Genomic DNA, 57,671 nt, shown 5'->3' with positions numbered 1-57,671 from the left:
AAAGGTACTTTATTTTATAATGTAATAGATTCCTTTAAATCAAAAAAAGTAGATAGTAGCATCTCAATTAAGCTAAAGGATATAAAAGTACTTGTTAAAGATTTCAATAAGAGCTCAGAGCTTTTTCTAAGTACTGGTGGGGTTCACAGCTGTGCATTATGTAGCTCGAAAAAGATAATCATATTTGAAGAGGACATAGGAAGACATAATGCATTAGATAAGGTACTAGGAAAAGCATTAGTTGAAAACATTGAGTTAAATGATAAAATATTATTGACAAGCGGAAGAGTATCATCTGAAATTCTTATAAAAACTGCAAAAAGAGGAATACCTGTTTTAGTATCTAGATCTGCTCCTACAAGCTTATCTGTTGATATGGCAAAAGAGCTTAATATCACCCTTATTGGTTTTGCTAGGGGCGAAAAAATGAATATCTACTCAAATTTTCCGAGCTTAATCTTCTAAAGCAATGGCTATGAAGACAAGCCTATGGGTATAAGGAGAAATCCTTATGCCTCCCGTATTTGGAAAGGAAAGTTTTAAACTGTGGACAATATAAACATATCTGTCTCCAGCTTAGAGCAGTCCTTTTGGGCTGTTTTTTTTATGACCTAACCCGATTTCCTGAATGTATTTTTCAGGAAATCGTTGGTAGGTCAAACGCAACGAGAACCAAATTTATGTGAGCGATAGCGAGCAAATAAATTTGTGTTTCGAGACTGCGGGAAATGCCTAACCCGATTTCCTGAATGTATTTTTCAGGAAATCGTTGGTAGGTCAAACGCAACGAGAACCAAATTTATGTGAGCGATAGCGAGCAAATAAATTTGTGTTTCGAGACTGCTAAATAATCCAAAAACAGATCTCTTAAAAAGGAGGAGTATTAAAATGAAAAGGTTTTTAGTAATTGCTTTAGGTGTATTACTTGTATTTACCTTGCTAGTTGGATGTTCTTCAAAAAAAGAAATTATTCTTTCAACTACAACTAGTACACAAGACAGTGGCCTTTTAGACTTTCTGATTCCTAAGTTTACAAAAGATACAGGAATAGAAGTTAAGGTCATTGCAGTAGGTACAGGAAAAGCCCTTCAAATGGGTAAGGATGGAGAAGCAGATGTACTACTTGTTCACGCTAAAGCTTCAGAAGAAGAATTCGTAAACGAAGGACATGGTTTAGAAAGAAAAGATGTTATGTATAATGATTTTATCTTAGTAGGACCAGAGGAAGATCCTTTGAAGCTTAAAGAAAGCTCACCTAATGATATACTTTTAGGCTTAAAAACAATAGCCCAAAATCAATTTAGATTTGTATCAAGGGGTGATGATTCAGGAACTCATAAAAAAGAGCTAGAAATATGGAAGAGAGCAAGCATTGAACCTGAGGGAGATTGGTACATATCAGCAGGAAGTGGTATGGCTGACGTATTAAAAATAGCAAATGAAAAAAAAGGATATACAATTACTGATAGAGCAACATATTTAAGCCTAAGAACAACACTAGACCTTGATGTTATTATAGAAAAAGATGAAAATCTATTTAATCAATATGGTATAATACCAGTAAATCCAGATAAAAACGATAAAATTAACTCAGCAGGAGCAAAAGCTTTTATGGGCTGGATTCTATCTGAGAAGGGACAAAAGCTAATAAGCGAGTTTGGTGTTGAGGAATTTGGAATGCCATTGTTTGTGCCTAATGCTAAATAAAGATTATATGGAGATTTTGTAAATATTTTTGTTGTTGACAATAGCTGCATGCATAGCCTGGTGGGCAGCATGTAGCTATTTTTGTAATGAATGTGAAAGCTTTACTTAAACTTTTCTTAAACATAGAAAGCTGTATTTACTTCATATATAGACAAGGTGGTATTTATGGGATATATTCTAGATGGCTTCAAGGAAGCAGGAAAATTATTAATAAGCCTAGATAGAGAAGTATATAGGATAATTATATTATCTCTTTTTGTGTCAACCACTTCAACTGTTTTATCCTCTATAGTGTCCATACCTTTAGGCATATATTTAGGAATAAAAGATTTTAAAGGCAAGCATGCTTTTTCTAGAATGCTTTACACTTTAATGAGTACTCCCTCTGTAATAGTTGGATTAGTAGTTGCAATTATACTTTCTAGAAGAGGACCATTAGGATTTTTAGATATTCTTTATACACCTACAGCTATGATAATTGCTCAAACTATTTTAGTAACACCTTTAATACTAGGACTTACATATAGTCTTTCTAAAAATAGAGGAAAAGCAATTGAGAAGATAGGAAAAACCTTAGGAGGAGACAAGCTGGACATAATAGTTCTTATTATTAGAGAGCTTAAGACAGAAATTTTAGTAGATGTGGCCACAGCTTTTTCTAGAGCCATATCAGAGGTTGGAGCAGTTATGATAGTTGGAGGAAATATTAAGGGACATACTAGAGTTATTACAACAACTATATCAATGATGAATTCTATGGGAGATTATCCAATGGCAATAGCATTAGGAATTGTTTTATTAACAATTTCCTTTGGAGTAAATAGTATAATATACTCTTATCAAGGAGAGGATTAGCTTGAAAATTTCTTTAAACAATGTAAAGAAATATTATAGAGATAGACTAGTATTAGATATAGAAAAGCTAGAGATAGAGAAAGGCAAAATAACTGGCATAATAGGACCAAATGGCTCTGGAAAAAGCACCCTTCTAAATATTATTTCAGGATTAGATACAGATTATCAAGGAACCATTTGTTATGACCTTGGGGTCATAAACAAAGATATTTATAATAAGATGACCCTAGTATCTCAAAAGCCATATCTTTTTAAAAGAAGGGTTTATGACAATATTGGGTATCCATTAAAGGTAAGGAATATACAAAAAGAAGAAATCAAAAAAAATGTAGATAAAATTATAGATAGATTAGAGATTAAGGATCTGAGAGAAAAAAAAGCTCATTTGCTTTCAGGCGGAGAATCTCAAAAGGTTTCATTAGCTAGAGCTTTAGTGTTTGAGCCAGAGCTATTATTGTTAGATGAGCCTACATCAAATATAGATCCAGAATCAATAAAAATATTAGAGAGAGAAATAGTAAGATTTAATAAAGAAACAGAAGCTACTGTTATTATAGTAACTCATAATTTAGAGCAGTCAGATAGAATATGTGACAAAATTATATATCTTCAAAATGGAAAGGTAGGGCTTTAAAATGGATTTTTTTAATTTAGTTACTGTAGATGAAGGAAGGACAAAAATGCTCCAGGTATTCAAAGATTATAATTTTGGAACAGAAGAAATAAGCTTAATAAATAGCACAAACAGAATACTCTCTGCATCCATCATATCTAAAGAAAATGTACCAGAATTTAATCGTTCCACTGTAGATGGATATGCAATTAAAAGCTCAGACAGCCACGGAGCTAGTGAATCTATGCCAACCTTTTTAAGCCTAATGGGAGAAGTAAAAATGGGGGAAAATGCTGAAACCAGAATATCTAGCGGTGAAGCAACATACGTTCCAACAGGAGGAATGATACCTGCTGGAGCAGATGCAGTAATAATGATAGAAAATGTTGAAAAGCTAGATGATTCTACCTTACTAATATATAAGCCTCTTTCTTATGGAGAAAACATAATACTTAAGGGTGATGACATAAAGGAAGGAGAAAAGATAATAGATAAGGGAAAAAGGTTAACTCCTCAGGATATAGGAGTATTAGCTTCTCTTGGTTTGCAAAGTATTAAAGTTTATAAAAAGCCTAGGTTCTTTATTATCTCCACTGGTGATGAAATCGTAGACATAGATGTTGAGCCAGCCCTAGGTAAGATTAGAGATATTAACAGCTATTCACTATTTTCTCTGATACAAAATCTAGGTGGAGAAGTAGTAGGTAGAACTATTGTGCAAGATAATTTTGGATTACTTAGAGACTGTGTAGATAAGGCACTAGACATATCAGATATAGTATTGATTTCTGGAGGCAGCTCAGTAGGTACTAGAGATTATACTAGTAAGGTAATAGATTCATTTAATGGTAAGGGAGTATTTGTACATGGTGTTTCTATAAAACCAGGCAAGCCTACAATCATAGGTGAAGGAAAGGGTAAGGCAATATTCGGGCTTCCGGGTCATCCTGTGTCCTCAATAATTATATTTAAGGTTTTTGTAGAGCATTTTATTAATAAGCTGATAGATATAAAAGAAAATCAGAATAAAACAACTGCAATAATGGATTTTAATTTTCCTTCTTCACCAGGAAGAGAAACTTATCAGATGGTGAAAATAATAGAAAGAGAAGGAAAGACTTATGCAACTCCTGTCTTTGGGAAGTCAGGCATGATATCATTATTATCAAAGTCTGATGGTTATATTATAATAGAACCACAGGAAGAAGGTATATATAAAGGTGAGGAAAGAGACATATATTTATTATAAATATTGTAGATTGTAGACAAAGTCTCAAGAACCTGGTTCCCTTCAAGTTTTGATACCTTATTAAAATCTAAAATTATAATCCTAAGGCTATATCTTTAGGAAAAGAAAGAGAGGTAAGGCTTTTGAAAAAAGAGGATAGAAACATATATATAGGCAATACAGATGCAGATCAAGCAAAGAGAATGTATTATGAAAAGCTTTATAATGAATTTGAATACGAAAGGATACCAATTGATCAAGGTCTGGGAAGAGTAACATATGAAGCTATATATGCAAAGGTTTCATCACCTCATTATAATGCTGCGGCAATGGATGGAATTTTAGTAAAATCTCAAGATACAGAGGGTGCTAGTGTTGCTAATCCTAAAATATTGGAGCAAGGAAAGGATTTTATTTATATAAATACAGGAAATCCTATAACAGAACCCTATGATTCTGTTATAATGATAGAGGATGTAATAGAAATAGGTGAAGGTAAAGTAAAGATATTAAATGCTACTCATCCTTGGCAGCATATAAGGCCTATAGGAGAAGACATAGTTGCTACAGAAATGATAATTCCATCAAGACATAAAATAAGGCCCATAGATATAGGAGCACTAATTACAGGTGGAATACAAGAGATAAAAGTATATAAAAAGCCAAGAGTTGGTATAATCCCAACTGGAACTGAAATAATAGACGATATAAATAGCTTAACTGTAGGAAAAATACTCGATTCAAACTCAAGAGTGTTTGAAGGATTAATAACTGAATATGGTGGACTGCCAAATAGATATAACCCGATTGAAGATGAATATGACCTACTTAAATCCGCAATATTAAAAGGAATAAATGAAAATGAAATCTTATTAGTAAATGCAGGCTCATCGGCAGGTACAAAAGATTTTACTATGAGGATAATCAAGGAGCTTGGAGAGGTAGTAGTTCATGGCGTTGCATTAAAGCCAGGTAAGCCTACAATTTTAGGAATAATAGAAGGCAAGCCCGTTATAGGAATACCAGGATATCCCGTATCCTCATACTTAGTTTTCGATACTTTTGTTAAGCCATTGATATTAAAATATGCAGGTATGCCTGAGGAAAAGGACCCTATTGTTAAGGCTTTTGTTTCAAAAAGAATAGTTTCATCATTAAAAAACAAGGAGCTAGTTAGAGTAAGCCTAGGATATGTAAATAACAGACTGATTGCTACTCCAATTCCAGGAGGTGCTGGAGTAATCATGAGCTTAGTCAAGGCTGATGGCATAGCAATTATACCACAAAATATAGAAGGTGTAGAAGCGGGAGAAACAGTTGACGTAAAGCTTCTAAAGCCCTTAGATAATGTTAAGGATACTTTAGTATCTATAGGCAGCCATGATCTTATTATGGATATAGTAGGAGATATGATGCCGCTAACCTCAGGTCATGTAGGCAGTATGGGGGGAATATTGGCAATGAAAAGAGGAGATTGCCTAGTATCACCTATTCATTTGCTAGATACAGAAACGGGAGAATACAATATAAGCTATATAAAAAAATATTTCCCGGGAAATAAAATGGCTATAATAAAAGGGGTAAAGAGGCTTCAAGGCTTTATAGTTGAAAAAGAAAATAAAAAAGCTGTAAAGGACTTTGTAGATTTAAAAAGAAAGGATATAGTCTTTGTAAATAGACAAAGAGGTTCAGGTACAAGGATATTACTAGACTATTACCTTAATAAAAACAATATAGACAGCGGAGATATTAAAGGCTATAACAGAGAGATGACTACTCATATGGCTGTGGCCACAGCTGTAAAAACAGGCTCTGCTACAACAGGCCTAGGAATATACTCTGCAGCAAAGGCCCTTGAACTTGAATTTGTAAGTGTAGGCTATGAGGATTATGACTTTTTAGTCACACAAGAATCTTTAGAGGATGATAGAGTAAAAGAATTTATTGAAATCATTAAATCCCATAGATTTAAAGAAAGAATCTTATCTCTTGGAGGATATGAACTAGAGGGAATAGGAGAAGTGATTCTAGTTTAAATATATAAAAGGTAATTCAACGAAAGACTATATAAAGTAGGTGATGAAATGAAGGATGCATACGGTAGAAATATTAATTATCTTCGTATATCCATAACAGACTTATGCAATCTCAGATGTAGATATTGTATGCCGGAAGAAGGAATATGTAAGGTTGAGCATAAGGATATATTATCTCTAGAAGAAATATACCAAGTCGCAAAAACATTTGTTTCACTAGGTGTGAATAAAATTAGGTTAACAGGAGGAGAGCCTTTAACGAGAAAAGGAATAATAGAATTAATCCAAAAAATAGCGGGGCTAGAAGGCGTAAAAGACTTAGCTATGACCACCAATGCTGTTCTCTTAAAAAAATACGCAAGGGATTTAAAGGCAGCAGGGCTGCAAAGACTTAATATTAGCCTAGATACATTAGACGAAAAAAAGTATGCGCAAATAACTAGAGGTGGGAAGCTAAAAGATGTTTTAGATGGTATTGAAGAGGCAAAGGCTGTAGGCTTATTTCCTATTAAGCTAAACGTTGTTTTAATAGGCGGATTTAATGTAGATGAAATAGAGGACTTTGTTAACCTGACTAAAACAGAAGAAATAGATGTAAGATTTATAGAGCTAATGCCTTTAGGGGAAGCATCAAAATGGGCTGAAGAAAACTTCATATCTAATGAGATAATATTAAACAGCGTAAAGGAGTTAACCAAGGCTGAAAATACGGATTTATCATCACCAGCTATTTACTATAGACTTCCAAATGCTAAGGGGAGAGTAGGTATAATAAACCCTATATCATGCAAATTCTGTGACTACTGCAATAGGGTAAGGCTTACTTCTCAAGGAAAGCTAAAACTATGCTTACATTCAAATGAAGAGATAGATATAAAAGACAAGCTTAGGAAAGGCGAAGATATAGGTAAAACTATATTAGATGCAATAAAACAAAAGCCAGAATCACATTATCTAGAGAATGGACAATATATAAATGACAATATGTACCAAATAGGAGGCTAGAAAATGAAGTTTACTCATTTTAATGAAAGCGGCAGGGCTCACATGGTAGAGGTTAGCGAAAAAGAAGATACCAAACGAGTTGCAGTGGCCACAGGATTTATAAAAATGAAGAAAGAAACTATCAGCATGATAAAGGAAGGTCTCATAAAAAAAGGTGATGTACTTTCCGTCGCTCAAATAGGAGGCATAATGGGTGGAAAAAAAACTAGCGATTTAATACCTATGTGTCACAATATATTTTTAACAGGAGCAGACATAAGATTTAATATACTTGATGATTGTATAGAGATAGAATCAGAAGTGAAAACCATAGGGAAAACCGGTGTAGAAATGGAAGCATTAACTGCAGTATCTATAGCTGCTCTTACTATATACGATATGTGTAAAGCGGTTGACAAGGATATGGTGATAAGTGGTATAAAGCTTATTAAAAAAATGGGTGGCAAATCAGGAGAATATATTAGAAAAGAAGATTAAAGCAAAGGGGATATAATCATGAATAAAATAGGAAAGGTTTTAGATATAAACATTAGTGAAACCAAGGGTGTTATTAAAAAGCCTATTGAGGAAGGAATATTTATAGAAGAATTTGGACTTGCAGGAGATGCTCATGCAGGAAAATGGCATAGGCAAGTAAGTCTTCTTGGCATTGAAAGCTTTAACAAAATGGAAGAGCTAGGCATAGAGGGATTAGAGCATGGAAACTTTGCAGAGAATATAACAACAGAAGGAATAATATTATATGAGCTGCCTGTAGGAACAAAGCTTAAAATAGGAGAGACTCTTCAAGAGGTAACTCAAATAGGAAAAGAATGTCACTCAGGCTGTGCAATATCAAAGCAGGTAGGTAAATGTGTTATGCCAAAGGAAGGCATATTTACAAGGGTCATAAAGGGTGGAGTAGTAAGACCTGGAGATATTATAGAGGTACTGTAAAAATGGAGGAAGCTCAAGGCAAATATAATTTAAATGGACAAGTAGTAGATATATGGATTAGTAAAGAAAAGGGAACTCCTAGAGTAGGGGTTAGAGAAGCATTACTAAAAGAAAATCACGGCATAGTAGGAGACGTAAACTCAGGAGATAATGACCGACAGGTCACCCTGCTTACAAAGGAATGCAGAGAAAAAGTAAAAAAACTAAATCTCAAGGGCCTTTGTACAGATAGATTTCATGAAAATATTACTGTTGAAAATATTGATTTATGCAATTTATATACAGGCCAAAGGATTTGCTTAGGTGAGACTGTTCACGAAATTACTCAAATAGGTAAGAAATGCTTTTCTGAATGTAATATTGTGAAAAACGGAGAGACATGTCCTTTATCTAGAGAGGTGGTCTTTACAAAAGTAATAAAAGGCGGAGTAGTAAAAAAAGGAGATATTGTCTACAAAAAAGAAGTAGCATATTAAGCTACTTCTTTCTCTGTTAATTTCTATTTATTAACTATCCGCTGAGGCTGTATATAAACTACATAATATAACAAAGGAATTATTATTGCACCACCTATGATATTTCCAATTGTAGCAGGTATTATATTGTGAAGCCACATTTGCCCCCAGGACAAATCATAGCCTAAAAATTTCGCGAGGGGTAAAAAATACATATTTGCAATACTGTGTTCGAAGCCTAGCATAACAAAAATCATTACAGGAAACCACATTGCTATTATCTTAGAAGCAAAATCCTGTGCTCCATATGCGAGCCATACAGCAAGACAAACTAAAATATTTGCATATATACCTTTAACAACTATTTGAAGTACAGATGCTGACATTTTTCCTGCAGCAATACTAAAGGCTGTTTCAACCATTGGAGTTCCAGGCTTATATGCACCACAATAAACTAATGAAGCAGCAAATATAAGGGCACCAATAAAATTAGAAAAATATACAAGGCCCCAATTTCTAAATAATTGCTTAAATGTTATTTGTCTATCAACAAGAGCCATAGTCATTAGGCAGTTACCTGTAAACAGCTCTCCTCCTGCTAAGACTACTAAAAAAAGACCAATTGGGAAAACAGCACCACCTAGAAATTTGGTTAGACCTATATCGATGCTTGAAAAGGTTTGCATTATAGTTATATCAGCATGTGCGCCAATACTAATATACATTCCAGCAAGTAGGCCTAATATAATAGTGTTGATAGTAGAATTATTGGCTTTTTTAACCCCTGTAACAAGAGTAGTCTCAGCAATTTCTCCTGCTGATAGAAATCTCTTATTCATAAAATATCCTCCTGAAAAGTTAATTATTTAACTATCACTATATGAGAATATAGCATATAACTAATCTATAAACAAGCAAAATAAATAAAGAATCTAAATTATTTATATAAGTAAAATGCTTAATAAAATCTAAATAATAATCTAATCTTTATTCTTCTTTCAGTATGATGTTTAAAAGGAGAGCAACTATAGTTCCTGTACTAATTCCAGAAGAAAATAGGCTTTTTAGAATACTAGGTAAATTTCCTAAAAAATCAGGTCTTACAGTTGTTCCAAGACCTAATGCAACAGAAATTGCAATGATTAACAGGTTACGGTTGTTTGCTTTAACTCTACCTAAAGTCTTTATACCAGAAGCAGCTACTACACCAAACATTACAATACCAGCTCCTCCTAATACAGGATTAGGCATTATTGCTATTAAGGTACTAAATTTAGGAAATAGACCAAGTAGCATTAAAAGTATACCCGCTATTACAATTACAAATCTACTTGCAACTCTGGTTAAAGGAATAAGTCCTACATTCTGGCTAAAGGATGTATTGGCACCAGCACCGAAAAAGCCTGCTATAAAGCTTCCTAAGCCGTCTGCTAGCAGTCCCGCACTAAGCTGGTCACTAGTAAGCTCTACTTCAGAAGCTTCTCCTATAGCTATTAGACATCCCACAGTTTCAATAGATGTAACTAAATATGCAGCTATAAAAGGAATAACGTAAGTGGGATTAAAGTCAATTCCATACTTGAATAAGGTAGGAAGCTCTATCCAGCCAGCTTCAACTACAGGAGTAAAATCAAGCATTCCTAAAGGATAGCTGATTATATACCCTACTATTATACCAATTAATATTGAAGCGCTGCTTATGAGACCTTTTCCATATCTATTCAATAAAACAATTACTAGCAATACAATAATAGCTACTCCAATATTTGCAAGACTACCATAGTCAGCAGAGCCAACTCCACCTGCAGCCCAATCCATTGAAACTGGTAATAAAGTTAAACCAATTAAAGTAACTACTGTTCCAGTAACAACTGGAGGGAAGTATTTCATTAGTGGTTTTAAGAAGCGGCTAATAATCATTTCAATAAAAGACCCTAATATTGTAGCACCAAAAATCCCTGGCAGTCCAGCTATAGATCCTACTGCGATAGAAGGACCAACAAAAGTAAAATCAGTTCCCATTATACATGGAACTCTTGCTCCGATTTTCCAAAAACCTCGTGCTTGTATAAAAGTAGCAATACTAGCAACAAAAATAGCTGCACTTACAAGGAAAGCAGTATCTTGGATTGGAAGCTTCAATGCACCAGCTATAACTAAAGGAACTGCAACTATTCCTCCAAAAGCGGCTATAATATTTTGAAAACCAAGAAGAATAGATACTGAAATAGGTGGTTTATCATCAATTCTGTAAAGCAATCCAGATGTACTTTTCATATCCTGCCTTTGATTATCTTTTCTTGAGCTCATCTGTAAGCAATCCTCCTTTAATATATATATTTATTAGTATTTGAAATATTTATAAAAAGAAAACGCTTACCTTCTTTTACTAAAGCAAGGAAAGACAATATTATTAAGGAGTATTAGCTTCAAGCTAGTCAAGTCAATGCTTATAGTGATTAATTTTTTGGAAAAAGAGAGTATTTTAAAGAAATTAGTTATGAAAATTATACATAGACTTTGATTATGAGTTATGATAAACTATGAATAAATTGTAGTAATCTAATAAACAATATAAAATAAATACATAATATCTAAGGAGGAATAAGATGTTAGTTGAAAAGACTGTTAAGGATTTTGTTGCTGCTGTAGCTAGTAAAGATCCAGCTCCAGGTGGCGGAAGTGTATCTGCTTTAGCAAGTGGCTTAGGAGCTGCATTGACTTCAATGGTTGGTAACTTGACAATAGGAAGAAAAGCTTATAATGCCTTAGAAGAAGATCAAAAGGCTATAATTGACAGAAACTTCGAAAAAGTTGGAAGACATATTCAAAGATTAAACGAGTTAATCGATGAAGACACAACCGCATTTAACGATTACATGGACGCAATGAAGCTTCCAAAAGAAACAGATGAAGAAAAGGCTACTAGAAAAGCTGCTATGGAAGAAGCACTAAAAAAAGCTATGGAAGTTCCTCTAGATGCAGCTAAAGAATCTCTTGAAGTACTAAAGCTTCAAAAAGCATTTGGCTTATATGGCAATCCAAATGCCATAACAGACGTTGGCGTAGGTGCATTACTTGCATGTGCAGGGTTAGAAGGGGCATTGTTTAATGTATTAATCAATCTAGGTGGAATAAGCGACCAAGCCTTTGTTGCCGAAATTAAAAAAGAATGTGAAGCATTACTTAAAGAAGGTAAAGAGCTTAAAGAAGAAACATTAAAAATAGTGTACGAAAAATTACAATAATTATTAGGGCTTTTAGGTAGGGGGGTTATTTATTGACCTCCTTATCTTGTATTTATTTAAAATAACCTAACCTTTATTTAGGAGAGGATAAAAATGGGTAGACAAAATGGAATTACTATAGAAGATGCTTTAAACATGGAATATATGAAAAACTGCAAGCTGGTAGCAGGGTTTAAAGGCATTAGAAATACTATATCAAAGGTTAATGTTATGGCTGACCCTGATATACTAAGCTGGGTAGATGAAGGTGAATTGCTTTTAACTACTGCATATTCATTTAAGAAAGATAATATAGAAGAACAAAAGAATCTTATTAGAGAATGCTCTAAAAAAAAGCTGGCAGGCATAGGTATAAAAATTTATCCATATTTAAATGAACTTCCAGAGGAAGTAATTAAATTAGCAGATGATTTAAATTTTCCAATCATAGATTTACACTACTCAATACCACTTTCTGATATAATGACTCCTTTATTTAATGAAATATTTAATAGACAATCCTATCTATTAAAGAAAATAGAAAAAATCTATGAACAATTTATGGATGCTATGCTTAAAGGGGCAAACTCAAATCAAATTACTAAGCTAATAAGTGATAGCGTAAAAAATCCTGTTTATGTGAAGTTTGAATTTCCAGAAGAAACTATAGTACAGTTTGATTATGTAGATGACTCAATAAAAGAGCTTCTATTAGAGAATGCGACTAAGTTTTTTGATCCTAATATAGATAGGTCAAAGGAAAAAAAATTAGAAGAAAGTAATGAGCTAATAGGTGGTAAATACATAAAAAGAATGATTTTGCCTATAGTTGCTAAGGATAGTATATATGGGCATATAGTTGCATGGTCTATTAATACACCTTTAGGTGGCTATGATTTATCTGTTCTTGAAATTGCCTCAACTACTATGGCACTTGAAATACTTAAAGCTCTTTCTGTTAGAGAAGTAGAGAATAGATACAAATCTGAATTTTTAGAGGATTTAATATCTCTTGAGGATAGAAGAGTGGAAAAGGCCATAGAGAGAGCTTCTTTTTTCAATATAAACAAAAAAGATAGGTTTTTAAGCATAACACTAAAGATAAAGAGCAAAGAAGAGAATTTAAGTAAAGTAGATATTACTTCGGGAGAAATGCAGCATTACATAACAAAAATTCATGATTTAATAGATAGAAACATAATTAAACAATTTGGAATTAATGGTATAGTAGTAAGTAAAACTGAACGGATACAAATCCTATTATCATTAAAAAAAGATACAAAGCTAGATATTTTAATAGAAGAAATAAATAAGAAGTTTCAAGAGATAATTGAAAAATTCAACAATTTGGATTTTAGAATAGGTATCGGAAGACCTTATGAAGGCTTAGAGAACTTTAATAACAGCTATCTTGATTCGGTAAAAGCCATAAGTACTGGAAAGATATTGAATCAAAATGCTATTACAAGCTTTGAGCATTTAGGAATATTTAAAATATTATGTCAAGATAATATAGAAGATGAATTGATAAAATTCTATAACACAACACTAAAGCCACTAGTTGAGTATGACGAAAAAAAGTCAACAGAGCTAGTTAAAACTCTAGAAGCCTTTTTTGAAAACAATGGGAATTTAAAGAAAATGTCAGACTTTCTATATACACATTACAATACAGTACTATATAGAATACAAAGGATAAATGAAATAACTAAAATGAGCCTAGAAAATCCTAGTGATAGATTAAACCTAGAAATTGCTCTGAAAATTAAACAGCTACTAAAAAAATAAAGCGGCCAAATAGTGGCCGCTATTACTCTTCTAACAACGCAACTGCACGAATTGGGGAGCCAGTACCTCCACGTATTCTTAAAGGAAGTCCAAAGTACAAGAAACGCTTATTAACAACCTTATCTAAATTGCAAAGATTTTCTGTGTTAGTAATATTATATTCACCACAAACCAAGTGCCCAGAAAAATTCAAATCATCAGGAGTTTGATCTATAGCAGGTGCATCCACACCTATATTTACAACTCCTTGCTCAGCAAGCCACTTTGCAGCATCATAGCTTAATCCAGTATAGTAGTTTTCATACGCTGGCGTACCATAGCTTCTGTTATATAAGCCAGTATACATAAGGAATATATCTCCTTTTCTAATTTCCTGTCCAGATTTAGCCAAAGCTTGCTTTAAGTCTTTAACCTCTATGTAATCAGGATATCTTATGTGAGTTAAATCTACACATATAGCACTTCCATAAAAGCACTCTATTGGCATTTCGATAATATCAGCACCACCTGGCTTGAATTCTAAAACAGCATCACTATGAGTACCGCAATGCTCACTCATAAGAATGTTTCTAGCATAAAAACCTAAAGTTGGGCTTCCTGTGGCTTTTTGATTTTGCTCATGTGTTTGATTTGTCATAATAAAGGTTTTTTGATGGATACCATATAAAGGCATTCCCTCATAAATATCTTGGGTCAAATCAATAAGCTTTAAACTCATTATTAACACTCCTTCCTTTAATTATAATTTACTTGTACTTATTTTATTAACTACCCATAGAAATAAAAATCCAACAGTTATTTTAACTAAATAATGGGTAAAAAATATAGCAGATCATTTGTATCTAATATTAGGAAATAGCACATAATATTTTGAGAGATATTAATCTTTTTTTTATTATAACATAATTACGTTATTTTACTCTCTTTTAGATAAGATACTTATATTTTACCATTCAATCCTATTATACATTTAAATATATAATAATGGTTCATTGATTATTAACAAAAAAATAGAACAGATAAATTAATTAAGGATTGATGGTGCAGAAAACAACGAAAAAAATCAAAAAATTTAGAAGGATAAACGCATAGAAGAAAAACCTTAGTTTAAGGCCAGATTCAGGTTGTCAATGTTATACAAAATTCCTTGCAAAAATTTGTTTAAAAATACTAATGATTTATATAAAACCAACAAAGGTAAATGACTAATGTTTATGGTATTATAAATTTAAAGGAGATAAGATTACAGCATTTGGATAAAAAACAACTATTAAAATTAATAATTATTAAAATGTTGTTTAAATAAATAAGGAGGAATGTAAATGTCTGCAGAAAAACAGTATATCTTAGCAGTACCTAATTTTAGTGACGGAAGAAGAAAAGAAGTAATTGAAGCAGTTGTAGAAGAAGTTAGAAAGGTAGAAGGTGTAAAGCTAGTAAGCTATGAACCAGAGCATGACTTTAACAGAACAGTTGTTACAATTATAGGAGAACCAGCACCGCTAAAAGTAGCACTTCTTAATATGGCTGCAAAATCCATAGAACTAATCAATATGGAAGAGCAAAAAGGAACACATCCAAGAATAGGCTCACAAGACACTATACCTCTATTCCCATTCAAAAATATTACAGTAGAAGAATGTGTAAAGCTAGCAGAAGAAATAGGACATGAGTTACATGAAAAAACAGGAGTACCTGTATTCTTTGCAGCTGAAAATGCGAGAACAGAAGAAAGAAAAGCCTTAGCTTTTATTAGAAAAGGACAATATGAAGGATTAAATGCTTTATTAAAAGAAATAAAAGATGATGAATCAAGAAAAGTAGAATATGAATCAAGAAAACCAGACCTAAGCAAGGATGGCTTACTAAGTGACAAAGCAGGAGCTACAATAGTAAGTGCAGAAGCTGAAGGGCTGACAGCATATAATGTGTTTTTAGCAACAGAAAATCTAGAAATAGCAAAGAAAATAGCTAAAGCAGTTAGAGGACCAAGTGGTGGATTCTCAACAACAAGAGCAGTCGGAATCAAGTTCCCAGAAAGAGAAGGAGTAGTAGTATCGGTAAATATGTTTGATTGCCAAAACACTCCAATGTATAGAGTGTTTGAGTTAGTAAAACAAGAAGCAGCAAGATATGGAATACCAGTAACAGGCTCAGAGGTAGTAGGGCCAATAAAGCTTGAATATATTATAAATTCATTAGAATACTACTTAGGATTAGAAGGATTTAGAAGAGACCAAATATTAGAAACACATTTAATGGAGTAATTAAACTCCTTTAGTTAAGGGTACAATCTCGGTTCCATAGGATAATATAAAAAGAAATATAGTAAATATAGAAAATAAACCTGAGGAGGAGAAAGCTTAGTGAAAACAGATGTTCAAATAGCACAAGAAGCTACAATGAAGCCTATATCAGAAGTGGCAGAAAGCATAGGACTATTAGAAGATGAGTTAGAGTTATATGGAAAGTATAAAGCAAAAGTATCATTAGGGGTATTTGACAGACTAAAGGACAAACCAGATGGAAAATTAATATTAGTAACAGCGATAAATCCTACTCCAGCGGGAGAAGGTAAGACAACAACAAACATAGGCTTAAGCATGGGTCTTAACAAATTAGGTAAAAAAACTATAACAGCATTAAGAGAACCATCTTTAGGACCATCTTTTGGAGTAAAGGGTGGAGCAGCAGGTGGAGGATATGCACAAGTAGTTCCAATGGAGGACATAAACCTACACTTTACAGGAGACTTCCATGCAATTACATCAGCACATAGCTTACTAGCTGCATTACTAGATAACCATATACATCAAGGAAACGCACTTAACATAGACACAAGAAGAATTGCATGGAAAAGAGTAGTTGATATGAACGACCGTGCACTAAGAAATATAGTTATTGGCTTGGGCGGAAGAACAGAAGGCGTTCCAAGGCAGGATGGATTTGACATAACAGTAGCATCAGAGATAATGGCTATCTTATGTTTAGCTAATGATTTAGACGATTTAAAAGAAAGATTAGGTAACATGGTGGTAGCATACAATCTAGAGGGAGAGCCAGTAAGAGCAAAAGACTTAGAAGCAACTGGAGCTTTGGCACTAATATTAAAAGATGCAATAAAACCAAACCTAGTGCAAACTCTTGAGAATACACCAGCATTAATTCACGGAGGTCCATTTGCCAATATTGCTCATGGATGTAACAGCATATTAGCAACTAAAATGGCATTAAAGCTAGGAGACTATGCAGTTACAGAAGCAGGATTTGGTGCTGACCTAGGTGCAGAAAAGTTCTTCGATATAAAATGTAGATTTGCAGGCTTAAAACCAGCGGCAGCAGTAATAGTAGCTACAGTAAGAGCATTAAAGATGCATGGAGGAGTAGCAAAAGCTGACCTAGGTACAGAAAATCTAAATGCATTAGAGAAAGGATTAGAAAACCTAGAAAAACACATAGAAAACGTAGGGAAGTTTGGAGTTCCATCAGTAGTAGCAATAAACAAATTCCCGACAGATACACAGGCAGAGCTGGACCTAGTATTCCAAAAGGTAAAAGCTCTAGGAGCAGAGGTAGCAATATCAGATGTGTGGGCAAATGGTGGAGAAGGTGGAGTTGAACTAGCTAAAAAGGTAATAGAAGTAGTAGAAAGTAAAGAATCAAACTTCAAAACATTATACGATGTTGAGCTACCAATAAAAGAAAAAATTGAGAAAATAGCAAAAGAAGTATATGGTGCTGACGGAGTTACATTTACAAAAGGTGCAGAAAAAATGATAAAGACACTAGAGGGACTAGGATTAGACAAGATGCCTATATGTATGGCAAAAACTCAATACTCTTTATCAGATGATGCATCATTGTTAGGAAGACCATCAGGATTTAATATAACTGTAAGAGAATTAAGATTGTCAGCAGGTGCAGGATTTATAGTAGCACTTACAGGAGAAGTTATGACAATGCCAGGATTACCAAAAGTACCAGCAGCAAATAAAATGGATATTCTTCCAGATGGTACCATAGTTGGATTGTTCTAAAAAATATTGACAAACTAGGAGAGTTAGACTCTCCAGTTTGTTAAAAAACGTGAAAACGATATCAAGCTGTAAATTACAATAAAAAGGAGGAAAAAAAGATGTATGATATGATTCTTAAAAATGCTAGAATACCTCAAGGGGACAATACTGTTTTAACTAATATTCTAGTAAAAGATGAAAAAATAGCAGGATTTACAGACTGTGTTGACGGAATAGAGGCTAAAAACGTTATAGACGCTGGAGGTCATCTTACTTTACCGGGATGTATTGATTCACATACTCACTTTATGTATCAAGGCTTTCCTCATAGAGAGAATTTCTTAACAGGAACAGCAGCAGCAGCAGGTGGAATTACAACAATTATAGATATGCCATGTTGTTCTGTTCCATCAGCAAGAAGTGTTGATGAATTAAAGCTTAAAATAGACGTATGTCAGCCACAAGCATTAGTTGACTTTGCTATGTGGGGTGGAGTCACTGGAGAAGATGTAAGAGAAGGCTGGCTACACAATGTTCAAGAACAAGCTGATTATGGAGTAGTTGCATTTAAGGTTTATATGACTCCATCAGTTCCAACCTATCCAAGAGTTACTGACCCTGAAATGTATGAAGCATTTAGAGCGGTTGCAAAAACAGGTCTTCCAATAGGAATTCATGCTGAAAACTTTGCTATGTGTGACTATTATGTAAAAGAGTTCCAAAAAGAAGGACGTATGGACGGACCAGCTTGGGCAGAAGCTAGAATGGAATTAGCTGAAAAAGTTGCTATAGAACTAGGCATTAGCTTTGCAGAAGCATCAGGTGCTAGACTACACATAGTTCACATGAGTACTGGTATAGGTGCAAAATTAGTAGGAGAAGCAAAGAAGAGGGGCTTAAACGTAACTTCAGAATCTTGTCCTCACTATTTAACCTTAAACTATCAAGAGTCTATGACAATACATGGTGCAAATGCTAAGATAGCTCCACCGTTAAGAACTAAACGAGATAATGAAGAGCAGTGGGAAGGAATTAGAAATGGAAGTATTGATTTCATAGCTACTGACCATGCTCCTTATGAATTAGAAAGTGAAAAGATAAAAGAAGGCTTAAATATATGGACAGCATTCCCAGGAATACCTGGAGTTGAAACTATGGTGCCTGTTATAGTTAGCGAAGGATACAATAAAGGAAGAATTTCACTAAGCAAGCTAGTAGATATCCTATCAACTAATGCTGCTAAACATTATGGATTATATCCTAAAAAAGGTGCATTACACATAGGCTCAGATGCTGACTTTACTATAATTGACCTAGATAAAAGATGGGTTATAGAGCCTAAGAAACAAGCTTCAATGTGTGGGTATACTCCACTTGAAGGCATGGAGCTACAAGGAAGAGTAGAGAAAACAATAGTTCGTGGACATTTAGTATATAAAGACGTAGATGAAAGCACATTAGCATCACTAACTGATGAAGAACTAAAGACTATAGTTCATGAATATCCAGAAGGAGTTAGAGAAAGATATCCAGAAATATTTAAAAACTTCCCTAACTTATATAGCGCTGAATACGAAAGAAGCTATAGAAAGGAACATCCAGAAGTAATAGATAAGCATGTAAGAGGCATTAGAGGAATTCAAGTAAAGCCTGGATTTGGTAGATTCGTTAAGAGACAAAGCATTCAGGTTTTACCTAGAACAATAACTTACTAAACCATATTGAACTAAAAATAAGTGTGGCTTATGTAAAAACATAGGCCACACTTAGAAAAAAATACAAAAAACAAATTTTAAATTTAAATAAAGGGAGAGATGAAAATGGCAAGACATGCAATATTAATTATAGACATGTTAAATGACTTTGCAAACGAAAAAGGGGCACTATACTGTGAAGGTACAGCAAAAATAACTCCAAATCTTCAAAAATTATTTAAATGGGTAAGAGAAAGAAATGCTCAAGGAAAAGATGATGTTCAACTGGTTCATATCCAAGAAGCTCATAGAGAAAAGGATGCAGATTTTAGAGTGAGACCAGTTCATGCTATAAAAGGAACATGGGGATCAGATTTTATTAAAGAATTATATCCAGAGCAAGGTGAATATATAGTTCAAAAGAGAAGACATAGTGCTTTCTGGCATACTGACTTAGATTTATTCTTAAGAGAAGAAGCTATAGAAACTGTTGTTGTTACTGGAGTATGGACTAACGTATGTGTTAGATCTACTGCTGCTGATGCTTTAGCTAACGCTTATAAGGTAATTACATTAAGTGACGGAGTTCATTCAAAAACTGATGAGCAACATGAGCATGGATTAGTAGACCTTAGTATATTTACAAAAGTTATGACAATAGATGAATATACTGATGCATTTGAAAAAGGATTAGATCCATGGGTAGGAGCAGGAGACCCGGAAAACAAAGTAAAATAATACTACCAAGACTGTCCTCTAAAGAGGACAGTCTAATGAATATTTAAGCACATAATTAGCATATGAGAAAGTCGCCAACTAAATATATAGAGACGACTTTTTGTGCCTAAAAGAGAAATGGTTCTTTGCTTATTTCAACTAGGATAATTCAACATAAGAAAGTGAGGGTAAAACATATGAAGGTAGTAGTTGGGATCTCCGGAGGAAGTGGGGCTATTTATGGAGTGGCACTTTTAAAAGTACTTCAAGAGTTAAATATAGAAACCCATCTTGTAGTTAGCACAATGGGCGAATATGTGACAGAGCATGAGTGTGGGATAAAACTTGAAGAATTAAAAGGATTAGCAACCTATTTCCATGAAAATAAAGACTTAGCCGCACCCATATCTAGTGGGTCTTTTAAAACGGATGCAATGGTGATAATTCCCTCCTCCATGAAAACTATAGCTTCTGTTGCAAATGGTATATCAGATAATTTGTTGACAAGAGCTGCAGATGTTATAATAAAAGAGAATAGGAAGCTAATAATGGTTCCTAGGGAAACTCCTCTCAGCGTAATTCATTTAGAGAATATGTTAAAGCTTGCAAAAATGGGAGTTACGGTGTTACCTGCTTCTCCAGGGTTTTATAATCATCCTGAAAATCTTGGTGACATTGTGAGTATAATTGTTGGTAAAGTATTAGACCAGCTCCATATTGAACATAATCTCTTTAAAAGATGGGGAGAATAAAACTTGAAGGGAGGGAGAGTATGGAAAAACAGATGCTAAGGGCTACTATAAATAAGCTAGAACAGCTCGGAGAATTTGAAGTTTGTAATGTTACAGTAGATCCTAAATTTGAATTGGGAGCAGTCCTAAGATACTTCCAAAATGAAAAACCTATATTATTTAACAAGGTAAAAGGCTACAATATGAAAGTCCTAGGCGGGTTGTATGGAAATAGACAGCTTTATTATGATTTAATGGGAACAAACAAAGAGGAAAGACTGTTTAAATTCATGGATGCTATAGCTAACCCACAACCAGCTAAGCTTTTAAGTAATGGTCCTGTAAAGGAAAATATCATAACTAGAAATATTGACATTCCTAAAATGCTTCCAGTACCTACATCACACGGAAAGGATTCCTCAAGCTACATAACTGCCGGTATGCTTATAGTAAAAGACGATATAACAGGTGAAACACATATGGCAGTTAGGAGATTTCAGATAAATGGCGGCAATATAATAAATGCATTAGTTTCAGGAGCTTCACCTCATTTAAGAGCTCAGATGGAGAGATATAATGCAATGAATAAGCCATTAGAGTGTGCTGTAGTGCTTGGCTATGACGCCCCTTATCTTTTAGCATCTCAAATCAGTTCAACTAAATATGGCATAGATAAACATATGGTCGATAGTGCTCTAAGAGGAGAACCACTTGAACTAGTAAAATGCCATTCTGTAGACTTAGAGGTTCCAGCTTATGCTGAGATTGTACTAGAGGGTGTTATCCTTCCAAACAAAACTATAGTAGAAGGACCTTTTGGAGAACTAATGGGATACTATGGAGAGGTGGCTCCTGTACCTATTATGGAAGTGAGGACTATTATGCATAGAAATGATCCAATATTCCAGCATGCATTCCCTTGCAGAGAGGAACATTTGGCAAATGGCCTTATTAGAGAAATAGAAATATATAATTCTGTCAAGGCTGTAGTAGATGTAAAGGATGTAAATGTAACCGTAGCAGGTGGCTGTAGGCTACATGCAATTGTATCTATTAACAAGAAAAATGAAGGTGATGGGAAAAGTGCTATTATTTCAGCCTTAGGAAGCAGCAAAGACATAAAGCATGTACTTATTGTAGACGATGATATAGATATTTACGACTACAAAGACATAGAGCTAGCAATTGCCTCTAGAGTTCAAGCATCAGAGGATGTTGTTATTATTCCTAATGCATTAGGCTCAGGCTTAGAAGCATCTCATGTTGCCAGAGGCCTTACAGATAAAATGGGAATAGATGCTACAAAACCTTTAGGCGAAAAATCAGTGTTGTTTGAAAGAGCTGAAATTCCTGGATTTGAAAAAATAGACATTAACAAATATCTTCCAGGGATAAAAAATAAATAAAGGTGGTTATAGAGTATGAGACAGGCCATAGGTATGGTAGAAACCAGAAGTTTAGTAGCTGCTATACAGGCGGCAGATACTATGGTTAAGTCAGCTGATGTACGCATAGTTGATATGAATTTTGTCGGCTCTGGAGTCGTTGCTGTAATAGTATCAGGAGAAGTAGCCGCTGTACAGGCAGCCGTAGATAATGCAACAGAAATAGCAGGTCAAATATCAGAAATAGTATCTACAAACGTTATAGCTAGACCTCATGACGAAGTAGATAAAATATTAGAATAGCTAAATGGTGGTGAAAAAAATGGCTAACCCATTAGCAAGAGTAATCATGAACAATATAGCCCAAAATAGTAACAAGGTTCATGGGAAAAGTGGCTATTCAAATAGCACCTATAAAATTTCAGGTTTAGATAAAAATGAAGAGCAAATATTGCTTAATGTTATGAATAAGAAAGCAACTCATAAACCAACAGAGTTTAATAATAGCTCTAATTATTTTGAAAAAGTTAAGCTAGAGGATTTAGTAAAGGGCGGTTTAAGGCCTAGCAAAAGCACTGAGGATTTTAAAAAGTCAAATACAATGATGACCTTAGATGAGCTGGCAGGAAAAGTTAAAAAAACTCAAGAAGAAGACAATGTAAAAGAAAAGGATTCAAGTAAAGAACCGGTTTATGTAAAAACTGGAGTAATAAACAAATTAGAGGCTTATATTCCTAAAGTATCATTAGACTCAATAGGAAAAAAAGGCTCCTTACTATAGTGGTAGGAAATAAGGAGGTGTACTTGTGAAAGCAGCTCTTGGACTAATTGAAACAATAGGCTTAACTACAGCTATTACTGCATTAGATGCTGCAAGTAAAGCAGCAGATGTTAAGCTTGTAGGTTATGACAAAGTAATAGGTGTTGAAAAGGTTGTCAGTGTGACTATAAATATTGCAGGAGAGGTTGCAGCTGTAAAAGCTGCTGTAGATGCTGGAGTAGCTGCAGCTAGCCGAGTTGGAACTGTAGTTTCAGGTCATGTAATACCTAGACCACATGAAGAGGTTGACAAACTCATAAAGGAGTTTGAAAAAAACCTAAAAGAAAAGAAGGAAAAAGAGAAACCAGTAGAGAAAAAAACAGGAAATGAAGAAAAAACATCTAATTCAGAAGCAAATAAAAAGAAAACAAGTGCAAAGTAATGAATTAAAGGAGGAATAATAATGAGTCAAGCATTAGGTATGGTAGAAACTAAAGGATTAGTAGGTGCAGTTGAAGCAGCAGACGCAATGGTTAAAGCTGCTAATGTTACTTTAGTAGGATATGAAAAAATAGGTTTTGGTCTTGTAACTGTAATGGTTAGAGGTGATGTTGGAGCAGTAAAGGCTGCTACAGACGCTGGCGCAGAAGCTGCAAGATCAGTTGGAGAATTACACTCAGTTCATGTAATCCCAAGACCACATTCAGAAGTTGAAAGAGTAATACTAAACAAATATGAATAATAATGTTTATTAATGCTACTATAACATTTTTATAGTAGCCAAATCCTTATGGGGTGTTTGAATATGAATAAATACAATCTAACAAATGACATTGTTAGTGGATTGGTTCAAAAAATAAATAACAGACCTAGTAATACTATAATAGCTGATAGGACATATGAACAACATACTCATTTAAATCAGCATATTTTAGCAGTATTTACAGGAACTAATTTTGGTCTTAATGAAGCCCTTAAAGAGCTGTCAAAAGCTAGAAGATATGGGTTTTCATTTGACATGGCCATAACTGAGAATGGAGAAGAGATTATTGGAAGCCAAGGAATAGCTTCAATAAAATCTTCTCTACAAGCAGAGCGAATTTACACTGAAAGAGACAAGCTAATATTTGGAGAAATACTAGAGAGTGTAGATGGCATAATAGTACCAATGACTACTCAGGACACTGCAACAAAGCTAGCTTTAGGTATACAAGATTGTTTTATATCAACACTTTTATGGCAAGGACTATGGCACGGGAAAAAAGTATTAATTGATTTTGAAAATGTACTCTCCTATAGAGGCAATAAATCTAAGTTACCAATGCTTCAACAAATGATGAATGATTATGTAGAGAAACTTCAAAAAATGAGCGTAAAAAGTGTTAATAAAAATAATTATCTTGTAGAAATGCTCAATGCTTTTAAGGATGGTTCTAATGTAGCAACAGCTAACAATCAATACTCTCAAAATGCAGTTACAGAATTAGAGCATGCCCCAAGGCAAGTAATTACGGAAAGTGATTTGGTTAATATGAGGGCAAATAACAAAGAAGTGACTGTACCTATGAGAGCAATTATAACTCCTCTAGCATATGACAAGGCAAAAGAATTAGGTATAAGAATAATAAGAGGACATTAAAAAGGAGTGATAAAATGCAATTAGGTAGAATTATAGGTACGGTAGTTGCAACAAGAAAAAGTGATAGCTTAGTAGGGAGCAAGCTTTTATTAACACAGCCTATAGACATAGATATGAAGCCTACAGGAAAGCCCTTAGTAGCAGTAGATACAGTGGGTGCAGGTATTGGAGAAATAGTTATATATGCAACAGGGACTGCATCACGAAATGCTGCTGAAAAGAAAACCTCTGCTATAGATGCTGCTATTGTAGGTATAGTAGACAATATGGATGTGTACAATGAATTCATAGATAAGTAACAAAAGAAAGGAGGCGTAAGCTTGTTAGGTGTTCAAGGAATTAAACAGGCAATGGAGTACCGAAATTTAATAGATGTGCTTATGTCAGATAAGCATTTTGCAGATATAGTGCTTTATAATGGGAATGTTATCAACGTATTGACAAGAGAAGTTTATACTGCAGACATAGCTATAAAAGGTAAGTATATATTATTAGTTGGAGATTCAGCTTCTTTAATAGGACCTGACACATTAGTAGTTGATGTCAAGGGCAAATACTTATCTCCAGGATTTATTGATTCACATATGCATTTTGAAAGTAGTATGCTTACTGTTACAGAATTCTCTAGATTATCAATACCATCTGGTACAACTACATTAGTAGCAGATCCACATGAAATCGGTAACGCGTTAGGGCCAGTAGGTATGAAGGCTATGGCAGATGAAGCTAGTGTTGTTCCAAATCACGTTAGATTTGTGGTGCCAGCACTTGTGCCAGATAGCCCAAGCCTTGAAACTGCAGGTCATGATGTTTCATCAAAGGACATTCCTGATTTGTTAAGTCACCCAAATATTATAGGTATTGGAGAGCTACAAGGCTTTAGTAATGCCAAACATGTATATAGAAATACTCCCGAAGTAATTACAGATCTATTAGCTTCCACTATTTATGCTAAAAGCTTAGGAAAAGTAGTAGATGGAAATGCACCAGAGCTTTTTGGTCCAGAACTTGCTGCTCACATAATATCTACAGGCGGAAAATGTTCTTGTCATGAGACTACAACTAAAGAAGAATGTGTTGAAAAGCTTAGACAAGGTGTATATGTATTTATGAGAGAGGGTTCAACTCAAAAGAACATGGCCGAATGCATTAGAGCTGTTACAGAGGAAGGCTTTGATTCAAGAAGATGTATATTAGCTACTGATGATATGGTAGCTGAAGATCTTGAAAAACTAGGACATATGAATGAAATAGTGAGAAGAACTATAGCACAAGGTGTAGATCCAGTTGAAGCTATTCAAATGGTAACAATAAACCCTGCCACATATTTTGGCTTAGAAGATAGAGGAGTATTAGCACCAGCTAAAATGGCAGACATAGCTATCATCAGCGATTTGAAGGAAATGACAGTTGAGGCTGTATTTATTGAAGGCCAGCTAGTTGCCTCACAAGGAAAGCTAATAATAGATCTTCCAAAATATACTTATCCAGACGTGGTAAAACATTCAGTTAAGAGAGGACCAATAACAGAATCAGATTTAGAAATCAGAGCAGAAGGAAACCAAGTAACAGGTAGATGTATAATTGCTATTCCAGATCAAAACCTAACAGAAACTCTTGAAGTAGAGCTTAAAGTAAACAGAGGAATAGTGGAACCAGACCTTAAACAAGATGTTATTTATATGGCCTGCGTTGAGAGATATGGCCGCAATGGTAGCATAGGAAAATGCTTTGTTCAGGGCTTTGGCTTAAAACAAGGAGCAATTGCAGAAAGTGTTGCCCATGACACTCATAATATTATGGTTGCAGGCACAAATTTAAAAGACATGGTCATTGCAGTAAATCGTGTTATTGAAATGGGCGGTGGCATATCAGTAGTTAACAACGGTAGAGTTTTAGAAGAACTAAGATTGCCTGTGGGAGGACTTATAACAGATGAGCTTACAGGCTCAGAGGTAAGTGCAAAGGTAGCTAATCTTGACAAAGTAGTAAAAGAACAGCTTGGTGGCACCATACATGCACCATTTATGCATTTATCCTTCTTAGCATTATCTACTAGTCCGAAATGGAAGCTAACGGATCAAGGTCTAATTGACGTAAATAACTTTGAAATCCTTGAGCCAATAGTTAAGTAAAATAAAAACTCTTAGGCTTTTATACTTTAAAAAAGTATAAAAGCCTAAGAAATACATTTATTGAAAACCTTTTCATATGTTATGATTAATAAATACATAAATATTTATGTATTTATTAATCATAACAGCGGACCTAACACAACACAAAGCCTATTTCTAGTAAAAAAATAGCAGTGTTCTTGTAGGTACTAAGCTATATATCTAGATTTTACTAATGCTAGATATGTGCAAATAAACTCTAGAAAGGAGGGTAGTATTTATTAAAAACTATATATACGGGGAAAAACATTAAAAAAAATAGGGGGTCTATTAATGAGTACGTTAGAAAGAATATTTAAGCTAAATGAACACAAAACTGACGTCAAAACAGAAGTTATTGCTGGTATTACTACATTTATGACAATGGGCTACATATTAGCAGTAAACCCAGGGATTCTTTCAGCAACTGGTATGGATCCAGGTGGAGTATTTACAGCTACAGCATTATCAGCAGTTATCGCTACACTAATTATGGCTTTTTATGCTAACTATCCTTTTGCACTAGCACCTGGTATGGGACTAAATGCATTCTTTGCATTTTCAGTTGTTCTAGGTATGGGGCATTCATGGGAATTCGCATTAACAGCCGTATTTTTAGAAGGTCTTATTTTCATATTGCTATCATTTGTTAACGCACGTGAAGCTATTGTCAATGCTATTCCTATGAATTTAAAAAATGCAGTTTCAGTAGGTATTGGATTATTTATAGCTTTTATTGGATTACAGGGTGCAGGAATAATAGTTAACGATGATGCTGTATTAGTTGCACTTGGAGATCTTACTCAGCCAACAGCTATAGTAGCCATATTAGGAATTATTATTACAGGAATTCTTTTATACAAAAAAGTCAAGGGAGCAATATTAATAGGTATTTTAGTTTCTACAGTTATCAGTATACCTTTAGGAGTTACACAGTTTAATGGTTTCGTTTCACTTCCACCATCATTAGCACCAGTAGCTTTTAAATTAAGATTTTCTGCAGCAGAAATATTTAGCCTTGATATGTTAGTAGTGTTGTTTACATTCTTATTTGTTGACGTATTTGATACAATCGGGACATTAATTGGGGTTGCATCAAAGGCTGATATGTTAGACAAGGATGGAAACCTACCAAGAGTTAAGCCAGCTTTATTTGCAGATGCTGTAGGAACATCTGTAGGAGCTTTACTAGGAACAAGTACAGTTACTACTTATGTAGAAAGTGCAGCTGGAGTTGCAGAAGGTGGTAGAACAGGTCTTACAGCATTAACAACTTCTGTATTATTTGCATTAGCATTATTCTTTGCACCAATATTTGGTATTATCCCAGGCGCAGCTACTGCTCCAGCCCTTATAATAGTTGGTCTATTCATGATGTCTCCAATTATGAAAATTAATCTTGATGACTTTACAGAAGCAATACCAGCATTCTTAACTATTATTATGATGCCTCTTGCATATAGTATTGCAGAAGGTATAGTGTTTGGTATGGTTTCATATACATTACTTAAAACATTAACAGGAAAATACAAAGATGTGTCTATTGTAATGTATATATTATCAATACTATTCGTACTTAAATATATATTCCTATAAAAAAACAAATCCGCTCCCTAAAAGGGAGCGGAGCTTTAAATCTATGTATTTACAATAAAAAATAGGCTCAAATTAAACTAATTCCATTTTGAACCTATCTTTTATTGTAAAATCAGAGACCGTATAAGAATAAAATCATATTATAGATTTTACAATGAATAATGTGTTTATACGCAAACATGGCCAGTGAAAATCATACAAGGATACAAAAGATGAGATTACAGTATGGACTTGATTTTATAAAAAAATTAAACCCTATTAAGGAGGATAGACATGTCAATCAAATATGCATATAAGCCAAAAACCATAGGGGAAGCAGTCGAGCTTCTAGACAAGCATAAAGGACAAGGGAAATTAATTGCGGGAGGAACAGACCTAGTTATAGAAATTAAGAATGGAACTGTGAATTTTGAAGCCCTAATAGATATTTCTGATATAAAGGAAATGTCTTTCATAAAGGCAGAAGAGGACATGATTGAAATAGGTGGAGCTACAACTTTTACGGAGATAGTTAAGTCTGATTTATTTCAAGACAGACTTGTAGGGTTAAGAGAAGCAGCATATTCTGTAGGCTCACCTCAAATAAGAAACAAAGGAACTATTGGAGGCAATATTTGTAATGGCTCTCCTGCAGCAGATATAGTCCCACCATTACTTGCACTAGACGCAGTTGCTAAAATAAAAAGCAAGAGTGGGGAACGGGAAGTATTAGTTGAGAAATTATTCTTAGATAAAGGGCAAGTAGATATTAAGGACAATGAAATCCTAGTATCTGTAAAGTTCAAGGCTCCAAAAAAGAATGAAATGTTGTCTTTTAGCAAGCTTGGCCTCAGAAAAGCCCTAGCTATCTCTAGAATATGTACTAGTGTATTTGCTGAAATTAATGAAGATGAAACTCTAAAAGAAATTAAAATAGCTAACGGCTCCCTAGGAAGATACGGAATGAGAGAAAGAGAAGTAGAAGAATTCTTTAAAGGTAAAAAGCTGACAGAGGAAGTAATCCAAGAGGGAATACAACACATGCAAAATCAAGTAGCACAAAGATTAGCTGGTAGATCTACTGTTGGCTTTAAAAGCGTAGCTGTTAAAGGAGTATTAAGAGATGCATTGAACAGGGTAGTCAATATATACAATCCAGCTTAATAATTCTATTTTTAGAGGAAGGTGAAAGCTATGAAAACAATAGAACTTAATGTAAATAGAAAGACCTATAGGGTAGAAGTTGAAGAGGATATGAGGCTTATAGATGTTTTAAGAGATAAGCTTGGACTTATAGGTACTAAGGAAGGATGTGGAGAAGGTGAATGCGGAGCCTGTACAGTAATTATGGATGGCGAAGCAGTAGCCTCATGCTTAGTAATGGGATTTCAAGCTGAGGGAAGTGAAATCGTTACCATAGAAGGCTTAGGAGACGAAAATGGCATAGATCCTATTCAACAAGCCTTCTTAGATGAAGGTGCTGTTCAATGTGGATTTTGTATTCCGGGCATGGTGCTATCTGCCAAATCCTTATTAGACAAAAACTCCTCTCCAACAAGAAAAGATATTAGAGAAGCAATATCAGGAAACCTCTGTCGTTGTACTGGCTATAACAAAATTGTAAATGCAGTTGAAAAGGCTGCAAAAGATTTACAGGGAGGGAAGTAAGGTGAAGCTAGATGTTGTAGGGAAAAGTGTAATAAGAGTAGATGGCCTTTCTAAAGTAACAGGAAAAGCCGTGTATCCCCAAGACATATATATAGAAGGAATGCTTTATGGAAAAACCTTAAGATCTACTAAGCCCCATGCGTATTTTAAGCTAGATATTTCTGAGGCCTTAGGCATAGATGGAGTAGTTCAGATATTAACTGCAAAGGATGTGCCAGGGGTAAATAGCCATGGTGTTTTATTTAAAGACCATGAGGTTCTCTGCAATAAAAAAGTAAGAAGAATAGGAGACCCAATAGCTTTTGTAGTAGCTAATACAGAAAAAATAGCAGAAAAGGCATTAAAGGCTATAAAAGTAGAATATGAAGAGTTGGAGGCAGTTTTTGACCCTTCAGAAGGAATGAAGGAAACTGCACCACAGATACATGAAGGAAATAGCAACATAGTTTATCACTACAAGCTTAGAAAAGGAAATATGGAAGAAGCATTTAAAAAGTGTGATGTAATAGTAGAAAATGAATACTTTGTGCCTATGGTTGACCATGTATTTTTACAGCCAGAAGCGGGAGTAGCATATATGGAAGAGGACGGTACTATAGTAGTAGCTGTTGCAACTCAATATCCACATTTTGACCAATTGGAAGTAGCAGAAGCTATGGGAGTGCCACCCCATATGGTAAAGATAATTAATCCTGCAGTTGGAGGAGCTTTTGGTGGAAGAGAAGATATTACTATGCAAATACACTTAGCAATGGCTGCGAAGATCACAGGCAAGCCAGTAAAAGCTATATACTCGAGAGAAGAATCCTTTGACGCTCATTGTAAGAGACATTCTGTTAAGATGAAATATAAGACTGGTGCTACCAAGGATGGAAAGCTATTAGCTATGGAAGCCATATTAATTGGAGATACAGGGGCTTATGCTTCTTGGGCTATTAATGTCATGAGAAAAGCTGGAGTTCATGCCACAGGTCCTTATGAAATACCAAATATAAAGGTTGATAGCTATTCAGTATATACAAACAATCCATTTGCAGGAGCAATGAGAGGTTTCGGAGCAACTCAAGTACCTATAGCACATGAGCAGCAAATGGATATGCTTGCAGAAAAGCTAAATATAGATCCTATCACCTTTAGATTAAAGAACATATTTAAGGTAGGCTCAGAAACGGCTACTGGACAAATATTAGACGAAAGTGTTCCATTAGATAAATGCATAGAAGAAGTGGAAAAGAAAATGAACTTTATAGAAAGATTCAAAGGTGGTGTAGCCCAATGAAAAAAAGAGGAATAGGATTTGCGACAATGTTTTATGGAACAGGATATGGTAATGGATTTCCAGACGTTTCAAATGCTATTGCAGAGCTAAGACATGATGGTAATATAGCAATATACGTTGGAGCTACAGAGGTTGGGCAAGGTGCTAAGACAATAATGAGTCAAATACCAGCAGAGGTTTTAGGTATAGGAGTAGAAAATATAGTGTTTATATGTGAGGATACTAGTATAACACCAGATGCAGGCACTGCAGCCGCAAGTAGACAGACCTATAATACAGGAAATGCAATAAAAAAAGCTGCAGAAGCACTAAAAGAAGAAATTATTAAGATTTCAGTCGAAATACTAGGAGTAAATAGTGATACAGGCTTAGCTATGAAAAATGGAAGTGTATATATAAAAACCTTCCCAAGCAAAAATGTAACCTTCAAAGAAATAGCTCAAAAAATTGGTGATGAACCATTAAGAAAAGAAGCTACCTTTATAGCCCATTCTACTCAAATGGATGATGAAACAGGCCAAGGCTCACCATATTGGCCATATACATTTGGAGCATGTGGAGTAGAGGTAGAGGTGGATACGGAAACTGGAGTTGTTGAAATATTAAAAGCTACAGTTGCTCAAGATGTGGGCAAGGCTATTAATCCTACATTAGTTGAAGGTCAAATAGATGGTGGATTTGCCATGGGATATGGCTATGCAATAATGGAAAATCTAAATGTAGTTAAAGGACAAATAAAGAACAACAGATTTACTAATTATTTAATACCAACCTCTATGGATATGCCAGAGGTAGATAAGATTATTGTTGAGGATCCAGAATCTACAGCTCCATATGGAGCAAAGGGAATAGGAGAGCCTGTGCTAATCTATGTAGCTCCTGCAATATTAAATGCAATATATAATGCAGTTGGAGTTAGAATGACTGAGATTCCTGTTACCCCAGAAAAGCTAATAAAAGCTTTAAATGAAAATAAATAATTATTAAGAAGCAAATAAATACATGAGAACATAGAATGAAGGAGCTGTATTTAAATCCTTAGTTGTAACGTAATTGGTTTTAATATAGCTCCTTGTTAAATATATGTTTTGGAAGGAGGTAATAAAATGAAGGGAGAAATAAAAAAGAAAATAGACCTAGCATATGGCAGAATGAAACCAGAATTAGTTCTTAAAAATGCAAGAATCGTAAACGTATTTTCACACGAAATAGTAGATGGAGATATAGCCATACACGAAGGAGAAATCGTAGGTATAGGTAATTATTTTGGGGAAAAAGAAATAGATGTAGAGGGAAGGTTTGTTGCTCCAGGACTTATTGATGGACATGTTCACATAGAATCTGCAATGGTATCACCACCACAGTTTGCTAGAGCAGTAGTACCAAGGGGTACTACAACAATTATAGCAGACCCACATGAAATAGCTAATGTAAAAGGATTAGAGGGTATCAAATACATGATGGAGGCAAGTGAAGGATTACCTTTAAATGCATATTTTATGCTGCCCTCCTGTGTTCCTGCCACATCCTTTGAAACCTCAGGAGCAGAGCTATTAGCAGAAGATTTAAAAGAGCTAATTGGAAATGAGAGAATACTAGGTTTAGGGGAGCTAATGAACTATCCTGGTGTCATTGCAGGAGATGATGATATTGTCGACAAGATTCAATTGTCAAAAGAACATAGTAAGATAATAGATGGTCATGGACCAGAAATAAAAAACAAGGAATTAAATGCTTATGTAGCAGCAGGAGTTCTTACAGAGCATGAATGCTCTACAGTAGAAGAAATGATGAACAGGCTTAGACTTGGAATGTACATTTTAGTCAGACAGGGGTCTGCTGCAAGAAACCTAAAGGAATTGGTTAGGGGCTTAAAAAGAGAGAATATGAGAAGATGTTTATTTTGTACAGATGATAAGCATCCTGAGGATATACTCTTAACAGGACATATAGATAATAATGTGAGGCTTGCTATTAAAAATGGTATAGACCCAATATCAGCTATCCAAATGGCTACAATAAATGCTGCTGAATGCTATGGTCTTAAAAAGCTAGGAGCCATAGCACCAGGATATATTGCAGATATTATAATAATAGATGATCTAAAGGATTTTAATGTGCTTCAAGTCTTTAAAAATGGTAGGCTTGTAGCAGAAAATAAAGAGCCCTTATTTAATGTAAAGGATTTTGACAATTCAAATGTTGTTGATACAGTGAGAATAAAACCTGTAACCAAGGATGATTTAAGGATAAAAAACCACACAGATATAGCAAATGTTATGAGATTATCATCACATAGCTTATTTACCCAAAGAGTGGTCAGAAAAATAAGCACTAAAGATGGGGAGTTCGTGAATAACGAAAAATTAGATATATTAAAGTTGGCTGTTATCGAAAGACATAATGCTACTGGTAATATTGGATTAGGGTTAGTTGAAGATTTCAGGCTGAAAAATGGAGCAATAGCACTTACAATAGCTCATGATTCTCATAATCTAATAGTAATTGGAGACAATGATGAAGATATGCTATTAGCTATAGATAAGGTTGCTAAAGTTGGTGGAGGTATTACCATAGCATCTAAAGGAGAAATCCTTAAGACCTTAGAGCTTCCAATAGCTGGGATTATATCAGATGAGCCTATGGAAGTAGTAAATGAAAAGCTTAAAGAAATGCTTAAGATAGCATATGAACATCTTAACGTAAACAAAGATATAGATCCATTTATGACATTATCCTTTTTAGCTTTACCAGTTATACCTGAAATTAAAGTAACGGATTTAGGCTTGTTTGATGTTTCAAGATTTGATTTTATGGATTTAGAAGTTAAAGAATAATCTTTATAAAAGGGAATGCCGTCATTCCCTTTTATGGATATAGAATAGGGAGAAACTTGTTCTTACACAAGGGGGGACTATTTTGAAGAATAAAAACAGTATAGGAAGTATTAAAATATTCATCATATTGTTAATATGCTTAGGGCCAATAGTATTTTTGGCTACAATTCTAAATAGCTGGGTATTTAGCATTTTATCTACTTTAATTGTTTCACTAATAGCTACATTAATTATTAATAAGCTTTTAAATAAGACTTTAGAGCAGATACTTTATTTTATTAAAAGCATGAATAAAAATGACCTAATGATAAAAATAGATGAAAGGCTTAAGAACTCAGATAATGAGATATTAAAAGAAATCAATACTATGTTTGAAGAGACAAAGTCAAATTTCAAGCGACAGGTAAACATAGCAACTAAAATACTTGCAGTATCTGAACAAATAGGAAGCATTTCAGATGAAACACAATCAGCAATGGAAATAGTTGCTGCATCTGCTGAAACTACAAGTCAAAGCAGTGAAAGGCAATTTGTTATGTTGAATAATGTATCTGAAAAAACCAGAGACATAGTTAATACATTAAATGAAATAAATGTGGAAATGGAAGGAACTGCAGTATTTACTACAGAATCCATTAAAGGAGTTCAATTAGGGATACAGGATATTAATGGAGTTAAAGAAAGGGTAATGATTACAAGAGATTCAGTAAAAAGCACTGCAACTAATGTGGATAAATTAAGAATTTATTCAGAAGATGTAGTTAAGATGATCGACTTAATCAACACAATTGCAGAGCAAACAAATATGCTAGCATTAAATGCTTCTATAGAAGCAGCAAGAGCTGGCGAGCATGGCAAGGGCTTTGCAGTAGTAGCTACAGAAGTAAGTAAGCTATCAAAAGAAACCAGCGAAGCTTCAGCAAAGATAGAAGAAGTAATATCTACATTGAAAGAAGAAATATTAAACATTTCAAAATCTATGGAAGAGGAAACCATCCATGTTGAAGAGGAGTATAATGCTATAGAAAAGGCTATAAATAACTTCAGCAAAATACAAAACTCCCTAGAAGAAAGCGTTAAAAAAATTAATACTATGAGCAAGAACATAAATAATATTAGCATAAAAAGCAATGAGGTAGAAGAAAGTGTATGTGAGGTAACGGAATTTTCAAAGGAAATAAATTCAGAGATGCAAGAAACCTCTGCTCAGACTATTTTACAAAATGAAAAAATGATATCCTTAAACAAAATTATTGAGGACCTGAAAAACACTGCAGATGAAATGCAGCAATATGTAACAAGCAGAGTAATGGAAGGCAAAATGCTAAAGGATGTAGAGTACATATTAAATACTGCTAAAGGTAAGGATGTAGATAACAGCCTAATGAGTACTATGCTTAAAGAAACAGGAGTAGATGTCATATATATTACAGACAATAAGGGCGAAATTAGATACTGTAATGAAAAGGAATCTATTGGACTAAATCTTTATAAAATAGACTCAACCTATGATTATTTAAGAACTAGAGCAAAGCCCTATATTACAACACCTATTAAGAGAAGAGTAGAGGATAATCAGCTATTTAAATTTCTTGCCATGATTGATGAAAGTGGTATAATATATCAAGTAGGGTTATCTATCGATTCCCTATTAAAGTTTTAGCATGGAATGCACATAAAAGCGTACAATATGTACGCTTTGTAATCAACGGCGTTATACATTCAAATAGACACCGCTATTTAGAGCTTGCATGTAGATTAAAAAAATATATAAAATATAAAAATGACATTTTTAAAACGAGGAGGATAAATATGAAAAAGGTTAAGGTAGAAGATGCGGTAGGAATGGTATTAGCACACGATTTAACAAAAATAGTTCCAGGACAATTCAAGGGAGCAGCATATAAAAAAGGACATATAATACAGCTAGAGGATATAGACAAGCTAAAGGACATGGGCAAAAACCATATAAATGTAATAGAGCTTACAGATAATGATATCCATGAAGATGATGCGGCCATAAGAATAGGAAAAGCTATATCAGGCTATAAGGTATATAATACTCAGCCCTCTGAAGGAAAAGTAACTGTTAAAGCTGAGGAAAGAGGTCTATTAAAGATTAATGTAAAGGCATTAGAATTAGTTAATGATATTGAATTTATTATAATTGCAGCTCTTCATAATAATACTGTAGTTGAAAAGGACCAAGCAGTTGTAGGAACAAGGATTATACCCCTTACTATAGAGAAAGAAAGAATAGAAAAGATAGAGGAAATTTGCAAGGAACTAGGAAGTATAGTTTCTGTAAAAGAACTAAAACCACTAAAGGCAGGCATCGTAGTTACAGGGTCCGAAGTATATGATGGAAGAATAAAGGATAAATTTGGGCCAGTGCTTGAAGAAAAAGTAAAGCACTATGGAGGCTTGTCTATAGGCGTTAAATATGCATCAGATAATAGTCAAATGATAGAGGATACTATAAAGGCTTTTATAGAGGAGGGTGCAGATGTAATACTAACATCTGGTGGAATGTCTGTGGATGCAGATGATGTAACTCCTACAGCTATAAAAAACATATCAGATAGAGTAATAACCTACGGTGCTCCAGTATTGCCAGGCTCAATGTTCATGCTAGCATACAAAGGAGACACTCCCATACTTGGAGTACCAGCATGTGGAATGTATCATAAAACAACAGTTTTAGACCTAGTTTTGCCAAGGATAATGGCTGGAGAAGTGCTTAATAGAAAGGATATAACTAGCCTTGGACATGGAGGCCTTTGCTTAAACTGTCCAGTATGCCAATATCCAGTGTGCCCATTTGGGAAATAGGTAAAAGCATGCGAATTATTAAACTTTTTGACATAAAAGAAAATAAAAGAGAAATGATATCTATTGTTGGTGGCGGGGGAAAAACTACAACTGTTTTCAAACTAGCTAACGAGCTTAGGGCTTTAGATAAAAGGGTCTTAGTTACTACCACAACAGCTATGTACAATCCAAGTAAAGAGCTATATAATAGCTTAGTCTTATTAGACAAGCACCAGAAAATATATAAGGACTGGAGCAAGGGAACTATTATTGTATTAGGTAGATGCATTTCAGTAGAGAATAAGCTTTTGGGAGTAGACAGTAATGTTCTTGATGAGTTATATAATGAAAAATTATTTGACTATATTTTAGTAGAGGCTGATGGTTCTAAAAAAAAGCCTATAAAGGCTCCTGGAAGTCATGAGCCTGTTATACCTAGCCAAACTAGTAAAACCATAGGTGTAATAGGAATGGATTCTCTTGAAAAAAGCATTGATGAAAATAATGTTCATAGAGCAGAGCTATTTTCTCAAATAACTAATAGCAGAATAGGAGACTTAATAACAAAGGATATAATATGTAGATTGGTTATATCTAAGGATGGATTATTTAAAGGCTTGCCTTTAAATAGCAAGAAATATTTACTATTAAATAAAGCAGATAGGGAAGAACAAATTGAACAAGCTAAGAGCATAGCTTATATGATTAGAAAAGCTAATATTATTATAGATGGAATCATAGCAGGAAGTATGAAAAACGAGAGGCTTAATATGGTTTAAGAAGGTGTTAAAATGATAATTGGCATAATAATGGCTTCAGGATTTTCTACAAGAATGAATAGAGATAAGCTAACTCTTACTATTGATGGAGAGCCTGTTATAGAAAGAGTGATAAAGGCTGCAAAGGCTTCTAAGCTAGGTGAGATATTATTAGTTTATCAAAAAGATGAAGTCAAGGACATAGGGTTAAAGCATGGAATCAAAACAATTTTAAATCAAAACCCAGAGAAGGGGCAAAGTCAGTCTATGAAGCTAGGAATAAAAGCTTCTGCCCCGGAAGCAAAAGGGTATATGTTTATTGTTGGAGATCAGCCGCTGTTAAACTCTCAAACAATAGATATTTTAATAGATGCATTTAATCATAATGATAAAGAAATAGTAGTCCCAATATACAATAAGAAAAATGGCAGTCCAACTATATTTTCTTCAAAGCTGAGAAACAAGCTCCTAAGAGTAGAAGGAGATAAAGGTGGAAGGGAAATAATTGAGGAGATGAAGAACAAGGTAGAGTTTATCCATATAAAAGACTATAAGGCTGGACTGGACATGGACACTTGGGAAGAATATGAACAAATTAACAGAATGGGGATGAAGAAATGAATGAAGATATAGTAGTAGCAATAAAAGGCGGAGGAGATATTGCAACAGGAATAGCACACAAGCTCTATAGAAGTGGGCTCAGAGTATTGATCATGGAAATATCTAAGCCTACGGTTATAAGAAGAACAGTATCTTTTGCCCAAGCCATATTTGAAGAGGAGTATATAGTTGAAGGAGTAAAAGCAAAAAAAGTTAATGAGAAAGAAGAAATATTAACATGCTGGGAGAAAGGAATTATACCTGTTCTAATAGATGAGGAAATGAAAATATTACAAGATATAAAAGCAGATGTATTTGTAGATGCAACAATTGCTAAGAAAAACTTAGGGATAAATAAAAGTCTAGCTCCAATTACTATTGCTGCAGGCCCTGGCTTTGAGGCAGGTGTAGATGTAGATGCTGTAATTGAAACTAATAGAGGACACTATTTAGGCTCCTTGATATTTGAAGGGTTTGCTGAGCCAGACTCTGGGATACCAGGTATTATAAATGGGTATGGAAAAGAGAGAGTAATAAAGGCCCCCGCTTGCGGAATTATAAAACATGCATCAAAAATAGGAGATATAGTTAAAAAAGATGATATAATTGCATATACAGGAGATGTACCTGTAAGGGCTACTATAGATGGAGTCTTAAGAGGCCTTATAATGGAAGGCTTAGAAGTGGTAAAAGGCTTTAAAATAGCAGATGTAGATCCTAGGGGAATTAAAGAATATTGCTATTCAATATCGGAAAAAGCTAGAGCTGTAGGTGGAGGAGTACTTGAAGCAATATTATATTTAAACAGAGAAAGAAACAAATAATGAGAACCTACTGTACACTATAAAAACACAGGAGGCATAGTATGGAACAAAAGGTTTTAGAGAAGATAACAGAGCAAATAAAAGAAAATAAGTCTGTAGCACTTGCTACCATCATCAATGTAGAAGGCTCTATTCCAGGTAAAAAGGGGGGCATGATGGCAGTATTCAAAGATGGAACTACCTTTGGAACAGTGGGGGGAGGAAAGGTTGAGCTACTGACAATAAACTCTGCTAAAGCATGCATAGAATCAGGAGAAAGCAAGCTGTTTTCATTTGGGCTAAATGATGAACCAGGTGGAATACAGATGCAATGTGGAGGAAGAGTAGAAGTATTTATTAAAGTATTTATTCCAGAGCATAGACTTATTATTGTAGGTGGGGGTCATTTAGGACATAGTCTATACAAGCTAGGAAAGTTTTTGAACTTTCATACCGTAATCTTTGATGAAAGAGAAGAATATTGTTGCGTAGAAAGATTTCCAGACGCAGATGAGCTTTATCCTGGAAATATCGAAGAAGGTCTTAAAAATTATAATATAGATGAAAATTGCTATATTATAATAGTTACACATGGTCATAAGTATGACGAATTGGCTTTAAAAGCCGTTCTGGATAGAGGAGCAAAATATATTGGAATGGTAGGGAGTGTAAAGAAGACAAAACACATTATGGATGTTATGAGAAGCTTAGGTATACCTAAGGAAACCTTAGAAACGGTATATTCTCCAGTAGGCATAGATTTAGGTGGTCAATCTCCTCAAGATATTGCATTAGGTATAATGGCTGAAATTATTCTCGTTAAAAACAACGGAAGGCTAGAACATACAAAGAATACTAGGAAAGTAGATATTGTGTAAACTGAGGTTTTTTTATGAGTATTGTAATAGGGGATGAATATAATATATTATAAGTATATAAAAGCCTCTATGAAAGCATTAGGGATTAAGGAAGCTTTTCTGTTCGTTATAAAAAGAATCACCTTGGAGGTGTTAACCTTGATATATTTAGATAACGCAGCAACATCTTTTCCAAAGCCAGATATAGTGTATGAAGCCATAATGGATGCAATGAGAGAATACGGGGCAAACCCTGGTAGATCAGGTCATAAATTAGCCTTAAAAGCAGGCAGAGCTATTTATGAAACAAGGGAGCTTCTAGCTGCATTTTTTAATATAGAAGACCCTATGAGAATAATATTTACTCCCAATGCTACTGATGGACTAAATCTTGGAATTAAAGGACTGCTAAAGCCAGGAGATCATGTAATAACCACATCTATGGAGCATAATTCAGTGCTACGTCCATTAAAAGCCTTAGAAAAAATAGGTGTAAAGACTACAATAGTACAATGCGATGAAGAAGGAAGCGTTGACACTAGAGATATTGAAGAAGCCATTAATCAAAATACAAAATTAATCCTGACAACACATGCATCTAATGTGACGGGAACAATATTTCCCATAAAGGCAATTGGGGATATTGCAAAAAAACATAAATTAGTTTATATGGTAGATGCAGCTCAAACTGCAGGAGTATATCCTATTGATGTAGCAAATATGAATATAGATATATTAGCCTTTCCTGGACATAAAAGCTTACTAGGTCCTCAAGGAACTGGTGGAATATATATAAGAGAAGGTATTGAAATAGGAAATATAAAAGAAGGTGGAACAGGTAGCAAATCTGACTCTTTAATACAGCCCGAAATCTATCCAGATAAGCTTGAAAGTGGAACACCAAATATGCCTGGAATAGTGGGATTAGGTGCAGGCTTAAAATACATTGTAGATAGAGGAATAGAAGATATTAGGGAGCATGAAAGGAAATTAACAAAAATTTTCATAGATGGGCTTAAGGAAATTAAGGATGTAAAAATTTATGGACCTTGTGATGTAGATAAACAGGCACCAGTAGTATCTATTAATATTGGAGAAGAGGATTCCTCAGAGGTAAGCTATATATTAGATCAGGTTTTTGATATTGCAGTCAGACCAGGTCTACATTGTGCACCTCTTGCACATAAAACCATAGGCTGCTATGAACAAGGCTGTGTTAGATTTAGTATAGGACCATTTAATACTGTTAAGGATATAGAAACTGCTCTAGAGGCAGTAAATAGTATTTCAAGGGAAATCTAATGAAAGAAGGAAATCAAGTCCTTCTTTTAATTTATTTTAATCAAAAATTAATTTATAAGCAGGAATTTCCGTATTATAATAGAATACATGAAACAGAACATAGTTGTAATTAGAGAAAGGAGAAATTATGGAATTTATATTTAATTTTTTTACTGAACATATTGTAGAAATAGTCATAGTAATGTCTTTATTTAATGTTTTGTTATTGTTATTATACATAATCAGAGGAATAAGAATTTCTAGCATCACTAAAAAGTATAATCGTTTAGTAGGAGATTCAGACACCAATTCATTAGAGACCATACTCTTAAATTATATTGATGAAATTAAAGATGCAAAGGGAGAAATGCTAGAGCTAAAAAAATATATTGAAAATCTCAATGACAGATTAGAACTTTGCCTCCAGAGAATTGGATTTATAAGATATAATGCATTTAATGATATGGGAAGTGATTTAAGCTTTTCAATAGCGTTATTAGATGATAAACTGGATGGATTTGTAATAACTAGCATATATGGAAGAGATGAAAGCAACACTTATGCAAAGCCTATACTTAAGGGTGAGTCTACCTATCCATTATCTGTTGAAGAAATGCAGGCTTTAGATAGAGCAAAGAGACAATCCTTATCAAGATAAAATATGGAATAGGTATGGTGATATTACTTGAAAATTTTATTTGTTGTGAATCCTGTTGCAGGGACAGATAAAGCCAAAAAGCTAGTACCCCTTATTAAGGAAAAAATGGACAAGACTCATATTATATATAAGATAACTTTAACTAGTAAGCCGAAGGAAGCCACAGATATTACTATAAAAGGACTGGAAGAAGGCTTCAATAGTATCGTAGCAGTAGGTGGAGATGGAACTATAAATGAGGTTGCTATGGGAATAGTCCAAAAAGGCTATGGAACATTAGGTATTATACCAGGAGGTACTGGTAACGATTTAGCTAGAAGTCTTGACATACCCCAAGATCCAGAGGAAGCCTTATACTCCTTGCTAAGCGGTGTAACAAAAGATATTGATTTTGGCAGAATAAATGGAAAGATTTTCTTAAATGTAGCTAGTATGGGAATGGATGCTGAAATCGTAAAAAGAAATGAAAAGATAAAAAAAATAATAAAAAGTAGTATTTCATACACTATTAGCATGATTATGACCTTAGCATTATATAAAAGCAAAAGACTTACAATAGAGCTTGATAAAGATAGTATTGAAACAGATGTACTTTTAGCAGCTGTTTCAAATGGGAAATACTATGGTGGCGGTATAAAAATATGCCCTATGGCTTCAATAGATGATGGTTATTTTCATGTGGTTATCATAAAGAAAATGAGCAAGCTTAAGCTTTTTACCTTGTTTCCGTTGGTGTTTAAAGGCGAGCATATAAACATAACAGACTATGTTAGTGTATACAAATCCAAAAACGTAAATTTAAAATTTGATAATGAATTAATATTAAATATAGATGGTGAGGTTCTTACAGTAAAAGACAGCGTAAGTTTCATAACCCATAGTCAAAAAATAAAGGTATATGCAAAATAAACAAGAATAAAAAACCCTTTGATGCTAACAATAAGTATATATAGTAGCTTCAAGGGGTGTTTTTATGGGGAAAAAAATTGCAGTACAGAAAGGTTTAAGCCATATAAGAAAAGACTTAAGTAAGCTTGGCTATGAAATAGTTAACATAAATGAAGGAAAGGCTGTGGAAGCAGTAATCTATATGGCTGATGGATATGACATAGGATATCACAGTAATTTAGTTAGCATGAACAGTGGTGCTGACATGAATAAAGGCATCATATTAATTAATGCAGCAGGAAAAACTGCAGATGAAATAGATAGAATAATTTCTAATAGAATCTATAGTCCCTTATTTGAATAAGCATAAAAAAGTAGAAGTCTAGCCTCTTCTACTTTTTTTATGCTAATTGTTTAAACTCTCATATTCTTTTTCCTTAAATAATTTCCAAAAGGAAGTAATAAACCCGGCGGAAATAATATCTGCCATTCTCATGATTGTACTTAATCTTGTGTTTTGCAATATAATGTATTCCATAAAACCACCTAGATTCACTACCCCAGTTATATGTATATCACCAATATGAGGCAGGTCTTTATTTACTCCTGCACCAGGCTTTAAAGCACCTTTAGCAACGGTAATATACCCTACACGTTCTAATCTACCCAGACAAGCATCTATAGCTATGACAAAAGGATTATTATAAATAGAGTATATATGGTTAATCTTCTCTACTAGATTTTTTGCGTGTACGGGGTCATCTAGTGTACCTAAAACATAAACATTAGGATATAGCCTTGGAAGGTGTGTAAGCTTGTAACCAGTTAAAGGACCTAACGAATCTCCTGTAGACCTATCAGTTCCAACACATAATATTATAATATCCTCATAAGCATCATTATAATATTTTTCCATGTAATTATAGATAATATCGCTGAGCATTGATCTTGCAAAAGGTGAATTGGAATCTACTGAGCTTTTTTCAGTATTCAACAATATAGTCATATATCTATCCTCCAAATAACTAGTAGTGCTAAATAGAGTTTTTCCAAAAGAGATATGGTTGATACAGATAATTAAATAAAAAATGAAAAGCTTTTTATAATAAACCTTGATTGTGTTAGATATAATTATCTAATACATAATAGATATGTGTAGGATACTGGATTTATGATAAAAATGCGTAAAGCTAATATAACATAAATATAATATATGATGATTTGAATATGGTGTGTATAGATAGTATAATTAACTTATACACATTCTTCATATGATGGGAGTTGATGATTTGAAAAAAGGGAAAAGATTTGGATTAGGAATTGCTATATTTATAATAATTGTTTTTATTAGTTCTTTTACAGAAGTAGTCGATTTTATAACAGACTATCAATGGTTTAATGAATTAGGTTACACAAAAACCTTCTTCACTAAGCTAGAAAACCAGTTCTTAATAGGTATACCAACTTTTTTTGCTGTGTTTATAATAATTATGATTTATATTTTATCAGTCAAGAAGAACTATTATAAACTGGGAAATATCATTGTAGATAAGAAGGAAGAGAAAAAATTTAATATGTTTTTAAGCCTAATTTCTGCAGCTATTTCGATTTTCATGGCATCAGTAGTGTCCAACAGATTATGGCTTGAAATACTTCAGTTTAAAAATGCTACAGAATTTAATGTAAATGATCCTATTTTCAATAAAGAGATTTCATTTTATGTATTTAAGCTACCCTTATTAGGTGAAATTATTAGCTTATTAAATCTCTTGCTTTTTATGCTTATAGTAATAACAGTAGTCCTTTATCTAGTGATGCTGACAGTAAAAAGACCAGCTACAGAAGAATCTAATGTATTTGAAGAACAAAACTTTGTTAATGTAAAAAATTTATATAAAGATATTACTAAAAGGATATTAAATGTAGCGTTGATTCAAATAAGTGTAATAGGGCTTATTATGTTTTTATTATTAGGAGCTAACTATATATTAAAATCATACTATCTTCTATATTCTCCTAGAGGAGTAGTATATGGTGCAGGCTATACAGACATCAAAATTACTCTCTGGGTTTATAGAATAATGGCGGTATTAGCAGTAATATCTGCATTTGGGTTTATATACGGCGCTCTCAAGAAAAGATTAAAAATAGCATTAGCAGGTCCAATACTTCTTATAGTAGTATCTTTAGTTGGTAATTTAGCCAGTATTGCAATACAGAAATATATAGTTGAGCCTGATGAAATATCTAAAGAAGAGCAATATTTAAAATATGGGATAGAACTTACACAAAAAGCCTATGGAATAGACAATGTTGAAGAAAGAATATTTCCTGTAAGTCAAAACCTAACTAAGGAAGATATACTAGACAATGAAGAGACTATAAAAAACATAAGAATAAACGATTATTTACCTGTCAATCAAGTCTATAACCAGCTTCAAGGTATAAGACCATACTATAGATTTACAGATGTAGATATAGATAGATATTATATTGAGGGCAAATATACACAAGTATTTCTATCTGCTAGGGAGCTAGACCAAGAAAGACTAAGTGGCCAAGCTCAAACCTGGATTAACAAGCGTCTTAAATATACCCATGGTTATGGGGTTACTGCATCACAGGTAAATGAAACAACACCTGAAGGACAGCCAAAGCTTTTAATAAAAAATATACCACCTGTTACAGAAACTGATTTAAGAATTGAAAGACCAGAAATATACTTTGGAGAAATAACGAACGAATATATAATAGTAAACACAGATGAAAAGGAATTTGATTATCCAATGGGAGATGATAATCAAGAAACGATTTATGAAGGAAATGCAGGCATTGAATTAAAAGGATTAAATAAATTATTATATGCAATTAAACAAAGCGATTTTAAGCTTCTTATTTCTAGAAACATTAATTCAGACAGTAGAATAATAATGTATAGAAATATAAATGAAAGGGTAAGAAAGCTAGCACCGTTTTTACATTATGATGAGGATGCTTATATAGTTATAAATCAAGAAGATGGTAAGCTATATTGGATACTAGACGCATATTCAACTACAGACAGATATCCATATTCCCAGCCTATAAATGATTCAGGAACTAATTATGTGAGAAACTCAGTTAAAGTGGTAATAGATGCTTACAATGGAGATGTAAAATTTTATGTAGTAGATGAAAATGATCCTATAGTGATGACTTATGGTAAGATATTTAAAGATTTGTTTACAAGCATAGATAAGATGCCAAAGGGCATAAAAGAGCATATAAGATATTCTCAAGATATGTTTGATATACAAGCAGAGATATATAGAACTTATCATATAGATAATCCTAGGGTTCTTTATAACAGAGAGGATATTTGGGATATAGCTAAGGAAAAATACATGACGGAAATATTAGAGGTAGAGTCAAACTATCTTATGTTTAAGCTTCCAGGAGAAGAAAAAGCAGAATTTTTAATAACAGTTCCATATACTCCAGCCAATAGATCTAACATGATATCCTTATTAGTAGGGAGAAATGATGGGGATAACTTTGGACAGCTTATAATATATAAGTTTCCTAAGAGCGAAACTATAGATGGACCTATGCTGATTGAATCTAGAATAGACCAGGATTCTGAAATATCCCCGCAGCTTACTTTATGGAGTCAAAAAGGCTCAAACGTATTAAGAGGAAACCTACTTATAATTCCAATAGAGGATTCCCTCCTTTATGTAGAGCCAGTATATTTACAAGCAGATAATGAAAACAGTCTTCCAGAAATGAAGAGAGTAATAGTAGCATATAAAAACAAAATAGTCATGGAAGAAACTCTTGATTTAGCACTATCTAAAGTATTTGGACAGCTAACTGTAGAAGAGGATAATAAAAAACCTGGTGCTGTAGTAGATATAGACATAGAGGATAAAGATGTAGAAGAGCTTGTAAAAAGAGCCAATGAATTATTTATAAATGCAAAGGAAGCATCACAAAATGGAGATTGGGCAAAATATGGAGAGTATATTAAGCAACTAGAGGAAGTATTAGTAAGGCTAGAAAGTGTGCTTGTGCCAGAGGAAGTAGAAGAAGAACAATAATATGCATAAAGTTAGAGAATTTAGCAAATAACTATTGCAAGAAAGTTTTGTATATGTTAGAATATTCATTAAATTAATAGGATGCAATGATAGGAAATAGTAAATATATTTATATCTTAAGAGAGCCAATGGTTGGTGAGAATTGGTGCTATAGTATATTGAATCCATCCTTGAGTATTTTACTGAAAAGGTAAAACCTAAGCAGGGGATATACTGCAAAGAGTGAGCTGAATTAATTATTTAGCTAACTAGGGTGGCAACACGGGAGATTCTCTCGTCCCTTATATAATCTATAAGGGACGGGAGTTTTTTTATTTTTTAATATTAAAGGAGGAGTTAAAATGCTAGATATTAGAAGAATTAGATTAAATCCAGAAGAAGTAAAAGCTGGTCTTGCAAAAAGAAACGGTGAATATGGTATTGATAAAATATTGGAATTAGACGAAAAAAGACGCCAGCTTTTAGTTCAGGTAGAGGAAATGAAAGCAAGACAAAATCAGGTATCAAAACAGGTTCCTAAGTTGAAAAAGGAAGGTAAGGATGCAACAGAAGTATTAAATGAGATGAAAGAGCTATCTCAAAAGATTAAAGATTTAGATACTGACGTAAAAGAGGTAGAAAATCAACTAAACGATATGCTGCTTCGTATACCTAATATACCTAATCCTAATATTGCAGTAGGTGAAAGTGACGCAGATAATGTTGAGGTAAGAAAATGGGGAGAGCCTAGAAGCTTTGAATTTGAGCCTAAGGCACATTGGGACATAGGAACAGACCTTGATGTATTAGATTTTGAGAGAGCTTCAAAGATTACAGGCGCAAGATTTACTATATTCAAGGGACTAGGAGCTACCTTGGAAAGAGCAATAATCAACTTTATGCTAAACCTTCATGCTGGCCAACATGGTTATACTGAAATCTCACCACCGTTTATGGTAAATAGAGCTAGTATGACTGGAACTGGACAGCTTCCAAAGTTTGAAGAAGATGCATTTAAGATACCAGATAAGGACTTTTTCCTAGTACCCACTGCAGAAGTACCTGTTACTAATATTCATAGAGACGAAATTTTAGATGAAGAAAAGCTTCCAATATACTATACTGCATATACACCTTGCTTTAGACAAGAGGCTGGTTCAGCAGGAAGAGACACTAGAGGTCTTATAAGAAACCATCAATTTGATAAGGTAGAGCTTGTAAAGCTAGCTAAGCCACAAACTTCATATGATGAGCTTGAAAAGTTAACAGAAAATGCAGAAAAGGTGCTACAGCTATTTAATATACCTTATAGAGTAGTGGAGCTATGTACAGGAGATTTAGGGTTCTCATCTGCTAAGACCTATGATATAGAAGTATGGATGCCTAGCTACAACAGATATGTAGAGATTTCTTCTTGCAGTAACTTTGAGGACTTCCAATCAAGAAGAGCAAATCTCAAATACAGAGATAAGGAAACAGGAAAGGTAGAATATGTCCACACACTAAACGGCTCAGGTCTTGCTGTAGGAAGAACACTAGCAGCGATTCTAGAAAACTTCCAAGAAGAAGACGGATCTGTAGTCATACCTGAGGCTTTAAGACCATATGTAGGTGGATTAGAGAGGATTATTAAGAAGTAATAAAAATAAGAGAGGTGCCTAAAGCGGAAAAAGGGGGAAATTAAGATACTCATGAAAATTATCGCTAGCATAATTTTAATCATAGGAATTATAAATCCTAGATTGACATGGAAAGTATCAGAGGGATGGAAGTTTAAAGATGCCGAGCCTAGTGAAGCATATTTAATAATGTCTAGAATAGTTTCTGTAATAGTCTTAATTATAGTGTGGCTTTTTGTAGAATAAATTAAAATAGATATTAAAAGAGACCTAGAAAACATATCTAGGTCTTTTTTTAATCATCTTCTCGTGCTTTTTATAACTCATTTTGTCTTTTAATTTTTAATTCTCAATTGTTTTATAATTCTCCCTTTCTTTGCCAAGCATGGAGTGCAAGGGCAATACCTATGACACCATAGGCTACAAATACCCTAAAGAATTCACCAATCTGACTATTATTCATTAAATTTTGCCCAGCAAAAGGAGATATTATAAACAGCATATGGAAGAGGAAGGTACCTAGCAGTGCTTGACTAAAGGTGGCTTTGGTTACAGAAGCACCACCTACTAAAAGAGATGCTACGGCAAAAAGGCCTACCTGCTCATGGCTTCCATAAGTATTCAGAGTTCCTATATTTTGAAGGAAAATAAGCTGACCCCAAGCGGCTAATATCGTGGATATTATTGTAGCAATAATTCTAGTTCTTCCAACATTGATGCCTGAAACCTTTGCAATATGAAGGTTTTGTCCAGTTGCTCGCATATCTTGACCTAACTTTGTCCTAAAGAAGAAGGTCAGTAGTATGCATAATATCCCTACCATAACCATAGTGAATATTGGAATAGAAAGGCCAGGATAAGGCTTTATCTTTATCACATCGTCTAATGCATATCTAATATTGGACAAATCAATTGTATTTTTTATACCTATTCCAGTAGATAATAAAAGGCTTTCATTTATTATAGGTATAATTGGGCCTGCCAGAACTAAAAATGCAAGCTGGTACAATCCATTTGCAAAATAACCTAGAATCATACTAGTAATCATTTCTTTTCCTATTGCTTTATTTAGGACAATTCCAGTAAGATATCCAAAAACAATAGCTATAGGAGTAGATATTCCTATTGCTAATAAAAATGCCCATATTCCTTCAATGGGGAGGTTGGCAATTATTATTAGGGCTACTTGCCCAGCCATGGCTCCAAGAACTATCCCAAAATTCAGTCCCATTCCTGCTATGACAGGTATAATTAAGGATAAGACTAAAAAGGAGTTTCTTGCTAGTCTTATTATTATCTCATTTAGCAGAAATATAAAAGGTATTTCTGCAAAAACATAGCCTACTAAACAGAGAACTAGAAAAATTATAGGAACAGCATATTTTTTGAAAAATTTCCCTAAAGTCTTGCCTATGTTTTTTTTCTCCATATCTAAATCTTCAAGTCTTATATTAGTACCCATTATACCTGCTCACCTCCTGTATTTCTAGTTAGAGCGTATAGAATAATACCATTACTTACTATTATCCTGACTATTTCAGACATACTTCCTTCAGACAATATATTGATTACAGGAAGAGAAACTACTAGTAGGGACTGAAACAATAGAGTTCCAATAATTACATGAACAATATTTGCCTGTTTTAATGTGGCTCCTCCTATGAGTATGGCTGCTACAGCAGGAAAGGCAGAATAAAGGGGAGCATTATATAGCTGCAAAAATCCAAAGGACTGACTATATAAAATAATCCCTATAGAGGCTAATACAGTTGATAATATTGTTCCTAATATTCTTTCCTCATTGACGTTTATCCCGTTAGAAATAGCAAAGCCTTCATTACTACCAGCTACTTTCATTGCAGCACCCTTTTTGCTTTTACTGAAAAGCAAATACATAAAAGCACATAATAGAAAGAAACCAATAAGCCCTGTAGGAATTTTAACTCCTCCAATTGAGAAGGAAAGAAAATTATTTAATAGCTTGTCAATAGAAGATTCTAAAGACACAGTTACTCTAAGACCATTACCACCATATGCCCATATAAGCTCAGGACTTTTAAAGGGGGCTATAAGCCAGAATATGCACATGGCAGATACTATGGAAAAGCCCACATATGTACCAACAGTCATTTCTTGTCCTTTTACCTTGTTCAACATTACTCCGTATACATAGCCTGCAATTATAGCTAAAGGTATGGCAACGATAAATGAAACCCATAAGCCTGTAAATCCTGAAAGCTTAAATTCTATACTTACCAAAGCACCTATGAGACCACAGACAATGCCTATTGGCAAGGCAAAGTTTAAACCTATGCCCGATTGTATGGCAGGAACCATTGCTAGCACCAGTACACTATTCATACCAAAACGAACTAGCATATCGCTAATTAGGCTAGACAGAGGAATATCAAGAAAGACAGCAATAATCATTAAAATCAACAAAAAGGAAAATATTATCAGACGAGGTAATCCAATGCTCTTAATATACTTTTTAACTTGTTCCATATTACAGAGCCTCCTTCTTATTATATTCTCCAGCCATCATCAAGCCAAAATCTGCATCACTTGCATCAGGAGGGAAGATTCCTTCTAACCTGCCATTAAAGATAATTGCAATTCTATTTGAGATTGAACGAAGCTCTGCCAGTTCACTTGAGGTTATGATTATAGTCATGCCCAACTCTCTGTTAAGCCTGACTAATAAATCTAATATAATACTTTTAGCACCGATATCTATACCTCGAGTAGGCTCTGAAACAAGAAGGATATCAGGCTCTAATGTTAATGCTCTAGCAATACATACCTTTTGCTGATTTCCACCACTTAATTTTTGAGTAAGCTGCTTTATACTAGTACATCTAATATCTAATTCCTTAACCATACTTAAGGAGTGTTTTTTTGCTTCTTTAAAGTTAATCATTTTAAAAGGACCTATTTTTCTTATAAATCTATTTTTAGTTTGTATAGCAGATATGGCTATATTGTATTCAATGGAATCATCTAACAAAAGACCGATACCTCTTCTGTCCTCAGATACAAAGGCAATATTCCGGTTAAGTGTTTCCTTAGGATTATTTAAAGGTATAGGTTTTCCGTCTTTTAATATTTCTCCCTTTGTAGGGTAAAGTCCCATTATCCCATTGGCAATTCCTATTTTACCCTGTCCTGCTAATCCTCCTATTCCAAGTATTTCTCCTTTTTTTATCTTAAGATGAAGACCCTTTACCATTTCACCTGGCATGTTGACAAATAGATTATTTATTTCTAAGGCATAATCTTCACTATTATCATCAATACTATTCTCTGAAACTGAAGTATAGCTTCTCTCTATTTTACGCCCAACCATTAACTCTGCTATATATCTAATATTAGTGTCCTTTGTAGGTAAAGTTTTAATTACCTCTCCATCCCTTAAAACAGTAATGTTATCAGTAACACTCAATACTTCATCTAATCTATGAGAAATAAAAAGTATAGCTATGCCCATGTTCGCTAGCTTTTTAACAGCATTTAAAAAGATTTCTGCTTCAGATTCTGTAAGGACGGCAGTAGGTTCATCAAATACCAAAAGCTTTAAATTGCTTTTATCTATTTCTCTAGCTATTTCAACAAACTGCATATATCCAACAGGTAATCCTGCAACGGGCAACCATTCATCAATGTTTATTCCAAGAGTGTTCAAGGATTTTTTACTATCATTCCTCATAGAACTATAATCTAAGTTTTTAAGTTTTTGTCCAAAAGCTAAGCTTAATAAGCTTTTTTTAGTAGTTTCTCTATTAAGCTTTATATTTTCAGTTATAGTAAAACCTGGTATAAGCATGAATTCTTGATGTACCATACCAATGCCCAAGTCCATAGCTTCTCTAGGAGTTTTAGGATTACATATTTGTCCACCTATTAAGATGTCTCCTTCATAGCCTCCTGTTGAATGAATAACAGGCATTCCAAACAAAACATTCATCAGGGTAGATTTTCCTGCACCATTTTCTCCAACAAGACCATGTATTTCTCCAGATTTTATTTTAATATTTATATTTTTCAATACTTTGTTTCCTGAATAATCCTTACTTATATTTTTCATTTCTAATACATAGGTTTCTGTCAATTAAGTTTCCCCCTTTTTTTGCAAAGGTAGATTTAAATATAAGGGTTGCCCTAAGGCAACCCTATATTTTATTTAAACACTTGAGACTCAGTAACGAACATTAAGAAGTTTGGATGGCCATCTAGCTCACTTACCTGAACCTTTCCTTTTGCTGCTTTTTCTAGCAATTCAACCATTTTATCTCTATTGAATTTTCCAACATTGCCTTTTCCATATTCTATAGCATATTCTACAGCTGCATTTACCATTGCCATATTGGCAGGAGCCTTCCATGTAGCAAAATTGCCACTTCGGTTAGATTCTACAACCTTAGCATTGATTTGATCTAGCATAAACTGAACGTCCCCAGCTTTTTCTTGTGGAATTTCAATTCCCATAGCACCTGGATATGCATGGTATGGACTTGGACAGCATTGCTCAGGATATAGACCACCTTCGTTTAAGATAGACTTAATTAGAGGCTCTTGCATAGCACAGTTAGTGCTAAAGAAAGCAGTTTTTTCTCCAAGAGCATCTACCTGTCTAGGCACATCCTCAAGTATAAACTGTTGAGCTCCAGGAATTCCGGCATCACCTAACGGATCTGGCGCATCAACTTCAAGGAATTTAATACCTAGCTTAGAAGCAGTTTCTTTCATTACGTCTCTTCTACGAGATAAAAGCTCCATTGACATATGTCTTGGGAAGGAATAGTGAACAAATGTGTCTGCCCCCATATCTTTAGCAAGCTGAATTATAGTTTCTCCACGTTTAATATTATCAGTTTCAAGTAAAATATCCATTCTAGAAGAAATAGTTCCTGGGTCCTCATGAGGCACTCCACCTATGAACAGAATATCATCTCTAGTTTCTTTAACCTTGTCTATTGCTGCAGCACTTCCAGGTACTGCTTGAACTATTACTATTGCTTTAACCTTTGGATCTGCTGCTAAGCTTGTTATTTGAGCAATGGTTGTTTCCTGCTCCTGTGCAAACTTGTCTGGATATGTAACGTGCTTAATTACATCTGCCCCATATTTCTTTACCATATCCTCGCCAGCTCTGAATTCCTCCTCACCCTGAGAAACAGTACCAGTCACAAGACCGATTTTAAAGTCTAGGCCTTTGTCACTAGCAGTCTGCTTTGTACCACAGCTAGCTAATGTAAGAACCATTAAAGTGGCTAACAGTAAAGCAATTACCTTCTTATACATTTTTTTTCCCCCTTTAATTTTAAATTTATGCTCTAAATTTTGAACAGATTTATTATAAATATTTTAAAATAAAAGTTGCTATAAAGCAACAAATATTTTGAATATTAACAATATTCAGAAAAAGCCTTAATAACTAAAATTAAGGTAAAATCAATAAAGCAAAGTGAATAATAAACATTCCTTTTAAAAGATTAAACTATGATAATATATTCTATTGATTTATATTTAAAATAATTCCAAGAGAGGCTAATTTAAAATTAATGAAACTTCTGATATAATATTTAAATAGAGATAAGCATATTCAAATTACTTAATTCTAACTATGGGGGGCAAAATGAAGAAAAAATTCATATGCGTTTTAATTATAATGATAATTTTATTATCTAGTACTACATATGGGGCTGAAGACTTTTCTCAAGAAACGAGAGCTGTACTTCTAGGCGATTTTGAAAGTGGAGAGATTTTTTATGAATATAATATAGATGCTCAAATAGAAATAGCTAGCTTAACTAAGCTAATGACCTATTTATTGGCAATGGAACATGTGGATAGTGGCAAGGTAAGCTTAGACGACATAGTAACCATAAGCCATACAGCATCAAGAACACCAGGCTCCTCATTAAAGCTTAGGGAAGGGGAGGAGCTAACTCTTAGAACACTGTTAGATTCTATAATGATAGTTTCAGCTAATGATTCTTGTATAGCAATAGCAGAGCATATATCTGGAAGTGCAGATGCATTTACTAAATTAATGAATGATAAGGCTCAGGAAATAGGATTAGCAAATACAGTATACCTAAATCCTAATGGGTACCCATTGAAAAATGGAGTTCAAAATATGATGACTACTAGAGAATTATTTGAACTCTCTAGATATGTAATATCAAAGTATCCACAAATATTAGAAACAACTAAAATAAATAAAATGCTTATGCCTTCAAGAGGTTATGATAGAGATAATACTAATCCATTACTCAGCTTAATAAGTAATGTAGATGGGTTAAAAACAGGGTTTACGGATGAGGCAGGATATTGTCTAATATCTACAGTAGAAATAAAGGAAGATGAAAATAATACAAAACCCTTTAGGCTTATAGGAATAGTTATGGGGACAAAAACTGAAGAAATAAGAAAAAATGTAAGCAAGGAGCTGTTAGAATATGGCTTAGAAAACTACAGCTATAAACAGATTTTAAATAAAGATACTTCTATAAAAAAGATAGATATATTAAATGCTAAAATTTCAAAGGTAGATATTTATCCTCAAAAAGATTTGAACTTACTGGTGAAAAAAGGGGAAATAATAAAGCAAGAAATAAAGCTAGAAAAATTTTTAAAGGCCCCTTTAAAGGCCGGAGACAAAGTAGGACAGGTTCATGTGCTGGACAAAGGAGGAGAAAGCTATATTATAGATTTACATACTAAAGTATCAGTTCAAAAAATCAGTTTATTTGATAGAATTTACAATTATTTTCAAAGCAAAAAGGAATCCTAAATCATGGAGCATTGACAATAACATGAGATTAGTGTAAAATATATAGTTGTTATATAAGGTGCTCCCGTAGCTCAGCAGGATAGAGCGACGCCCTCCTAAGGCGTAGGTCGGAGGTTCGACTCCTCTCGGGTGCGCCACAATTATTTTTTGAAGGTGAAAACATGGATGAGTATTTCATGAACATAGCATTAAATCAGGCAAACAAAGCTTATAGCATCGACGAGGTACCAGTCGGTGCTATTATTGTAAAAGACCAAAAGATAATAGGAACAGGCTACAATATGAGAGAAACACTAAATGATCCCACTGCCCATGCAGAAATTATAGCAATAAAAAAAGCAAGTGAAGCTTTAGGGGCCTGGAGATTAATGGGATGCACTATGTATGTAACCATAGAGCCTTGTGCCATGTGTGCAGGAGCTATTGTAAACTCTAGAATAGAAAGAATAGTCATAGGAGCAAGAGACCCTAAAATGGGGGCTTGTGGCTCTGTAATGAATATAGTGCAAAATCCGCAGTTAAATCATAGGGCAGATATAACTTTAGGTGTAATGGAAAATGAATGCTCTAGAATAATGAAAGAGTTTTTTAAAAAGCTAAGAGAGAAGTAAACAATCTTTTATTAGTACAAAGATGGTAGATTATCTGATAATATAGTAATTGTTACAATGCTTGCTTTAAGCAAATATTCTGATAAAGGGGCAAATAAGAGAGATATGATGAATAATGCAAAAGAAAAAAACAACAGGCTGTTAATAGCATTTATTTTTATCATTATGATTTTGTCTGCAATAAGTGATAATGTCAGGGGAATTTTTGTTCCTTCTTTTAAGTCGGATTTCTCTGTAAGCAACACTCAGATAGGCACCATAATAGTCATAGGTTCCATAGGTTATATTATTTTTTCTTATTTAGGTGGGATACTATGTGAAATTATTGGACACAAAAAGGTTTTACTCATAGGAACGGGATTTATGACGCTTTCCTTAATTACATTATCTCAGAGTCCAAATTTTATTATTTTATTAATAGGTATGTTTCTCTTAAATGCAGGCTGGTCTCTCATAGGGATATCTATAAATACTATGGTACCATTATTGGCAGCTGGATTTAATGCTATTCTTATGAACCTAATACATTTTAGCTATGGAATAGGGGCCACTATAACTCAAAAAGCAACAGGAACCTTATTGTATAAGGGCATAGACTGGAGAAGTATTTATCTCTATATAGCCATATTATTTGGAATAGTATTTATTACATTTATTCCTGTCAAGACACCCTTTATTAGAAAAGCTCAAAAAGACAGTAAAATTGATTATGGATATATATTTAAAAACAAGGTTTTATATTTTTACATGATTGGTCTTGGTCTATATGTGTCATCGGAAATGGCAACAAGCAATTGGTTTGTTAATTACATGAAGGAAGCATATAATATTAGTGAAAATGTAGGGACCTATTATACCACTGTGTTTTTTGGCATATTTGCCCTAGGAAGGCTTTTTGGAGGATTTATAGTAGAAAAGCTTGGAACCACTAAAAGTGTACTAATATCATCTGTATTAGCATTTTTCTTTTATGCCCTTGGAATTATACTAGGAGAAAAGGGACTCTTTGTCATCGCTTTATCGGGACTATTTTTTGCAATTACATTCCCTACATTGATATTAACTGTAAGCAACGTGTTTAGAAAAAATAGTGCATATGCAGTTGGAATAATAACCATGGCTACATCGGCAATTAGTATGGCTATGAACTTTTTTATGGGATGGTTAAACGATGCCATGGGAGTTAGATATGCCTACTATACAATCCCAATATGCTTATTTATAAGTGCTTTTTTCATATTTCTAATACATAAAAATAGTAGCAAAAGGGAAAAACAATAGAGTAATAGAAACAACCCCTAAGAATGAACATGCCCCTGTCAAGTAGACAGTGGTAAAAATAAAAATCTTTCTACGCCAATCGTTGAACAATGGTTGGCGTAGACTCATTCTATGCAACTTTATTCTGCAAGTAATTTCTGTACTCTATTGGTGTCATACACTTTAATCGCCTTTGATACCTATGATTATTGTAATACTCTATATAATCAACAATAGCAGTTTCTAATTCGGAGTATGAATTGAATCTTCTAAGGTAATACATTTCAGATTTTAACATGCCCCAGAATGCTTCCATAGGTCCATTATCAATGCATCTTGACACTCTGGACATGCTTTGTATCATACC

56 protein-coding genes, 1 tRNA gene, 1 riboswitch and 1 other annotated feature (1 of these 59 running past the window's edge) are annotated in these 57,671 nt (G+C 33.9%); of the genes, 48 read left to right on the top strand and 9 right to left on the bottom strand.

From position 1 onward, the window contains the following. From fdhD to BLV37_RS05550, 10 genes are all read left to right on the top strand, one after another. Positions 1-465, top strand: the 3' portion of a protein-coding gene (gene fdhD / locus BLV37_RS05595; RefSeq protein ID WP_176967882.1) for a formate dehydrogenase accessory sulfurtransferase FdhD. It extends 318 nt beyond the left edge of the window; only the last 465 of its 783 coding nucleotides appear in the window; its start codon lies beyond the left edge, outside the window; its stop codon occupies positions 463-465. Further along, positions 434-551: riboswitch (molybdenum cofactor riboswitch) on the top strand. (Overlaps the previous gene by 32 nt.) Before the next feature lie 337 nt (positions 552-888). Beyond that, positions 889-1,707 carry an ABC transporter substrate-binding protein gene (locus BLV37_RS05590; protein WP_091728467.1) on the top strand — a complete coding sequence of 273 codons (819 nt, stop codon included), beginning with the start codon at positions 889-891 and terminating at the stop codon, positions 1,705-1,707. A 165-nt stretch (positions 1,708-1,872) separates the two neighbouring features. After that, positions 1,873-2,562 (top strand): ABC transporter permease, encoded by a 690-nt coding sequence (locus BLV37_RS05585; protein ID WP_091728464.1) that lies wholly within the window; start codon positions 1,873-1,875, stop codon positions 2,560-2,562. 1 nt (position 2,563) lies between these two features. Continuing rightward, the gene (locus tag BLV37_RS05580) at positions 2,564-3,196 is read left to right on the top strand and encodes an ATP-binding cassette domain-containing protein (RefSeq protein WP_091728461.1); all 633 of its coding nucleotides are present in this window, start codon (positions 2,564-2,566) and stop codon (positions 3,194-3,196) included. A gap of 1 nt (position 3,197) precedes the next feature. Next, the gene (locus tag BLV37_RS05575) at positions 3,198-4,424 is read left to right on the top strand and encodes a molybdopterin molybdotransferase MoeA (RefSeq protein ID WP_091728459.1); all 1,227 of its coding nucleotides are present in this window, start codon (positions 3,198-3,200) and stop codon (positions 4,422-4,424) included. 122 nt (positions 4,425-4,546) lie between these two features. Beyond that, entirely contained in the window at positions 4,547-6,439 is a 1,893-nt protein-coding gene (locus BLV37_RS05570) for a molybdopterin biosynthesis protein (RefSeq protein WP_091728456.1), read from the top strand. A 48-nt stretch (positions 6,440-6,487) separates the two neighbouring features. Then, the gene (gene moaA / locus BLV37_RS05565; protein ID WP_091728454.1) at positions 6,488-7,444 is read left to right on the top strand and encodes a GTP 3',8-cyclase MoaA; all 957 of its coding nucleotides are present in this window, start codon (positions 6,488-6,490) and stop codon (positions 7,442-7,444) included. Positions 7,445-7,447: 3 nt separating this feature from the next. Continuing rightward, positions 7,448-7,921: a cyclic pyranopterin monophosphate synthase MoaC gene (gene moaC, locus BLV37_RS05560; protein ID WP_091728451.1), complete on the top strand. Its 474-nt coding sequence runs from the start codon at positions 7,448-7,450 to the stop codon at positions 7,919-7,921. A 27-nt stretch (positions 7,922-7,948) separates the two neighbouring features. Beyond that, on the top strand, positions 7,949-8,380 hold the full coding sequence (locus tag BLV37_RS05555; protein ID WP_208975206.1) for an MOSC domain-containing protein: 432 nt from the start codon (positions 7,949-7,951) through the stop codon (positions 8,378-8,380). A gap of 2 nt (positions 8,381-8,382) precedes the next feature. Further along, on the top strand, positions 8,383-8,856 hold the full coding sequence (locus tag BLV37_RS05550) for an MOSC domain-containing protein (RefSeq protein ID WP_091728446.1): 474 nt from the start codon (positions 8,383-8,385) through the stop codon (positions 8,854-8,856). Between the two features lie 23 nt (positions 8,857-8,879). On the opposite strand, the gene BLV37_RS05545 is transcribed toward BLV37_RS05550, so the two are convergent. Both BLV37_RS05545 and BLV37_RS05540 read right to left on the bottom strand, forming a co-directional pair. Next, the gene (locus tag BLV37_RS05545; protein WP_091728445.1) at positions 8,880-9,674 is read right to left on the bottom strand and encodes a formate/nitrite transporter family protein; all 795 of its coding nucleotides are present in this window, start codon (positions 9,672-9,674) and stop codon (positions 8,880-8,882) included. Between the two features lie 148 nt (positions 9,675-9,822). Next, a complete protein-coding gene (locus tag BLV37_RS05540) occupies positions 9,823-11,145 on the bottom strand; it encodes a nucleobase:cation symporter-2 family protein (RefSeq protein WP_091728442.1) in 1,323 nt (440 codons plus the stop codon). 299 nt (positions 11,146-11,444) lie between these two features. On the opposite strand from BLV37_RS05540, the gene BLV37_RS05535 reads away from it, so the two are divergent. After that, complete coding sequence (locus tag BLV37_RS05535; RefSeq protein WP_091728440.1) at positions 11,445-12,083, top strand: cyclodeaminase/cyclohydrolase family protein; 639 nt, start codon at positions 11,445-11,447, stop codon at positions 12,081-12,083. Positions 12,084-12,176: 93 nt separating this feature from the next. Beyond that, a complete protein-coding gene (locus BLV37_RS05530; RefSeq protein ID WP_091728437.1) occupies positions 12,177-13,850 on the top strand; it encodes a PucR family transcriptional regulator in 1,674 nt (557 codons plus the stop codon). A 22-nt stretch (positions 13,851-13,872) separates the two neighbouring features. Here the strand turns inward: BLV37_RS05530 and BLV37_RS05525 are convergent, their stop codons facing one another. Continuing rightward, the gene (locus BLV37_RS05525; protein WP_091728435.1) at positions 13,873-14,568 is read right to left on the bottom strand and encodes a cyclase family protein; all 696 of its coding nucleotides are present in this window, start codon (positions 14,566-14,568) and stop codon (positions 13,873-13,875) included. Between the two features lie 604 nt (positions 14,569-15,172). Here BLV37_RS05525 and ftcD point away from each other — a divergent pair. The 29 genes from ftcD to BLV37_RS05380 all read left to right on the top strand — a co-directional run bounded on the left by ftcD (position 15,173) and on the right by BLV37_RS05380 (position 43,324). Continuing rightward, entirely contained in the window at positions 15,173-16,117 is a 945-nt protein-coding gene (gene ftcD, locus BLV37_RS05520; RefSeq protein WP_091728433.1) for a glutamate formimidoyltransferase, read from the top strand. Positions 16,118-16,216: 99 nt separating this feature from the next. Then, a complete protein-coding gene (locus BLV37_RS05515; protein WP_091728430.1) occupies positions 16,217-17,887 on the top strand; it encodes a formate--tetrahydrofolate ligase in 1,671 nt (556 codons plus the stop codon). 98 nt (positions 17,888-17,985) lie between these two features. Further along, positions 17,986-19,581: a dihydroorotase gene (locus tag BLV37_RS05510; protein ID WP_091728428.1), complete on the top strand. Its 1,596-nt coding sequence runs from the start codon at positions 17,986-17,988 to the stop codon at positions 19,579-19,581. Positions 19,582-19,686: 105 nt separating this feature from the next. Next, positions 19,687-20,298, top strand: coding sequence for a cysteine hydrolase family protein (locus BLV37_RS05505; protein ID WP_091728425.1), 612 nt, complete (start codon positions 19,687-19,689; stop codon positions 20,296-20,298). Positions 20,299-20,474: 176 nt separating this feature from the next. Continuing rightward, on the top strand, positions 20,475-21,029 hold the full coding sequence (locus tag BLV37_RS05500) for a UbiX family flavin prenyltransferase (RefSeq protein WP_091728422.1): 555 nt from the start codon (positions 20,475-20,477) through the stop codon (positions 21,027-21,029). 20 nt (positions 21,030-21,049) lie between these two features. Continuing rightward, the gene (locus BLV37_RS05495; RefSeq protein ID WP_091728420.1) at positions 21,050-22,414 is read left to right on the top strand and encodes a UbiD family decarboxylase; all 1,365 of its coding nucleotides are present in this window, start codon (positions 21,050-21,052) and stop codon (positions 22,412-22,414) included. Between the two features lie 15 nt (positions 22,415-22,429). Continuing rightward, entirely contained in the window at positions 22,430-22,696 is a 267-nt protein-coding gene (locus BLV37_RS05490; RefSeq protein ID WP_091728417.1) for a BMC domain-containing protein, read from the top strand. A gap of 19 nt (positions 22,697-22,715) precedes the next feature. After that, positions 22,716-23,174 (top strand): hypothetical protein, encoded by a 459-nt coding sequence (locus BLV37_RS05485; RefSeq protein ID WP_091728415.1) that lies wholly within the window; start codon positions 22,716-22,718, stop codon positions 23,172-23,174. A 25-nt stretch (positions 23,175-23,199) separates the two neighbouring features. Then, positions 23,200-23,595 carry a BMC domain-containing protein gene (locus tag BLV37_RS05480; protein ID WP_091728413.1) on the top strand — a complete coding sequence of 132 codons (396 nt, stop codon included), beginning with the start codon at positions 23,200-23,202 and terminating at the stop codon, positions 23,593-23,595. Between the two features lie 18 nt (positions 23,596-23,613). Then, positions 23,614-23,895, top strand: a complete 282-nt coding sequence (locus BLV37_RS05475; protein WP_244270478.1) for a BMC domain-containing protein — start codon at positions 23,614-23,616, stop codon at positions 23,893-23,895. A gap of 63 nt (positions 23,896-23,958) precedes the next feature. Next, a complete protein-coding gene (locus BLV37_RS05470) occupies positions 23,959-24,792 on the top strand; it encodes a hypothetical protein (protein WP_091728406.1) in 834 nt (277 codons plus the stop codon). A gap of 14 nt (positions 24,793-24,806) precedes the next feature. Then, complete coding sequence (locus tag BLV37_RS05465; protein ID WP_091728403.1) at positions 24,807-25,091, top strand: EutN/CcmL family microcompartment protein; 285 nt, start codon at positions 24,807-24,809, stop codon at positions 25,089-25,091. 21 nt (positions 25,092-25,112) lie between these two features. Then, positions 25,113-26,927 carry an adenine deaminase gene (ade, locus tag BLV37_RS05460; protein WP_244270477.1) on the top strand — a complete coding sequence of 605 codons (1,815 nt, stop codon included), beginning with the start codon at positions 25,113-25,115 and terminating at the stop codon, positions 26,925-26,927. Between the two features lie 312 nt (positions 26,928-27,239). Next, positions 27,240-28,541: an NCS2 family permease gene (locus BLV37_RS05455; RefSeq protein WP_091728400.1), complete on the top strand. Its 1,302-nt coding sequence runs from the start codon at positions 27,240-27,242 to the stop codon at positions 28,539-28,541. A gap of 273 nt (positions 28,542-28,814) precedes the next feature. Continuing rightward, positions 28,815-29,684 (top strand): FAD binding domain-containing protein, encoded by an 870-nt coding sequence (locus BLV37_RS05450; RefSeq protein WP_091728398.1) that lies wholly within the window; start codon positions 28,815-28,817, stop codon positions 29,682-29,684. Positions 29,685-29,714: 30 nt separating this feature from the next. Beyond that, positions 29,715-30,188: a (2Fe-2S)-binding protein gene (locus BLV37_RS05445; protein ID WP_091728396.1), complete on the top strand. Its 474-nt coding sequence runs from the start codon at positions 29,715-29,717 to the stop codon at positions 30,186-30,188. Between the two features lies 1 nt (position 30,189). After that, complete coding sequence (locus BLV37_RS15510) at positions 30,190-31,467, top strand: xanthine dehydrogenase family protein molybdopterin-binding subunit (RefSeq protein WP_342026595.1); 1,278 nt, start codon at positions 30,190-30,192, stop codon at positions 31,465-31,467. Continuing rightward, a complete protein-coding gene (locus tag BLV37_RS15505) occupies positions 31,464-32,447 on the top strand; it encodes a xanthine dehydrogenase family protein molybdopterin-binding subunit (protein WP_342026594.1) in 984 nt (327 codons plus the stop codon). Before BLV37_RS15510 ends, BLV37_RS15505 begins: the two co-directional genes overlap by 4 nt. Positions 32,448-32,573: 126 nt before the next feature. Then, positions 32,574-34,304 (top strand): adenine deaminase, encoded by a 1,731-nt coding sequence (ade, locus tag BLV37_RS05430; RefSeq protein WP_091728388.1) that lies wholly within the window; start codon positions 32,574-32,576, stop codon positions 34,302-34,304. 82 nt (positions 34,305-34,386) lie between these two features. After that, on the top strand, positions 34,387-35,967 hold the full coding sequence (locus tag BLV37_RS05425; RefSeq protein ID WP_091728386.1) for a methyl-accepting chemotaxis protein: 1,581 nt from the start codon (positions 34,387-34,389) through the stop codon (positions 35,965-35,967). A 149-nt stretch (positions 35,968-36,116) separates the two neighbouring features. Then, positions 36,117-37,136, top strand: coding sequence for a molybdopterin-binding protein (locus BLV37_RS05420; protein ID WP_091728383.1), 1,020 nt, complete (start codon positions 36,117-36,119; stop codon positions 37,134-37,136). A gap of 8 nt (positions 37,137-37,144) precedes the next feature. Then, positions 37,145-37,894 (top strand): selenium cofactor biosynthesis protein YqeC, encoded by a 750-nt coding sequence (gene yqeC, locus BLV37_RS05415; protein WP_176967881.1) that lies wholly within the window; start codon positions 37,145-37,147, stop codon positions 37,892-37,894. Positions 37,895-37,906: 12 nt separating this feature from the next. Further along, positions 37,907-38,494: a molybdenum cofactor cytidylyltransferase gene (gene mocA / locus BLV37_RS05410; protein ID WP_091728378.1), complete on the top strand. Its 588-nt coding sequence runs from the start codon at positions 37,907-37,909 to the stop codon at positions 38,492-38,494. After that, a complete protein-coding gene (yqeB, locus tag BLV37_RS05405) occupies positions 38,491-39,297 on the top strand; it encodes a selenium-dependent molybdenum cofactor biosynthesis protein YqeB (protein ID WP_091728375.1) in 807 nt (268 codons plus the stop codon). The genes mocA and yqeB overlap by 4 nt, the downstream gene beginning before the upstream one ends. Before the next feature lie 41 nt (positions 39,298-39,338). Further along, a complete protein-coding gene (locus tag BLV37_RS05400; protein ID WP_091728372.1) occupies positions 39,339-40,154 on the top strand; it encodes an XdhC family protein in 816 nt (271 codons plus the stop codon). A gap of 129 nt (positions 40,155-40,283) precedes the next feature. Next, positions 40,284-41,435 carry an aminotransferase class V-fold PLP-dependent enzyme gene (locus BLV37_RS05395; RefSeq protein ID WP_483145408.1) on the top strand — a complete coding sequence of 384 codons (1,152 nt, stop codon included), beginning with the start codon at positions 40,284-40,286 and terminating at the stop codon, positions 41,433-41,435. 127 nt (positions 41,436-41,562) lie between these two features. Next, positions 41,563-42,072, top strand: coding sequence for a DUF4446 family protein (locus BLV37_RS05390; RefSeq protein WP_091728366.1), 510 nt, complete (start codon positions 41,563-41,565; stop codon positions 42,070-42,072). Between the two features lie 27 nt (positions 42,073-42,099). Then, positions 42,100-42,981, top strand: coding sequence for a diacylglycerol/lipid kinase family protein (locus BLV37_RS05385; RefSeq protein WP_091728363.1), 882 nt, complete (start codon positions 42,100-42,102; stop codon positions 42,979-42,981). Between the two features lie 64 nt (positions 42,982-43,045). Then, the gene (locus BLV37_RS05380; RefSeq protein WP_091728360.1) at positions 43,046-43,324 is read left to right on the top strand and encodes a YkuS family protein; all 279 of its coding nucleotides are present in this window, start codon (positions 43,046-43,048) and stop codon (positions 43,322-43,324) included. 42 nt (positions 43,325-43,366) lie between these two features. Here the strand turns inward: BLV37_RS05380 and yyaC are convergent, their stop codons facing one another. Then, positions 43,367-43,966 carry a spore protease YyaC gene (gene yyaC / locus BLV37_RS05375; protein ID WP_091728358.1) on the bottom strand — a complete coding sequence of 200 codons (600 nt, stop codon included), beginning with the start codon at positions 43,964-43,966 and terminating at the stop codon, positions 43,367-43,369. A 283-nt stretch (positions 43,967-44,249) separates the two neighbouring features. Here yyaC and BLV37_RS05370 point away from each other — a divergent pair, with 283 nt between their 5' ends. The 3 genes from BLV37_RS05370 to BLV37_RS05360 all read left to right on the top strand — a co-directional run bounded on the left by BLV37_RS05370 (position 44,250) and on the right by BLV37_RS05360 (position 48,883). Continuing rightward, positions 44,250-47,039: a UPF0182 family membrane protein gene (locus BLV37_RS05370; RefSeq protein ID WP_091728355.1), complete on the top strand. Its 2,790-nt coding sequence runs from the start codon at positions 44,250-44,252 to the stop codon at positions 47,037-47,039. A 77-nt stretch (positions 47,040-47,116) separates the two neighbouring features. After that, positions 47,117-47,324, top strand: a binding site (T-box leader). 56 nt (positions 47,325-47,380) lie between these two features. Then, positions 47,381-48,658: a serine--tRNA ligase gene (serS, locus tag BLV37_RS05365; protein WP_091728354.1), complete on the top strand. Its 1,278-nt coding sequence runs from the start codon at positions 47,381-47,383 to the stop codon at positions 48,656-48,658. Between the two features lie 51 nt (positions 48,659-48,709). Then, a complete protein-coding gene (locus BLV37_RS05360; protein WP_091728350.1) occupies positions 48,710-48,883 on the top strand; it encodes a DUF6199 family natural product biosynthesis protein in 174 nt (57 codons plus the stop codon). Positions 48,884-48,995: 112 nt separating this feature from the next. Here BLV37_RS05360 and BLV37_RS05355 read toward each other — a convergent pair whose 3' ends face one another. The 4 genes from BLV37_RS05355 to BLV37_RS05340 all read right to left on the bottom strand — a co-directional run bounded on the left by BLV37_RS05355 (position 48,996) and on the right by BLV37_RS05340 (position 53,938). Continuing rightward, positions 48,996-50,099, bottom strand: coding sequence for an ABC transporter permease subunit (locus BLV37_RS05355; protein WP_244270476.1), 1,104 nt, complete (start codon positions 50,097-50,099; stop codon positions 48,996-48,998). Continuing rightward, entirely contained in the window at positions 50,099-51,142 is a 1,044-nt protein-coding gene (locus BLV37_RS05350; RefSeq protein WP_091728347.1) for an ABC transporter permease subunit, read from the bottom strand. Before BLV37_RS05350 ends, BLV37_RS05355 begins: the two co-directional genes overlap by 1 nt. Position 51,143: 1 nt before the next feature. Further along, positions 51,144-52,745, bottom strand: coding sequence for a sugar ABC transporter ATP-binding protein (locus BLV37_RS05345; RefSeq protein ID WP_208975204.1), 1,602 nt, complete (start codon positions 52,743-52,745; stop codon positions 51,144-51,146). Between the two features lie 68 nt (positions 52,746-52,813). Then, positions 52,814-53,938, bottom strand: coding sequence for a DUF3798 domain-containing protein (locus tag BLV37_RS05340; protein WP_091728345.1), 1,125 nt, complete (start codon positions 53,936-53,938; stop codon positions 52,814-52,816). A gap of 334 nt (positions 53,939-54,272) precedes the next feature. Here BLV37_RS05340 and BLV37_RS05335 point away from each other — a divergent pair, with 334 nt between their 5' ends. From BLV37_RS05335 to BLV37_RS05320, 4 genes are all read left to right on the top strand, one after another. After that, positions 54,273-55,433 (top strand): D-alanyl-D-alanine carboxypeptidase family protein, encoded by a 1,161-nt coding sequence (locus BLV37_RS05335; RefSeq protein ID WP_176967880.1) that lies wholly within the window; start codon positions 54,273-54,275, stop codon positions 55,431-55,433. 60 nt (positions 55,434-55,493) lie between these two features. Beyond that, positions 55,494-55,570 (top strand) — tRNA-Arg (locus tag BLV37_RS05330). A gap of 24 nt (positions 55,571-55,594) precedes the next feature. Continuing rightward, positions 55,595-56,044, top strand: coding sequence for a tRNA adenosine(34) deaminase TadA (gene tadA / locus BLV37_RS05325; protein WP_091728340.1), 450 nt, complete (start codon positions 55,595-55,597; stop codon positions 56,042-56,044). Positions 56,045-56,149: 105 nt separating this feature from the next. Then, positions 56,150-57,325, top strand: coding sequence for an MFS transporter (locus tag BLV37_RS05320; protein WP_244270475.1), 1,176 nt, complete (start codon positions 56,150-56,152; stop codon positions 57,323-57,325). 109 nt (positions 57,326-57,434) lie between these two features. On the opposite strand, the gene BLV37_RS05315 is transcribed toward BLV37_RS05320, so the two are convergent. Continuing rightward, positions 57,435-57,671, bottom strand: a 237-nt coding sequence (locus BLV37_RS05315; RefSeq protein WP_143031482.1) for an IS3 family transposase, incomplete at its 5' end; no start/stop codon positions are given.

It is taken from the genome of Proteiniborus ethanoligenes (genome assembly GCF_900107485.1).
GTDB classification, from domain to species: domain Bacteria; phylum Bacillota; class Clostridia; order Tissierellales; family Proteiniboraceae; genus Proteiniborus; species Proteiniborus ethanoligenes.
Note: the sequence above shows the minus strand (reverse complement) of the source record. Positions and strands in the feature narration are given on the sequence as shown.

What these genes read in the sequence shown, in the direction of transcription:
- BLV37_RS05320 (WP_244270475.1), top strand. Translation starts at nt 56,150, where the DNA reads ATGATGAATAATGCAAAAGAAAAAAACAACAGGCTGTTAATAGCATTT.
- BLV37_RS05380 (WP_091728360.1), top strand. Translation starts at nt 43,046, where the DNA reads ATGGGGAAAAAAATTGCAGTACAGAAAGGTTTAAGCCATATAAGAAAA.
- BLV37_RS05525 (WP_091728435.1), bottom strand. Translation starts at nt 14,568, where the DNA reads ATGAGTTTAAAGCTTATTGATTTGACCCAAGATATTTATGAGGGAATG.
- moaC (WP_091728451.1), top strand. Translation starts at nt 7,448, where the DNA reads ATGAAGTTTACTCATTTTAATGAAAGCGGCAGGGCTCACATGGTAGAG.
- BLV37_RS05510 (WP_091728428.1), top strand. Translation starts at nt 17,986, where the DNA reads ATGTATGATATGATTCTTAAAAATGCTAGAATACCTCAAGGGGACAAT.
- serS (WP_091728354.1), top strand. Translation starts at nt 47,381, where the DNA reads ATGCTAGATATTAGAAGAATTAGATTAAATCCAGAAGAAGTAAAAGCT.
- BLV37_RS15505 (WP_342026594.1), top strand. Translation starts at nt 31,464, where the DNA reads ATGAAAAAAAGAGGAATAGGATTTGCGACAATGTTTTATGGAACAGGA.
- BLV37_RS05340 (WP_091728345.1), bottom strand. Translation starts at nt 53,938, where the DNA reads ATGTATAAGAAGGTAATTGCTTTACTGTTAGCCACTTTAATGGTTCTT.
- BLV37_RS05500 (WP_091728422.1), top strand. Translation starts at nt 20,475, where the DNA reads ATGAAGGTAGTAGTTGGGATCTCCGGAGGAAGTGGGGCTATTTATGGA.
- BLV37_RS05455 (WP_091728400.1), top strand. Translation starts at nt 27,240, where the DNA reads ATGAGTACGTTAGAAAGAATATTTAAGCTAAATGAACACAAAACTGAC.
- BLV37_RS05540 (WP_091728442.1), bottom strand. Translation starts at nt 11,145, where the DNA reads ATGAGCTCAAGAAAAGATAATCAAAGGCAGGATATGAAAAGTACATCT.
- BLV37_RS05355 (WP_244270476.1), bottom strand. Translation starts at nt 50,099, where the DNA reads ATGGGTACTAATATAAGACTTGAAGATTTAGATATGGAGAAAAAAAAC.
- ade (WP_091728388.1), top strand. Translation starts at nt 32,574, where the DNA reads ATGAAGGGAGAAATAAAAAAGAAAATAGACCTAGCATATGGCAGAATG.
- BLV37_RS05495 (WP_091728420.1), top strand. Translation starts at nt 21,050, where the DNA reads ATGGAAAAACAGATGCTAAGGGCTACTATAAATAAGCTAGAACAGCTC.
- BLV37_RS05590 (WP_091728467.1), top strand. Translation starts at nt 889, where the DNA reads ATGAAAAGGTTTTTAGTAATTGCTTTAGGTGTATTACTTGTATTTACC.
- BLV37_RS05450 (WP_091728398.1), top strand. Translation starts at nt 28,815, where the DNA reads ATGTCAATCAAATATGCATATAAGCCAAAAACCATAGGGGAAGCAGTC.
- BLV37_RS05335 (WP_176967880.1), top strand. Translation starts at nt 54,273, where the DNA reads ATGAAGAAAAAATTCATATGCGTTTTAATTATAATGATAATTTTATTA.
- BLV37_RS05420 (WP_091728383.1), top strand. Translation starts at nt 36,117, where the DNA reads ATGAAAAAGGTTAAGGTAGAAGATGCGGTAGGAATGGTATTAGCACAC.
- tadA (WP_091728340.1), top strand. Translation starts at nt 55,595, where the DNA reads ATGGATGAGTATTTCATGAACATAGCATTAAATCAGGCAAACAAAGCT.
- BLV37_RS05585 (WP_091728464.1), top strand. Translation starts at nt 1,873, where the DNA reads ATGGGATATATTCTAGATGGCTTCAAGGAAGCAGGAAAATTATTAATA.
- BLV37_RS05465 (WP_091728403.1), top strand. Translation starts at nt 24,807, where the DNA reads ATGCAATTAGGTAGAATTATAGGTACGGTAGTTGCAACAAGAAAAAGT.
- yqeC (WP_176967881.1), top strand. Translation starts at nt 37,145, where the DNA reads ATGCGAATTATTAAACTTTTTGACATAAAAGAAAATAAAAGAGAAATG.
- yyaC (WP_091728358.1), bottom strand. Translation starts at nt 43,966, where the DNA reads ATGACTATATTGTTGAATACTGAAAAAAGCTCAGTAGATTCCAATTCA.
- BLV37_RS05360 (WP_091728350.1), top strand. Translation starts at nt 48,710, where the DNA reads ATGAAAATTATCGCTAGCATAATTTTAATCATAGGAATTATAAATCCT.
- BLV37_RS05545 (WP_091728445.1), bottom strand. Translation starts at nt 9,674, where the DNA reads ATGAATAAGAGATTTCTATCAGCAGGAGAAATTGCTGAGACTACTCTT.
- BLV37_RS05535 (WP_091728440.1), top strand. Translation starts at nt 11,445, where the DNA reads ATGTTAGTTGAAAAGACTGTTAAGGATTTTGTTGCTGCTGTAGCTAGT.
- BLV37_RS05400 (WP_091728372.1), top strand. Translation starts at nt 39,339, where the DNA reads ATGGAACAAAAGGTTTTAGAGAAGATAACAGAGCAAATAAAAGAAAAT.
- moaA (WP_091728454.1), top strand. Translation starts at nt 6,488, where the DNA reads ATGAAGGATGCATACGGTAGAAATATTAATTATCTTCGTATATCCATA.
- BLV37_RS05390 (WP_091728366.1), top strand. Translation starts at nt 41,563, where the DNA reads ATGGAATTTATATTTAATTTTTTTACTGAACATATTGTAGAAATAGTC.
- BLV37_RS05490 (WP_091728417.1), top strand. Translation starts at nt 22,430, where the DNA reads ATGAGACAGGCCATAGGTATGGTAGAAACCAGAAGTTTAGTAGCTGCT.
- yqeB (WP_091728375.1), top strand. Translation starts at nt 38,491, where the DNA reads ATGAATGAAGATATAGTAGTAGCAATAAAAGGCGGAGGAGATATTGCA.
- mocA (WP_091728378.1), top strand. Translation starts at nt 37,907, where the DNA reads ATGATAATTGGCATAATAATGGCTTCAGGATTTTCTACAAGAATGAAT.
- BLV37_RS05470 (WP_091728406.1), top strand. Translation starts at nt 23,959, where the DNA reads ATGAATAAATACAATCTAACAAATGACATTGTTAGTGGATTGGTTCAA.
- ftcD (WP_091728433.1), top strand. Translation starts at nt 15,173, where the DNA reads ATGTCTGCAGAAAAACAGTATATCTTAGCAGTACCTAATTTTAGTGAC.
- BLV37_RS05550 (WP_091728446.1), top strand. Translation starts at nt 8,383, where the DNA reads ATGGAGGAAGCTCAAGGCAAATATAATTTAAATGGACAAGTAGTAGAT.
- BLV37_RS05350 (WP_091728347.1), bottom strand. Translation starts at nt 51,142, where the DNA reads ATGGAACAAGTTAAAAAGTATATTAAGAGCATTGGATTACCTCGTCTG.
- BLV37_RS05530 (WP_091728437.1), top strand. Translation starts at nt 12,177, where the DNA reads ATGGGTAGACAAAATGGAATTACTATAGAAGATGCTTTAAACATGGAA.
- BLV37_RS05445 (WP_091728396.1), top strand. Translation starts at nt 29,715, where the DNA reads ATGAAAACAATAGAACTTAATGTAAATAGAAAGACCTATAGGGTAGAA.
- BLV37_RS05505 (WP_091728425.1), top strand. Translation starts at nt 19,687, where the DNA reads ATGGCAAGACATGCAATATTAATTATAGACATGTTAAATGACTTTGCA.
- BLV37_RS05575 (WP_091728459.1), top strand. Translation starts at nt 3,198, where the DNA reads ATGGATTTTTTTAATTTAGTTACTGTAGATGAAGGAAGGACAAAAATG.
- BLV37_RS05485 (WP_091728415.1), top strand. Translation starts at nt 22,716, where the DNA reads ATGGCTAACCCATTAGCAAGAGTAATCATGAACAATATAGCCCAAAAT.